Source organism: Paraburkholderia nodosa, from assembly GCF_001718195.1.
Taxonomy (GTDB): domain Bacteria; phylum Pseudomonadota; class Gammaproteobacteria; order Burkholderiales; family Burkholderiaceae; genus Paraburkholderia; species Paraburkholderia nodosa_A.
Genome location: NZ_MCNV01000020.1, coordinates 57,672 through 111,184, shown reverse-complemented (window position 1 = coordinate 111,184; position 53,513 = coordinate 57,672). Strand labels below are relative to the sequence as shown.

The 53,513-nt window shown below is 65.1% G+C and carries 61 protein-coding genes and 2 tRNA genes (2 of these 63 cut by a window edge); 36 read left to right on the top strand and 27 right to left on the bottom strand.

The window, feature by feature from the left end:
* Positions 1–370, top strand: partial view of a FadR/GntR family transcriptional regulator gene (locus BFD71_RS28060; protein WP_069267574.1) — the 3' portion only. The gene continues 347 nt to the left of window position 1, outside the view; 370 of the gene's 717 nt are visible here — the last part of the coding sequence; its start codon lies beyond the left edge, outside the window; it ends in the stop codon at positions 368–370.
* Between the two features lie 178 nt (positions 371–548).
* On the top strand, positions 549–1,526 hold the full coding sequence (locus tag BFD71_RS28055) for a Gfo/Idh/MocA family protein (protein WP_069267573.1): 978 nt from the start codon (positions 549–551) through the stop codon (positions 1,524–1,526).
* A gap of 69 nt (positions 1,527–1,595) precedes the next feature.
* On the opposite strand, the gene BFD71_RS28050 is transcribed toward BFD71_RS28055, so the two are convergent.
* The 7 genes from BFD71_RS28050 to BFD71_RS28020 form a co-directional block, all read right to left on the bottom strand.
* Positions 1,596–2,255: an amino acid ABC transporter permease gene (locus BFD71_RS28050; RefSeq protein ID WP_028204859.1), complete on the bottom strand. Its 660-nt coding sequence runs from the start codon at positions 2,253–2,255 to the stop codon at positions 1,596–1,598.
* Between the two features lie 122 nt (positions 2,256–2,377).
* The gene (locus tag BFD71_RS28045; RefSeq protein ID WP_069267572.1) at positions 2,378–3,175 is read right to left on the bottom strand and encodes a transporter substrate-binding domain-containing protein; all 798 of its coding nucleotides are present in this window, start codon (positions 3,173–3,175) and stop codon (positions 2,378–2,380) included.
* 83 nt (positions 3,176–3,258) lie between these two features.
* Positions 3,259–4,293: a quinone-dependent dihydroorotate dehydrogenase gene (locus BFD71_RS28040; protein WP_069267571.1), complete on the bottom strand. Its 1,035-nt coding sequence runs from the start codon at positions 4,291–4,293 to the stop codon at positions 3,259–3,261.
* A gap of 79 nt (positions 4,294–4,372) precedes the next feature.
* Positions 4,373–5,146: an arginyltransferase gene (locus tag BFD71_RS28035; RefSeq protein WP_069267570.1), complete on the bottom strand. Its 774-nt coding sequence runs from the start codon at positions 5,144–5,146 to the stop codon at positions 4,373–4,375.
* Between the two features lie 254 nt (positions 5,147–5,400).
* Positions 5,401–6,165 carry a leucyl/phenylalanyl-tRNA--protein transferase gene (aat, locus tag BFD71_RS28030; RefSeq protein WP_069267569.1) on the bottom strand — a complete coding sequence of 255 codons (765 nt, stop codon included), beginning with the start codon at positions 6,163–6,165 and terminating at the stop codon, positions 5,401–5,403.
* A gap of 26 nt (positions 6,166–6,191) precedes the next feature.
* Positions 6,192–6,737 (bottom strand): NUDIX hydrolase, encoded by a 546-nt coding sequence (locus tag BFD71_RS28025; protein ID WP_069267568.1) that lies wholly within the window; start codon positions 6,735–6,737, stop codon positions 6,192–6,194.
* A gap of 146 nt (positions 6,738–6,883) precedes the next feature.
* A tRNA-Met gene (locus BFD71_RS28020) sits at positions 6,884–6,960 on the bottom strand.
* Between the two features lie 232 nt (positions 6,961–7,192).
* Between BFD71_RS28020 and BFD71_RS28015 the strand changes: the two genes are divergently transcribed.
* The 5 genes from BFD71_RS28015 to BFD71_RS27995 all read left to right on the top strand — a co-directional run bounded on the left by BFD71_RS28015 (position 7,193) and on the right by BFD71_RS27995 (position 10,491).
* Entirely contained in the window at positions 7,193–7,690 is a 498-nt protein-coding gene (locus BFD71_RS28015; RefSeq protein WP_069267567.1) for a heme-degrading domain-containing protein, read from the top strand.
* A gap of 4 nt (positions 7,691–7,694) precedes the next feature.
* Positions 7,695–8,042, top strand: coding sequence for a DMT family transporter (locus BFD71_RS28010; RefSeq protein WP_069267566.1), 348 nt, complete (start codon positions 7,695–7,697; stop codon positions 8,040–8,042).
* A 144-nt stretch (positions 8,043–8,186) separates the two neighbouring features.
* A complete protein-coding gene (locus BFD71_RS28005; RefSeq protein ID WP_069267565.1) occupies positions 8,187–8,471 on the top strand; it encodes a DUF1488 domain-containing protein in 285 nt (94 codons plus the stop codon).
* A gap of 76 nt (positions 8,472–8,547) precedes the next feature.
* The gene (locus BFD71_RS28000) at positions 8,548–9,261 is read left to right on the top strand and encodes a TetR/AcrR family transcriptional regulator (protein WP_069267564.1); all 714 of its coding nucleotides are present in this window, start codon (positions 8,548–8,550) and stop codon (positions 9,259–9,261) included.
* A gap of 72 nt (positions 9,262–9,333) precedes the next feature.
* Positions 9,334–10,491: an enoyl-CoA hydratase/isomerase family protein gene (locus BFD71_RS27995; protein ID WP_069267563.1), complete on the top strand. Its 1,158-nt coding sequence runs from the start codon at positions 9,334–9,336 to the stop codon at positions 10,489–10,491.
* Positions 10,492–10,585: 94 nt separating this feature from the next.
* On the opposite strand, the gene BFD71_RS27990 is transcribed toward BFD71_RS27995, so the two are convergent.
* Positions 10,586–11,011 carry a hypothetical protein gene (locus tag BFD71_RS27990; RefSeq protein ID WP_069267614.1) on the bottom strand — a complete coding sequence of 142 codons (426 nt, stop codon included), beginning with the start codon at positions 11,009–11,011 and terminating at the stop codon, positions 10,586–10,588.
* 410 nt (positions 11,012–11,421) lie between these two features.
* Here BFD71_RS27990 and ssuD point away from each other — a divergent pair, with 410 nt between their 5' ends.
* The 5 genes from ssuD (at position 11,422) to BFD71_RS27965 (ending at position 14,957) form a co-directional block, all read left to right on the top strand.
* Complete coding sequence (gene ssuD / locus BFD71_RS27985) at positions 11,422–12,579, top strand: FMNH2-dependent alkanesulfonate monooxygenase (RefSeq protein ID WP_069267562.1); 1,158 nt, start codon at positions 11,422–11,424, stop codon at positions 12,577–12,579.
* A 38-nt stretch (positions 12,580–12,617) separates the two neighbouring features.
* Positions 12,618–13,475 carry an aliphatic sulfonate ABC transporter permease SsuC gene (ssuC, locus tag BFD71_RS27980; RefSeq protein ID WP_069267561.1) on the top strand — a complete coding sequence of 286 codons (858 nt, stop codon included), beginning with the start codon at positions 12,618–12,620 and terminating at the stop codon, positions 13,473–13,475.
* Positions 13,472–14,353, top strand: a complete 882-nt coding sequence (locus BFD71_RS27975) for an ATP-binding cassette domain-containing protein (protein ID WP_083245507.1) — start codon at positions 13,472–13,474, stop codon at positions 14,351–14,353. The genes ssuC and BFD71_RS27975 overlap by 4 nt, the downstream gene beginning before the upstream one ends.
* A 52-nt stretch (positions 14,354–14,405) precedes the next feature.
* Positions 14,406–14,621, top strand: a complete 216-nt coding sequence (locus BFD71_RS27970) for a TOBE domain-containing protein (protein WP_028204871.1) — start codon at positions 14,406–14,408, stop codon at positions 14,619–14,621.
* 87 nt (positions 14,622–14,708) lie between these two features.
* On the top strand, positions 14,709–14,957 hold the full coding sequence (locus tag BFD71_RS27965; RefSeq protein WP_069267560.1) for a DUF6566 family protein: 249 nt from the start codon (positions 14,709–14,711) through the stop codon (positions 14,955–14,957).
* On the opposite strand, the gene BFD71_RS27960 is transcribed toward BFD71_RS27965, so the two are convergent.
* The gene (locus BFD71_RS27960; protein ID WP_069267559.1) at positions 14,954–15,880 is read right to left on the bottom strand and encodes a DnaJ C-terminal domain-containing protein; all 927 of its coding nucleotides are present in this window, start codon (positions 15,878–15,880) and stop codon (positions 14,954–14,956) included. The genes BFD71_RS27965 and BFD71_RS27960 overlap by 4 nt on opposite strands.
* Positions 15,881–16,355: 475 nt before the next feature.
* Between BFD71_RS27960 and BFD71_RS27955 the strand changes: the two genes are divergently transcribed.
* From BFD71_RS27955 to BFD71_RS27945, 3 genes are all read left to right on the top strand, one after another.
* Complete coding sequence (locus BFD71_RS27955) at positions 16,356–16,583, top strand: hypothetical protein (protein WP_069267558.1); 228 nt, start codon at positions 16,356–16,358, stop codon at positions 16,581–16,583.
* 278 nt (positions 16,584–16,861) lie between these two features.
* Positions 16,862–17,083 (top strand): hypothetical protein, encoded by a 222-nt coding sequence (locus BFD71_RS27950; RefSeq protein ID WP_069267557.1) that lies wholly within the window; start codon positions 16,862–16,864, stop codon positions 17,081–17,083.
* A 259-nt stretch (positions 17,084–17,342) separates the two neighbouring features.
* Positions 17,343–17,534, top strand: coding sequence for a hypothetical protein (locus BFD71_RS27945; RefSeq protein WP_141710819.1), 192 nt, complete (start codon positions 17,343–17,345; stop codon positions 17,532–17,534).
* A gap of 211 nt (positions 17,535–17,745) precedes the next feature.
* Here the strand turns inward: BFD71_RS27945 and BFD71_RS27940 are convergent.
* Positions 17,746–17,821, bottom strand: a tRNA-His gene (locus BFD71_RS27940).
* An 88-nt stretch (positions 17,822–17,909) separates the two neighbouring features.
* Complete coding sequence (gene dusA, locus BFD71_RS27935; RefSeq protein ID WP_069267555.1) at positions 17,910–18,911, bottom strand: tRNA dihydrouridine(20/20a) synthase DusA; 1,002 nt, start codon at positions 18,909–18,911, stop codon at positions 17,910–17,912.
* Between the two features lie 417 nt (positions 18,912–19,328).
* On the opposite strand from dusA, the gene BFD71_RS27930 reads away from it, so the two are divergent.
* On the top strand, positions 19,329–19,601 hold the full coding sequence (locus tag BFD71_RS27930; protein ID WP_028204875.1) for a hypothetical protein: 273 nt from the start codon (positions 19,329–19,331) through the stop codon (positions 19,599–19,601).
* A 126-nt stretch (positions 19,602–19,727) separates the two neighbouring features.
* On the opposite strand, the gene BFD71_RS27925 is transcribed toward BFD71_RS27930, so the two are convergent.
* Complete coding sequence (locus tag BFD71_RS27925) at positions 19,728–19,970, bottom strand: hypothetical protein (RefSeq protein WP_069267554.1); 243 nt, start codon at positions 19,968–19,970, stop codon at positions 19,728–19,730.
* A 183-nt stretch (positions 19,971–20,153) separates the two neighbouring features.
* Here BFD71_RS27925 and BFD71_RS27920 point away from each other — a divergent pair, with 183 nt between their 5' ends.
* From BFD71_RS27920 to BFD71_RS27910, 3 genes are all read left to right on the top strand, one after another.
* On the top strand, positions 20,154–21,206 hold the full coding sequence (locus BFD71_RS27920) for an NADP(H)-dependent aldo-keto reductase (protein WP_069267612.1): 1,053 nt from the start codon (positions 20,154–20,156) through the stop codon (positions 21,204–21,206).
* Positions 21,207–21,396: 190 nt separating this feature from the next.
* Positions 21,397–22,458 (top strand): permease, encoded by a 1,062-nt coding sequence (locus BFD71_RS27915; RefSeq protein ID WP_069267553.1) that lies wholly within the window; start codon positions 21,397–21,399, stop codon positions 22,456–22,458.
* A gap of 104 nt (positions 22,459–22,562) precedes the next feature.
* Entirely contained in the window at positions 22,563–22,985 is a 423-nt protein-coding gene (locus BFD71_RS27910) for a hypothetical protein (protein ID WP_042268617.1), read from the top strand.
* A gap of 18 nt (positions 22,986–23,003) precedes the next feature.
* Here BFD71_RS27910 and BFD71_RS27905 read toward each other — a convergent pair whose 3' ends face one another.
* Complete coding sequence (locus BFD71_RS27905; protein WP_069267552.1) at positions 23,004–23,840, bottom strand: ABC transporter permease; 837 nt, start codon at positions 23,838–23,840, stop codon at positions 23,004–23,006.
* Between the two features lie 44 nt (positions 23,841–23,884).
* Complete coding sequence (nodI, locus tag BFD71_RS27900; protein WP_069267611.1) at positions 23,885–24,799, bottom strand: nodulation factor ABC transporter ATP-binding protein NodI; 915 nt, start codon at positions 24,797–24,799, stop codon at positions 23,885–23,887.
* 321 nt (positions 24,800–25,120) lie between these two features.
* Between nodI and BFD71_RS27895 the strand changes: the two genes are divergently transcribed.
* On the top strand, positions 25,121–25,591 hold the full coding sequence (locus tag BFD71_RS27895; protein WP_069267551.1) for a universal stress protein: 471 nt from the start codon (positions 25,121–25,123) through the stop codon (positions 25,589–25,591).
* Positions 25,592–25,652: 61 nt separating this feature from the next.
* Here BFD71_RS27895 and BFD71_RS27890 read toward each other — a convergent pair whose 3' ends face one another.
* The 3 genes from BFD71_RS27890 to lexA all read right to left on the bottom strand — a co-directional run bounded on the left by BFD71_RS27890 (position 25,653) and on the right by lexA (position 27,525).
* On the bottom strand, positions 25,653–26,336 hold the full coding sequence (locus BFD71_RS27890) for a DUF2939 domain-containing protein (RefSeq protein WP_069267610.1): 684 nt from the start codon (positions 26,334–26,336) through the stop codon (positions 25,653–25,655).
* A gap of 96 nt (positions 26,337–26,432) precedes the next feature.
* Positions 26,433–26,810, bottom strand: coding sequence for a hypothetical protein (locus BFD71_RS27885; protein ID WP_069267550.1), 378 nt, complete (start codon positions 26,808–26,810; stop codon positions 26,433–26,435).
* 64 nt (positions 26,811–26,874) lie between these two features.
* Entirely contained in the window at positions 26,875–27,525 is a 651-nt protein-coding gene (gene lexA, locus BFD71_RS27880; RefSeq protein WP_042268621.1) for a transcriptional repressor LexA, read from the bottom strand.
* Between the two features lie 293 nt (positions 27,526–27,818).
* On the opposite strand from lexA, the gene BFD71_RS27875 reads away from it, so the two are divergent.
* The 6 genes from BFD71_RS27875 to BFD71_RS27850 all read left to right on the top strand — a co-directional run bounded on the left by BFD71_RS27875 (position 27,819) and on the right by BFD71_RS27850 (position 34,043).
* Positions 27,819–28,877 carry a sulfate ABC transporter substrate-binding protein gene (locus BFD71_RS27875; RefSeq protein ID WP_069267549.1) on the top strand — a complete coding sequence of 353 codons (1,059 nt, stop codon included), beginning with the start codon at positions 27,819–27,821 and terminating at the stop codon, positions 28,875–28,877.
* Between the two features lie 149 nt (positions 28,878–29,026).
* Positions 29,027–29,926 (top strand): sulfate ABC transporter permease subunit CysT, encoded by a 900-nt coding sequence (gene cysT, locus BFD71_RS27870; RefSeq protein WP_069267609.1) that lies wholly within the window; start codon positions 29,027–29,029, stop codon positions 29,924–29,926.
* A complete protein-coding gene (gene cysW / locus BFD71_RS27865; RefSeq protein ID WP_069267548.1) occupies positions 29,923–30,891 on the top strand; it encodes a sulfate ABC transporter permease subunit CysW in 969 nt (322 codons plus the stop codon). The genes cysT and cysW overlap by 4 nt, the downstream gene beginning before the upstream one ends.
* A 2-nt stretch (positions 30,892–30,893) precedes the next feature.
* The gene (locus BFD71_RS27860) at positions 30,894–31,952 is read left to right on the top strand and encodes a sulfate/molybdate ABC transporter ATP-binding protein (RefSeq protein WP_069267547.1); all 1,059 of its coding nucleotides are present in this window, start codon (positions 30,894–30,896) and stop codon (positions 31,950–31,952) included.
* An 85-nt stretch (positions 31,953–32,037) separates the two neighbouring features.
* Positions 32,038–32,964 (top strand): CysB family HTH-type transcriptional regulator, encoded by a 927-nt coding sequence (locus BFD71_RS27855; RefSeq protein ID WP_069267546.1) that lies wholly within the window; start codon positions 32,038–32,040, stop codon positions 32,962–32,964.
* A 50-nt stretch (positions 32,965–33,014) separates the two neighbouring features.
* Positions 33,015–34,043, top strand: coding sequence for an asparaginase (locus BFD71_RS27850; RefSeq protein WP_069267545.1), 1,029 nt, complete (start codon positions 33,015–33,017; stop codon positions 34,041–34,043).
* 87 nt (positions 34,044–34,130) lie between these two features.
* Here BFD71_RS27850 and lysM read toward each other — a convergent pair whose 3' ends face one another.
* The 4 genes from lysM to gcl form a co-directional block, all read right to left on the bottom strand.
* Complete coding sequence (gene lysM / locus BFD71_RS27845) at positions 34,131–34,640, bottom strand: peptidoglycan-binding protein LysM (RefSeq protein ID WP_069267544.1); 510 nt, start codon at positions 34,638–34,640, stop codon at positions 34,131–34,133.
* A 454-nt stretch (positions 34,641–35,094) separates the two neighbouring features.
* Positions 35,095–36,000: a 2-hydroxy-3-oxopropionate reductase gene (locus BFD71_RS27840; RefSeq protein WP_069267543.1), complete on the bottom strand. Its 906-nt coding sequence runs from the start codon at positions 35,998–36,000 to the stop codon at positions 35,095–35,097.
* A gap of 43 nt (positions 36,001–36,043) precedes the next feature.
* Positions 36,044–36,841 carry a hydroxypyruvate isomerase gene (hyi, locus tag BFD71_RS27835; RefSeq protein ID WP_069267542.1) on the bottom strand — a complete coding sequence of 266 codons (798 nt, stop codon included), beginning with the start codon at positions 36,839–36,841 and terminating at the stop codon, positions 36,044–36,046.
* Between the two features lie 125 nt (positions 36,842–36,966).
* Positions 36,967–38,751, bottom strand: a complete 1,785-nt coding sequence (gene gcl, locus BFD71_RS27830) for a glyoxylate carboligase (RefSeq protein ID WP_069267541.1) — start codon at positions 38,749–38,751, stop codon at positions 36,967–36,969.
* A gap of 173 nt (positions 38,752–38,924) precedes the next feature.
* Between gcl and BFD71_RS27825 the strand changes: the two genes are divergently transcribed.
* From BFD71_RS27825 to BFD71_RS27780, 10 genes are all read left to right on the top strand, one after another.
* Positions 38,925–39,833 carry a substrate binding domain-containing protein gene (locus BFD71_RS27825; RefSeq protein ID WP_069267540.1) on the top strand — a complete coding sequence of 303 codons (909 nt, stop codon included), beginning with the start codon at positions 38,925–38,927 and terminating at the stop codon, positions 39,831–39,833.
* A 124-nt stretch (positions 39,834–39,957) separates the two neighbouring features.
* Positions 39,958–40,752 (top strand): RNA polymerase sigma factor, encoded by a 795-nt coding sequence (locus BFD71_RS27820; protein ID WP_083245505.1) that lies wholly within the window; start codon positions 39,958–39,960, stop codon positions 40,750–40,752.
* Positions 40,742–41,668 carry an anti-sigma factor family protein gene (locus BFD71_RS27815; RefSeq protein ID WP_069267539.1) on the top strand — a complete coding sequence of 309 codons (927 nt, stop codon included), beginning with the start codon at positions 40,742–40,744 and terminating at the stop codon, positions 41,666–41,668. Before BFD71_RS27820 ends, BFD71_RS27815 begins: the two co-directional genes overlap by 11 nt.
* Before the next feature lie 197 nt (positions 41,669–41,865).
* The gene (gene rpsF, locus BFD71_RS27810) at positions 41,866–42,237 is read left to right on the top strand and encodes a 30S ribosomal protein S6 (RefSeq protein ID WP_027818337.1); all 372 of its coding nucleotides are present in this window, start codon (positions 41,866–41,868) and stop codon (positions 42,235–42,237) included.
* Positions 42,238–42,282: 45 nt separating this feature from the next.
* Entirely contained in the window at positions 42,283–42,582 is a 300-nt protein-coding gene (gene priB, locus BFD71_RS27805) for a primosomal replication protein N (RefSeq protein WP_028204898.1), read from the top strand.
* A 2-nt stretch (positions 42,583–42,584) separates the two neighbouring features.
* Positions 42,585–42,860, top strand: coding sequence for a 30S ribosomal protein S18 (gene rpsR / locus BFD71_RS27800; protein WP_027797225.1), 276 nt, complete (start codon positions 42,585–42,587; stop codon positions 42,858–42,860).
* Positions 42,861–42,887: 27 nt separating this feature from the next.
* A complete protein-coding gene (gene rplI / locus BFD71_RS27795) occupies positions 42,888–43,340 on the top strand; it encodes a 50S ribosomal protein L9 (protein ID WP_069267538.1) in 453 nt (150 codons plus the stop codon).
* Positions 43,341–43,504: 164 nt separating this feature from the next.
* Positions 43,505–44,887 carry a replicative DNA helicase gene (locus BFD71_RS27790; RefSeq protein ID WP_069267537.1) on the top strand — a complete coding sequence of 461 codons (1,383 nt, stop codon included), beginning with the start codon at positions 43,505–43,507 and terminating at the stop codon, positions 44,885–44,887.
* A gap of 205 nt (positions 44,888–45,092) precedes the next feature.
* Positions 45,093–45,719 carry a DUF47 domain-containing protein gene (locus BFD71_RS27785; protein ID WP_069267536.1) on the top strand — a complete coding sequence of 209 codons (627 nt, stop codon included), beginning with the start codon at positions 45,093–45,095 and terminating at the stop codon, positions 45,717–45,719.
* 10 nt (positions 45,720–45,729) lie between these two features.
* Positions 45,730–46,740, top strand: coding sequence for an inorganic phosphate transporter (locus tag BFD71_RS27780; RefSeq protein ID WP_069267535.1), 1,011 nt, complete (start codon positions 45,730–45,732; stop codon positions 46,738–46,740).
* A gap of 63 nt (positions 46,741–46,803) precedes the next feature.
* On the opposite strand, the gene BFD71_RS27775 is transcribed toward BFD71_RS27780, so the two are convergent.
* The 6 genes from BFD71_RS27775 to BFD71_RS27750 all read right to left on the bottom strand — a co-directional run.
* A complete protein-coding gene (locus BFD71_RS27775) occupies positions 46,804–47,610 on the bottom strand; it encodes an SDR family oxidoreductase (protein ID WP_069267534.1) in 807 nt (268 codons plus the stop codon).
* Positions 47,611–47,746: 136 nt separating this feature from the next.
* Positions 47,747–48,880 carry a C40 family peptidase gene (locus tag BFD71_RS27770; RefSeq protein WP_069267533.1) on the bottom strand — a complete coding sequence of 378 codons (1,134 nt, stop codon included), beginning with the start codon at positions 48,878–48,880 and terminating at the stop codon, positions 47,747–47,749.
* A 235-nt stretch (positions 48,881–49,115) separates the two neighbouring features.
* Positions 49,116–50,957: a PhoH family protein gene (locus BFD71_RS27765; protein WP_069267532.1), complete on the bottom strand. Its 1,842-nt coding sequence runs from the start codon at positions 50,955–50,957 to the stop codon at positions 49,116–49,118.
* A gap of 399 nt (positions 50,958–51,356) precedes the next feature.
* Positions 51,357–51,818, bottom strand: coding sequence for a peroxiredoxin (locus tag BFD71_RS27760; protein ID WP_028204906.1), 462 nt, complete (start codon positions 51,816–51,818; stop codon positions 51,357–51,359).
* 146 nt (positions 51,819–51,964) lie between these two features.
* Positions 51,965–52,861 carry a polysaccharide deacetylase family protein gene (locus tag BFD71_RS27755; protein WP_069267531.1) on the bottom strand — a complete coding sequence of 299 codons (897 nt, stop codon included), beginning with the start codon at positions 52,859–52,861 and terminating at the stop codon, positions 51,965–51,967.
* 24 nt (positions 52,862–52,885) lie between these two features.
* Positions 52,886–53,513: the 3' portion of a bifunctional UDP-4-keto-pentose/UDP-xylose synthase gene (locus tag BFD71_RS27750; protein WP_069267530.1), read on the bottom strand. It continues 422 nt past the right edge of the window; 628 of the gene's 1,050 nt are visible here — the last part of the coding sequence; its start codon lies beyond the right edge, outside the window; its stop codon occupies positions 52,886–52,888.

The window sequence follows — 53,513 nt, the reverse complement described above, 5'->3', positions numbered from 1 at the left end:
GGCCACGCGCGCGAGCGCGGCGGACATTGCCGGCATTCGCGAGGCGTTCGAGGCGCTGCGCCAGACGAGCACCGACGATCCGAATTTCCAGACCGCCGACGCGCTTCTGCACACGCGCATCCTCGCGGCGAGCGGGAATCAGTTTTATCAGCAGATGGCCGCGATCATTCGTGGCGCGCTCTCGCTGGTGAATCCGATTCTCAGCACGCGTGACGGCGGCTGGAACAACGTCGTGGCGGCCCATGGGCGCATCGTCGAAGCGATCGAGCGGCGTGCGCCGAAAGAAGCCGAAGCGGCCGCGCTCGCGATGATCGAATACACCGCCGACGAACTCACTCGCGCGCTCGCGCCGGAGTTGGAGCAGCGCTAAGGCCGTTCGCGGCGTCGCTTCGCTCGCATCGATCCAGGCGCTGTGCGTGGATCGATGCGAGCGCATTGCGGCGCGCCGCGTGTGCCGGTATCGTGCGTGTCTTTGGGTGCGCCGCGCGTGACGTACATGACGTACGTCGTGCGGCCGCCCTCGACTTCACAGCCGGAGCACGCAGCACATGAGCGAAACACAAACGATACGTTGGGGCATCGTCGGCGCGGGCCGCATTGCGCATCGCTTCGCGCAGGGCGTCGCGCACGTGCCGCATGCGCGCGTCGAAGCGGTCTGGTCGCGGCGCGCGGCCACTGCGCAGGCGTTTGCCGCGACCTGCGGCGCGCAGGCGTGCGAGAGCGTGGATGCGCTCTTCGCGAGCGGCATCGACGCCGTGTATATCGCCACGATGCAGGACAGTCACGCCCAGTACGCCATTGCCGCGCTCGAAGCCGGCCTGCCCGTGCTGTGCGAAAAGCCCGCCACCGTCAACGGCGCGCAGCTCGAACGCGTGCTCGATGCGGCGCGCCGCGCGCAGCGCCTCTTCATGGAGGCGATGAAGCCGCCTTTTTATCCCCTCTATCGAAAGTTGCGCGCGCAACTGGACGATGATCCTATCGGGCCGGTCGGGTTCGTGCGCGCGGGCTGTTCGGTGGCCAGCGTGCCTGCCGACCATCCATCGCTTTCGTTCGAGCAAGCGGGCGGTGCGCTGCTCGACATCGGCGTGTACGAAATGTTTCTTGCCGTCGACTGGCTCGGCGCGCCGCGCGAGGTGCAGACCGTCGGGCGCCTCGGCTCGACTGGCGTGGATACCTTCGCAAGTCTCAATTGCCAGCATGAGCGCGGTATTGCGCAATTATTCTGCGGGCTCGATCTGCACGGTTATGGCGACGCACTGCTGGCGGGGCCGCACGGCAACGTGACGATACACGCGAACTGGTGGAATCCGGTTCGCGCAACGGTGCGCTATGTGGATGGCCGCGTCGTCGAACTCGACGAGCCGTTCGAGGGTGGCGGCCTCAACTACGAAACGGCGCACTTCTGCGAGCTGCTGCGCGCGGGTGCGCTCGAAAGCCCGGTGATGACGCACGATACCTCGCGCCGCATGTTCGCCATGGCCGACGCGGCGCGAGCGGCGCTCGGACTGCGTTTTCCGTGCGAATGACACGCTAAACAGCGGCCCGTAAGCGAAACGGCCCGCATGTGCGGGCCGTGTCTGTAAACGCATGTGCTATCAGTGGCGTGCAGGCAGCGCGAGGCGCCTTTCGTACCAGTGCTGCACCCATTCGAGCACCTGGCAAAGCACCCAGTACACGGCGGCCGCCGCGAGATAGAGCGGCAGCGGCTGATACGTCGAAGCGATGATTTCCTGCGCGCTGCGCAGCAGCTCTGTCACGGTGATGACCGAAACGAGCGAGGTGTCCTTGATGAGGCTGATGAGGCTGTTCGAGAGACTCGGCACGGCGATGCGCAACGCCTGCGGCGCGATCACGTAGCGCAGCGTCTGCGTGCGCGAGAGGCCTAGGCTATAGGCCGCGAGCCACTGTCCGCTATGAATGCCGAGAATCGCGCCACGCATGCTCTCCGAGAGATAGGCCGCCACGTTCGCAGAGAGCGCGATCACGCCTGCGGGCGTCGGGTCGAGCGAGATGCCGACGCTCGGCAATCCGTAATAAATGACGAAGATCTGCACGAGCAGCGGCGTGCCGCGCATCAGGCTCACATACACGCGCGCGATGAACACGAGCGTACGGTTCGAGCTGATGCCCATGAGCGCGAGCACGGCACCGCCGATGAGCCCGAAGATCATCGAAAGCACGGCGAACTTGACCGTCAGCACCGCGCCCTGTGCGAGCACCGGCAGCGACTGGATGATGAGCGTATAGATGGGCATGGGCGTAGGTAACGAATGGAAGTGGCGCGGTTTGCAATGGAGGCATATGTGCGAAGGGCGGCATCGTGCGATGCCGCCCTTCGCGTCAGCCGGACTGTGCGGCGCTCGCGATCATTGCCGGATCATTGCGAGATCGGCTTGGTCACGTCGATGCCGAACCACTTGTCCGAGATCTTCGTGAAGGTGCCATCGGCTTCGAGTTGCGTCATCGCGTCGTCGATCGCCTTGGCGAACTTCGGATTGCCCTTCTTGAACGGGATGGCCGACGGGTTGCCGGCGCCGACCATCGCGCCCGTGCGCAGCGGCAACTGCGAGTTCTTCAGCAGGTAGGCGAGCATCAGGCGGTCGTTGAGCGCCGCGTCGAGGCGGCCCGCTGCGAGGTCGCGCAGATACTCGGGGGCGCCCGGGTAGGTCTTCACGTCGATGCCCGGCACCGACTTGGCCATGTCCATGTAGTTGGTGCCGAGGCCGACGCCGAGCTTCTTGCCCTTGAGGTCTTCGAGCGTCTTGAACTCGCGCGTGTCGTCCTTGCGCTGGATGAGCTGCGCGGCCGAGTACGTGTACGCCGGCGAGAATTCGAGCACCGCCTTGCGCTGGTCGGTCACGCCGACCTGGTTCACGATCACGTCGAACTTGCCTGCCTGCAGGCCCGCGATGATGCCGCTCCATTCGGTCGTGACGAATTCGGGCTTGAGGCCCATTTTCGCGGCGACGGCTCGGGCGATGTCGACGTCATAGCCGACCAGCTCGCCGTTGGGCGCCTTCGAGTTGAACGGGGGGAACGTGCCTTCGAGACCGATGCGCAGCGTGCCGCGCGCCTTGACCTGGTCGAGCAGGTCATCGGCGTGGGCGCTGGCTGCGACGAACGATGCGCCAACGATTGCAAGTGCAAGGAGTTTTTTCAGCAAACCGGATTTCATGTTTTCCTCTTGTTCTGCTGCTGCGATTCTGGTGCTAGTGCACAGCGCCTCCGATGCGCCATGACTAGCCTGCCACTATAGCTTTACGCGCGGCCCGGGGCCAGCGCCCGCGCACATTCGGCGACGAGTGCCGGGCCGCGGTAGATGAAGCCCGTGTAGACCTGCACGAGCGAGGCGCCGGCCGCGATCTTCGCGCGCGCGTCGTCGCCCGAAAAAATGCCGCCCACGCCGATGATCGGCACGTCGCCGCCCAATTCGGCGCGCAGCTTGCGGATCACGTTGTTCGAGGCGTCGAATACCGGGCGTCCCGAGAGGCCACCCGTTTCGTTCGCATTTGGCATGCCTTCCACCGCCGCGCGCGAGAGCGTGGTGTTGGTCGCGATCACGCCTTCGATCTTGTGGCGCAGGAGCGTATCAGCGATTTCCTTGACCTGCTCGTCGTCGAGATCGGGCGCGATCTTCAGCGCGAGCGGCACGAGCTTGCCGTGCATGTCTGCGAGACGCTGCTGCTTGTCCTTGAGCGCGGCGAGCAGGGCGTCGAGCTCGCCGCCGCCTTGCAGCTGGCGCAGATTCTTCGTGTTCGGCGACGAGATGTTGATTGTCACGTAGCTCGCGAACGGATAGACGCGCTCGAGGCAGAAGAGATAGTCGTCGGCGGCGCGCTCGATCGGCGTGTCGGCGTTCTTGCCGATATTCAGGCCGAGAATGCCGCGATAGCGCGCGGCCTGCACGTTCTTCACGAACTGCTCGACGCCGTGGTTGTTGAACCCCATGCGGTTGATGATGCCGCCCGCCTGCGGCAGCCGGAAAATGCGCGGGCGCGGGTTGCCCGGCTGCGGGCGCGGCGTCACGGTGCCCACCTCGATGAAGCCGAAGCCGAGCGCGGCGAAACCGTCGATCGCGGCGCCTTCCTTGTCGAGGCCCGCGGCGAGTCCCACCGGGTTGCGGAAGGTGAGGCCCATGACGGTGCGCGGCGAATCGGGCACGCGCGGGGCGAGCAGGCCCGCCATGCCGGTGCGGCCGGCGGCGCCGATCATGCGCAGCGAGAGGTGATGGGCGTCTTCGGCGTCCATGCGAAAGAGCTGGTCGCGGACGAACGGATAAAGGGTGCTGAACACGGGAAGAAGGCGCGGGCGCCAGAAAATGGGAACCCGCTATTTTAGCGGTAACGCGGACCCTGGGCGATGCGCCGCAGGCTCAGGCTTCGGGCGTGAGCGGCGTGAGTGGCGCCCATGCGCCGTCGAAGAGCCCTTCGAGCGGCTGAAAGTGCGCCTTGTAGGCCATTTTCGGGCTCTCGCGGATCCAGTAGCCGAGATACACGTAAGGCAGCTGAAGGCTGCGGGCCTGCTCGATCTGCCAGAGGATGTTGTAGGTGCCGTAGCTCGTGTGGAGCGTGTCCGGGTCGAAGAACGTGTAGACCGACGAGAGCCCGTCGCCGAGGATGTCGATCATGCTCACCATGCGCAACGCGCCGGGCTCGTCCGGATGAGCAGGGTCCGGCTCGCGGAATTCGACCAGCCGTGAGTTGATCCGGCTTTGCAGCAGGAACTGCTCGTACTGGTCGCGGCTGTCGCGATCCATGCCGCCGCCCGCGTGGCGCGCGGACTGATAGCGCATGTAGAGCGCGTAATGCGCCTCGTCGTAGTGCAGCGGCGCGACCGTGGCGACGAGCGCGCCGTGCCGCTTCCACGCGCGACGCTGCGTGCGGCTCGGCGTGAAGCGCTCGACCGGCACACGCACCGGCACGCACGCGCGGCAGCCATCGCAGTAGGGGCGATAGGTGAACACGCCCGAGCGCCGGAAGCCGGCCTTCACGAGATCGGTATAGACGTCGGAGTTGATGAGATGACTGGGCGTTGCCACCTGCGAGCGCGCGATGCGCCCCTCCAGGTAACTACAGGGGTAGGGCGCCGTTGCATAGAATTGCAGCGCGGAAAGCGGTGAAAGCGGCAGCTCGTTTGGATGCGTCACGTTGGCAGCTCTCGTAGCAGTTCGGATCGTCGCGTGGCGCGCGCGTCGCGCACCCAGCCTCACGCGCAAGCCTTGCCAGGCCACACGGCGAGCCGCACATGGCGTGCCAGGGAAGGCCGGGCTGCGATGGGTTCGCTATTCAGTCTAACATTGACGCCGAACATGTATCCATCGAATTGCGTGGGCTGTCGCAAGCTCGCACGCGAGCGATCATACGCCGCTCATGTGCCACTCATTTGCCGCTCGCCTGCCATTCACGCTGCGGGCAAGAACTCGTCTGGCGCGCCCCTGCCGCCGAGCAGATCGGCGAGCACGGCTTTGTCGAACTTCCAGGGAATGGGCGCGGCATTCACGTGCGTGCGCACGTGGGCGATGAACGCCTTGCGCGAGATTTCGCGCCCGCCGAGCGAGGCGAGATGCGCGGTGTTCTGCTGGCAATCGATCAACTCGACGCCGTGACGGCGCAGATGCGCGACGAGGGCCGCGAGCGCGATCTTCGACGCGTCGGTCATGGAAGCGAACATCGACTCGCCGAAGAACATCGTGCCGAGCGCCACGCCGTAGAGGCCCCCCACACGCTCGCCGCCGAACCAGGCCTCGACGCTGTGCGCATCGCCCACGCGGTGCAGGGTGGAGTAGGCGTCGATCACGTCGCCGGTGATCCACGTGCCGCGCTGGCCGCGCCGCGGCGCGTTCGCGCACGCGCGCATCACGGCGGCGAAATTGTTGTCGACGCGAATTTCCCACGCGTCCTCACGCAGCACACGCTTGAGCGTTTTCCTGAAGGAGGGTGAGACCTTGAATTCGTCGGGGCGCAGGATCATGCGCGGGTCGGGGCTCCACCAGAGCACCGGCTGGCCGTCCGAGTACCACGGGAAAATGCCGCGCCGGTAGGCATCGATGAGGCGTGACGGCAACAGGTCCGCGCTCGCGGCGAGCAGGCCTGGCGCGCCGCTCGACGCGCCGAGTGCGCGCTCGACGGCGGGAAACGGTTCGTCGGGCGAAAGCCAGGGGACCATCGTCGCGGGCTTGGTTAGAAGGGCGATCAGCCGTCGCGCAGCGAGCGCAGGACGTCGCCGGTGTGCAGCCCGAAGCTGCCCGACTGGCGATCGGCGAAGAAACAGCGCAGGGTCTGCCCGACCGTTGGGAACGCAATGTCGTCCCAGGGAATTTCGTGCTCGTCGAAAAGCCGCACTTCGAGACTTTCCTCGCCGGCTGCGATATCGATGTCGAGCAGGCGCGCGAGATAGAACAGATGCACCTGATGCACACGCGGCACGTTCAGGAGTGAAAAGAGGTTCTGCACCTCGACGCGCGCGCCGGCTTCCTCGAGCGTTTCGCGTGCCGCGGCTTCGGCGGTCGTCTCTCCCATCTCCATGAAGCCGGCGGGCAGCGTCCAGTAGCCGTAGCGCGGCTCGATCGCGCGGCGGCACAACAGCACCTTGTCTTCCCAGACCGGAACCGTGCCGACCACGTTGCGCGGATTCTGATAGTGGATGGTGCCGCAGTGTGAGCAGACGTAGCGTTCGCGATTGTCGCCGGGCGGAATGAGCAGGCTGACCGCCTGACCGCAAGTCGAGCAGAATTTCATGGGCACGATAGGGGGATGGGTGATGCGAGTTTATCACCGCTCAGCGGCTTCGCTCATGTGCCCAGCGATGGGAAGACCGCGCCTGGAAGAGGCGTAAACGGAAAAAGGGTTACAGGCCAATGACCTGTAACCCTTTCGAATTCTGCTGGTTGCGGGGGTAGGATTTGAACCTACGACCTTCGGGTTATGAGCCCGACGAGCTGCCAGACTGCTCCACCCCGCGTCCGTCGAAGAAAAGATTATATGACAGTTCGCGCCGCGTTGCAACAACAAATGACGAGCGCCTTTCCACGCGTTTGCAAAAAGTTTGCAGGACACGCGTGGATGGCTTCTTGAATCGTCAGGATAGAATCGGGGCTCGTTCGGCGCCGTGCACGCTCTTCGCGATGTTCACGCTGCGCCGTTGCCTTGTACAACGCACTGCGACAACGCACTGCGCCTCATTTGCCTCTTCCATGGACATTCCCATCGATCTGCAATCGATAGCCGCGCAAGAGCATGCGCTGGTGTTTCCGCGTTTCGACGCCGATCGTGCCTGGCAGCTCGGCTCGCATCTGCATGAACTCGCGCGCGCCCGCGCGCTGCCCGTCGCCATCGATGTGCGCACCTTCGGCCAGCAGCTCTTCTTTTGCGCGCTGGACGGCGCCACGCCCGACAATGCCGACTGGGTGCGCCGCAAGTCGCGCGTGGTCGAGCACTTTCGGCGCAGCTCCTATGCGATCGGCCTGCGCATGCAGCAAACCGGTTCGACGCTTGCCGACAAGCACGGCCTGCCGATCGCCGATTTCGCGCCGCATGGCGGTTCGTTTCCGCTCACGGTGGAGGGTACGGGCGTGATCGGCTCGATCACGGTCTCGGGCCTGCCGCAGCGCGCCGATCACGAACTGGTAGTCGAAGCGCTCTGCGCGCAACTCAACGCCGACTACGCGCAGCTCGCGCTCGCGAAGGTCTGAGACGATGCGCATTCCTCCGTTCTCGGCCTGGGCCTGGCTCGTCATCGCGATCGTCGCGGAAGTCATCGCCACTTCTGCGTTGCGCGCGTCGAATGGCTTCACGCGGCTCGTGCCGTCGGCGATCGTCGTGGTGGGGTATGGCATCGCGTTCTACGGGCTCTCGCTCACGTTGCGCAGTTTGCCGGTGGGCATCGTCTATGCAGTGTGGTCGGGCGTGGGCATCGTGCTCATTACGCTCGTGGCGATGGCGCTCTATCGGCAGGTGCCCGATCTGCCGGCCGTGCTCGGGCTCGGGCTCATCGTGGCCGGCGTGGTCGTGCTGAATCTGTTCTCGAAGATGCAGGCGCATTGAAAGACGGCGGCCGAACCGGCCACCGCACTGGCCACATTCGCGCCAGACATTGCGCCCTGCGCGTAACATGGCCGGTTACCGCCGTGCACCGCGTCGTCCTCCGGCGGCAGTGCTTTCTGCTGATTTTCCCCATTGGGGCTGGACATGATCATTCGTTTTCCCGCCGACGCGCCGCTCTATCGCGACGCCAATCTGACCGTGGTCTTTCCCGCGCTCGTCGACGGCACACGCGTTCCCTGCGCGATTTCCGTCGAGGCGCTCGAGGACCATTTCGGTGCGCTGCCCGCGAACCGCGACGCGTGGATGCAGGCGTTCGACGCCGGCCGATCGCGCATCGAAGCTGTGGCGCGCGCCCATCTCGAACTCAGCAACGGCACGCCGGTGCTGCTCAAGAGCGGTCACTTTCCCCCCGGACGCCTGGACTCGTAGGCTTGTACGCGTAGTCAGGCACGCCCCGCACGGGCGTCACGGGAAATTTCGGTTGCCGCAACTGGCTAGCGTCGTCATGAGCATCGTCGAACGCAAGGACCGCGAACTCCACGCAAGGCACGCAGCACGCGCGCACGATCAGCGCGAGCGCATCCTCGACGCTGCACGCCGCATCGTCATGCGCGACGGGCTCGCCGCGCTCTCCATGCGCAAGATCGCCGACGCGATCGGTTATTCGCCTGCGTCCCTCTATCTTTATTTCGCCGGCCGCGACGAGATTGCCGAGGCGCTCGGCCGCGAATGTTACGCGCAACTGCTTGCGCAGCTCGAACCGCTCGGGCTGATCGCCGACGCGCGCGAGCGGCTTCATGCCCTCGCGCATGCATACGTGGCGTACGGCTGCGACCATCCGCAGACTTACGAACTCATCTTCATGGCGCACAAGACGCGCGCAGAGCACGTGGGACCGGCCGCACGCCGTCATCGCGCCGCGCTGGCCGAGGCGGCGGGCGAGCCTGAGGCCGGCGCTGCGCCGGCCTGCGGCGCACAACTCTTTGCCGCGACGCTGTCCGTGCTGACGCCGCCAAGCGGGGCGCATGTCGATGGGCCCCTGCTTGCGCAGTCGCTTTGGGCCACGCTGCACGGCGCGGTGATGCTCACGCTCGCGCGTGCCGGCTCTGAGCACGCGGCGCCCGGTCCGTTGATCGACGCCACGCTCGATGCGTGGTTCGGCGCGCGCGCCGCTGCGGCTGCGTCGCCGGCCGCGCAAGCGCCCGGTGTGGCGTCGTGATAGCCTCAGAGTGCCTGTGATCGCGCCTCGCCCGATTCAGGCGCCGCTCATCGTTCTGCCTTGCCAATCGCCATGTCACACGAAGCCAACGCAAGCCCGACCGCAGCCGACGCCGACTCGCACGTGCTTACGCGCGTAGCGAACCGCATCGGCTATATCGAACTCGAGCGCCCGCAGGCGCTCAATGCGCTCACCACCGCCATGGTCCGCACGATGCACGCCGCGCTCGATCGCTGGCGCGACGACCCGGGCGTGCTCGCGGTGATCGTGCGTACGCGCCACCCGCGCGCGTTCTGCGCGGGCGGCGACATTCGCTTTTTGTACGAGTCGTACCGCGCGGGCGACCAGGCGGCGCTCGACACGTTCTTCGCCGACGAATATCGCCTCAACCACGCCATCTTCACGTTTCCGAAGCCGTACATCGCGATGCTCAACGGCGTGGTCATGGGCGGCGGCATGGGCATCTCGCAGGGCGCGCATCGCACGGGCGGGCTGCGGCTCGTGGATCCGACCACGCGCATGGCGATGCCGGAGACGCGCATCGGCCTCTTTCCCGATGTCGGCATGGGCTGGTTCCTCGCGCGCACGCCTGGCGCGATCGGCCGGTATCTCGCGGTGACAGGCGAGACGCTCGATCAGGCGAGCGCCGTGTATGCGGGCCTGGCCGATGCGTCGCTCGACGAGTCTGCGTGGCCGGCGCTGCTCGATGCGCTGGAGAGCGAGCCGTTTGCGAGCGGCGCGGAAGTGGTCGCGCGCATGCGCCAGGCGGCGCTGCCCGCGCCCGAATTGCGGCGACTCGCCGAAGGATCGTCGCTGGCCGCGGTGCGCGGCTGGATCGACCAGCATTTCTCGCTCGCCGATGTGCCGGCCATGCTGGCATCGCTCGAAGCCGCTCGCCATGCGCGCGCGGGCGACGAGGCAAAATGGGCCGGGCAGATGGTGGACGTTCTGCGCGAGCGTTCGCCGCTTTCCATGGCGGTGTCGCTCGAGGTGGTCTCGCGCGCGGAGGGCACGATGGCCGACTGCCTGCGCCGCGACCTCGACCTCACGCGCTCGAGCTTCGCGATTGGCGACGTGCTGGAGGGCATCCGCGCGCGCATCATCGACAAGGACAATCAACCGCATTGGCGCTTCGCGAATATCGAAGACGTGCGCCGCGAAGACGTCGAGCGGATGTTCGAGAGCCCTTGGCGCTTGATGGAGCACCCGCTGCGCGAACTCATCGGTTGAGCTGGCTGGCGCGAGGGAGCAGTGGAGGAGGTGTGAGGGGGAAAGCGCGGTGGGAAAACGCGGGCCGCGCATTGCGCACGGCCCGCAGGCGCAGTCAGTCTTCGGCCGTTTCGCTCATGAACGCGCGCATGAAAACCAGCGCGCCCCAGCCCCACATCGCATTCGAGGCGAAGCCCGTGGCAAGCCGCGGCAGCATGTTGCCGGTCGGCCAGATGCCGCGCAGAGGATCGACGACGAACACCATAGCCGCAGTGAGGACGATGCCGCCGAACACGAAGGCCTGAACCCACGGCGCGGGCCGCGAAGGCGACACGCGCAGCAGCCACGCCATCAGCACGGCCCAGATGGCGCTCCAGATCGCATTCACGAGGAACTCGGGCAGCCCGAGCGGCTGGAATGGGTTCGTCGAAAATCCGGCCGCGTCGATGACCTGGGCGGCATGCAGGAGCGCGAGCGTCGCTTCGCGAAAGAAGAGCGACGCGAGAAAGCCGGATACGAACGGCAGAATCAGTTTTTGCATGGAATCGTGCGAGAGCTTCTTGGCCTCGCTGCGCAACGCGCCTTATGGAGCGTGATGCGCGCGGCGTGCCGGTGTTTTTGTGGGTGCGTGCGCCATTATATCGGCGCGCGGTGCGCGCGAGGCGCACCGTACGCTAAAGCGTCGGGTAAAGCACGAAAGTGGAAAACCTAAGCTCAAAAAAATCGTTCTAAAGGGTGCGAGCGGTCCCTAGACTGGTTCCCCATGAAGACGGCGCCGCCGTCGCCGGGCGCTCTCGCGAGGCGCACGGGGAACGCGCCGGCGCATTCCGTCTGCTGTCGAATCCTCTCAATCGAGCCACGAGCGGCGCATTCGCTTGCGCGGCGTGCCCGCGCGTGCTCGCTGGCCGGCAGTCACCCGATTCGTTTCGAATTTCCAGGCAGGAGCAATGCATGAATGTGTTCTGGTTCATCCCGACCCACGGCGACAGCCGCTATCTGGGCACGACCCAGGGCGCGCGCGCGGCCGATCTCGCGTATTTCCAGCAGATCGCCGCCGCCGCCGATACGCTCGGCTATGAAGGCGTCCTGCTGCCTACCGGGCGCTCGTGCGAGGACGCGTGGGTCGTGGCGTCGAGCCTCATCGCCGCGACACGGCGCCTGAAGTTCCTCGTGGCGATCCGCCCCGGCCTCTCGTCGCCGGCACTCTCCGCACGGATGGCCGCGACGTTCGACCGGCTCTCCAATGGCCGTCTGCTCATCAACGTCGTGACGGGCGGCGACACGGCCGAGCTGGAAGGCGATGGCCTCTTCGTCGATCACGACACGCGCTACGAAATCACCGACGAGTTCCTACATATCTGGCGCAAGCTGCTCGCCGCATCGCACGCGAACGAGGCGATCGATTTCGAGGGGCGACATCTGCGCTCGGTGGGCGGCAAAGTGCTGTATCCGCCAGCGCAGCATCCGCATCCGCCGTTGTGGTTCGGCGGCTCGTCGCCGGCCGCGCACGCCATGGCGGGCGCGCACATCGACACCTATCTGACGTGGGGCGAGCCTCCCGAAGCCGTCGCGCGCAAGATCGCCGACATCCGCGCGCGCGCCGCCGAGCACGGCCGCACGATCCGCTTCGGCATTCGCCTGCACGTGATCGTGCGCGAGAGCGAAGACGAAGCGTGGGCCGCCGCCGACAAGCTCATCAGCCACCTCGACGACGAGACGGTTGCGCGCGCCCAGGCCGCATTCGCGAAGATGGATTCGGAAGGCCAGCGCCGCATGGCCGCGCTGCACGGCGGCAAGCGCGGCACGCGCAAGGACCTTGAGGTGTATCCGAACCTGTGGGCTGGCGTGGGCCTCGTGCGCGGCGGCGCGGGCACGGCGCTCGTCGGCAATCCTGAACAGGTGGCCGCGCTCATGAAGGAATACGCGCAGCTTGGCATCGAGACGTTCATCTTGTCCGGCTATCCCCATCTCGAGGAATCCTACCGGTTTGCGGAACTCGTGTTCCCGCTGCTGCCTGGGCGCACGGCGAAGGGCGCGGGCGGCCCCCTTTCGGGGCCTTTCGGCGAAGTGGTCGGGAATCACTATCTGCCGAAAGTGAGCCAGAGCTGAGGCGCTGGAGAACGGCAGCAATCGTGGAGGATGCAACGATGACGCAATCCGTAGTAAGGGCCGCACCCGCGCGCGATCGCACCACCGCAGGCGGTGCGCTGCGCGCCGCGCGGAGATTCGTGCGGGCGAGCCGGCGGCGGCTCGCGCCCTGGCTAGTGCCGCTGGCGGTGCTCGTGATCTGGGAGATCGCCGCCAGGAGCGGCGCGCTTTCGACGCGCGTGCTGCCCGAGCCGCTCGCCGTGGTGCGGGCGGCCTGGTCGCTGATCGAGTCGGGCGAAATGTGGGCGGACGTGCGCGTGAGCACGTGGCGGGCGCTTTCGGGGTTCGCGATCGGCGGCGGCATCGGGCTCGTGCTCGGATTGGCTACCGGGCTTTTCAAGCCCGCGGAAACCGCGCTCGATTCGACCGTGCAGATGGTCCGCAATATCCCGGCGCTCGCCATGATTCCGCTCGTGATTCTGTGGTTCGGCATTGGCGAGGAGGCGAAAGTCTTTCTCGTGGCGCTGGGCGTGTTCTTTCCCGTCTACGTGAATACGTTTCACGGCATCCGCTCGGTGGACGCCAATCTCGTCGAGATGGCGCGCAGCTATGGGCTCAAGGGTTTCGCGCTCTATCGCGAGGTGATTTTGCCGGGGGCGTTGCCATCGATTCTCGTCGGCGTGCGCTTTGCGCTTGGGCTGATGTGGGTGACGCTGATCGTCGCCGAAACGATCTCCGCGCAGTCGGGCATTGGCTACATGACGATGAACGCGCGCGAATTCCTGCAAACCGATGTGGTGGTGGTCGGCATCCTGCTCTATGCGGCGCTCGGCAAGCTCGCCGACTGGCTTGCGAAGTCGCTCGAACGCGTGGCGCTGCGCTGGCACCCCGCTTATCAACAGGAGAACGAAGCATGAGCGCGAGTCAACTGGCGTCGAATTACGGTGTGGGGTGGGAAGATGCCGGGCGCGTGCAGGCGCGCGAGCGAAACGACAGGGCGCAAGCGGCGCGCGAGGGCGTGGCACCACGTACGCCTACGCCCGAAGTGGACGCCGCCGTTGCCCTTCGCGGTGTGGGCAAGCGCTACGGCGAGCACGCCGTGCTCGCCGGCTTCGACCTCGCGATCGAGCGCGGCAGTTTTGTGTCGATTGTCGGACGCAGCGGTTGCGGCAAGTCCACGTTGCTGCGCCTGATCGCCGGCCTCGAAACGCCCGACGAGGGCGTGGTCGAGCGGCGCGGCGCAGATGGCGCGCCGCTCGATACGCGCATCATGTTTCAGGACGCGCGCCTCTTGCCGTGGAAGACCGTCTTGCAGAACGTGATGCTCGGACTCGGGCGCGGCGCGCGTGACGACGCCCGCGCGGTGCTCGACGAAGTGGGCCTGCTCGCGCGCGCCGACGAGTGGCCCGCGCGCCTCTCGGGAGGCCAGCGCCAGCGCGTTGCGTTCGCCCGTGCGCTCGTGCATCGTCCGAGCCTGTTGCTGCTCGACGAGCCGCTCGGCGCACTCGACGCGCTGACGCGCCTCGAGATGCATGCGCTGATCGAGCGCCTTTGGCGCGAGCATCGCTTCACCGCGTTGCTGGTGACGCACGACGTGCACGAAGCTGTCGCACTCGGCGACCGTATTCTGCTCGTCGAGGCAGGGCGCATCGCGCTCGATCAGCGCGTGCCGCTCGAGCGCCCGCGGGCGCGCGTCGACGCACGCTTTGCTGCGCTCGAGGAGAGCGTGCTGCAGCGCGTGCTAGGCCACGGCCCACTGCCAGCCGCCGGGCGGCCAACGGGCGCAGTGGCTTAAATTATTCATCAGGAATCCTGTTGTTTTTACTCGAACCCACGGAGCCGAATCTATGAGCATTACCGCTATCAACGTGCGCAACCAGTTTCGCGGCAAGATCAAGGAAATCATTCGCGGGCCCGTCGTTTCGGAAGTCGATGTCGATACGGCATTCGGCATCGTCACCTCGGTCATCACCACGCGCTCGATCGACGAACTCGAGTTGAAGGTGGGCTCGGAAGTGGTCGCGCTGGTGAAGTCGACGGAGGTCTCGATCGCGCGCCTGTGAAGCGTGCCCGCGCGCCGGCGCCGCCTGCGAGTCGCGGCGCGCGCAAGTGCTAGCATGAACCGTCAACGGAAGACGGAAGAGGCGAGCATGGAGCCGAAGGGCATCGACATGGGCGACTACCAGGAGCGCTACAAGGACTACGATATTGAAGTCGCAGTCGAGCAGGTGCTCACGGGCGTGAAGGCGCACTATCGTGTGCTGAAGGACGATACTATCGTGGAGGACTGGCAGCTCGTGCCTATCACGCGCCTCTGGTCCACCGAGCACGCGGCGGCCGAGGCGGGCTTCGAAGCGGCGCGCGCGTGGATCGATGCGCGCGGCACGCAAGCGAGCTAGCGTTTGCCTTGCGAACTCGCGCTGGGCGACTGGCTTGCCCGGCGCGCTGCATCGGCGAACATGTCGCGTAGTTGCTGGCGCTCGGCCCCGGTCAAATGTGCAGCGGCGGCCGGCATCGTGAGGACCAGGTGCAGCGTGAGGTTGCCGCGCCCGCCGTTGCGGTCCGCGAGTCCAAGACCCGGCAGACGGATCGGCGTGCGCGCATTCGCGTTCGCCGGGATTTTCACGTCGAACGTGCGGCCGAGCACCTTGGCCTGAACACCGCCGCCTAGCATGGCCGTCACGAAGTCGACTGGAAGCTCGCAAGCGAGATCGAGCCCGTTGCGCGTAAAGCCCGGGCCGCAAACGATGGAGACGGAGAAAGTCGCGTCTCCCGGTGGGCCGCCGTTCACGCCGGGGTGGCCGCCGTCGGCCACCACCAGACGCTGGCCGTCCCATGCGCCGTGTGGAATTGCGACCACTTCCGACTTGCGCCATGTCTTTACGCCGGTGCCGTGACATTGTTCGCAAAGCGCGCCGCGATCTTCCTGTTCGCACGCGGGACACGGACCTTTGACAGGGTAGTGGGCTTGAACGCCGCCGCCATTGATCGCGACTTCTAGCGGCACGAATAGCTCGACGAGGCAGTTGGCGCCGCGCATGGGCGGCGCCGCGCGACGCTGACGCGGTTGCGCTTCGCCGTTGCGGGTCTTGCCGGCCGGACTCGCGGCGCCAGTTGTCCTCGCCGTTGGCGCGATGCGCCTGCCGCTCAGAATCTCGAAGGCCTCCTGAATGAGCTTGAAGACCGGCTCGACTGCCGCCTCGCGACCCTTGTTGCGGTCGGGGTGGTACTTCGCGCGCAGTTGACGGTAGGCGCGCTTGATTTCTGCCGGGGACGCAGTCTCCGGCAGGTGCAGCCGCCTGTAGTATTGCTCGAAGCTCAAAGACGTTCCCGGGTGTCTCTCGTGCACAGACGCAATTGAGCCCGCAACCCGTGCGGGCTCATTTGTTCACTGCTGAATTCTTTGGGGTGGCTGATGGGACTCGAACCCACGACAACAGGAATCGCAATCGAGTCGGCGAACAGCAAATTCAGGTTAAAAATCAAAGCGCTGTGATTTTGATTTCGGAATATGGCCCACTTTATCGACCCACACCGGTGTGGGTTTGCGGCGGGGCATTCCGAAATGCTGTCGCTATTTTAGCCGCTCCTCCTAATTTCGTTGCTCTGGTATCCGCACTGAGTCCAAGCCAGTCGGCGAGTTCGTTCGTGGTCAGGTAGTCGCTCATCGATGGCTCTATTCGCTACTTGCCTTGAGTGCGTGGGTTCCCAGCTATTGGGGGGCGATTACCTGTTACATGCATAACTGCGACGTCGGCCATGCTACTATTTCCTTTCAATTTGAAAGGAGACTGCCGATGGGCTGGAACGTGCGTTTTACCGACTACCGTGGTTACGACCTCCATTCGGAAACCCTTGAGTGCCCCAATGAAATGTGGGTATGGCGCGCGAAAGTAAGCAGGGGCCCAGAACGCGAGATCGCTTCGAGTGAAGACCTGAAGACGAGCCACAGGACTCGGGACGATGCCGAAAGCGCCGGGTTCGCTTGGGGGCGCGCGATGGTCGATGAAATCTTGATGGGCTAGGCAAACCTGTTTCACTCGGCGCTCTCGTCGCATCGGAAGGCGCGAGAGCGGCTCGTTCGCCGGCTGCTGCTATGACGCTCCCGCGCGCTTCGCTTGTCGATCTCGGTGTAATAGGCAGTCATTTCCCTGCCGCTATGTGATGGGGGATTGCCCCAAGTCGCTAAAGGTTGCTGCCACAGCGGCCGTTAACGATTTCCGTGGCGCGTCCACATTCACTTAACGATCTCTAAAAATTCACCCTCGGCGCCGGTGTTAGATTGCAACCGGGAGGAGAGCCAATGAACAATCACGTCATTCGCTACAAGGGATACATCGTCGATTTCACGCCGTTTGATGTTGGCAACGGAGAATTCGGTCCGCGGTGGGCCATCGCAATGGACGATACTGTCTGGGCTGGCAGTGTCCCGTTGTCTAGTGGTCGTTTGATGCATCGCGGTACCTACGAAGAGGCAACAGCAATCGGGAAGCTGCAAGCTTTGCAAATGATTGACCTCGACTAATGCTGCGTGTCAGGTTACGCAATCACTGCGCTGCGTATTGATTTGATTGATCTCGTCGTCGTACTTGGCCATCTCTCTGCTGTTGTCTGGCAGGGATCCGGCAGCGCACGAATGTACTGAACGCTGCCTCGAAAATCCTTGGTCGTTTCCGACGCAAATGTGTGATTAACTTGCTCCCGCTCGCGCCCATGCGAGCGCGCAGCAAGCGAAATCGGTGCAATGGTTCGGGAGAATCATTGCCAGTCGTCGGGGGCAGACTTTGGACAAAGTTGACGAGCTCACAACTGCCTACGAGGCTTGGGTTGCGGCACGCGAAGGATTGGCGCGTGATCTGCCGCCGCTGATCCTCGAAAACCCAAACGACGATTTGATACGCGCCCTGATCGCGCGCGAGGTCGCTACCCATCGCCAATTCGTTGCTGCGAAAGAGCGGGCAAACGGCATTACTTAGGCGACGGTTCGAAGGTGTTTCATGCCGGGCTCAGGCTGACGACCCAGGCCAGCTACGCGCGCACTCAAAAGATTGCAGCGTCGCATGCGGGATCGCTTTCGCGACCAACCGCTCGCGCCGCTTCGACTTGAATTGCTTACACCGGCGCTTAAACGGATTCCAGAAAGCAAAAAGCCCAGTTCATCGAACTGGGCTAAGTGCTTGAATTCTTTGGGGTGGCTGATGGGACTCGAACCCACGACGACAGGAATCACAATCCTGGACTCTACCAACTGAGCTACAGCCACCGCTGTTTTCTCAACTAGCGCTGCTTCGAAAGCGGCGTCAATCAAGAAGCAAGATTATATACATACTAAAGTTGCCTTGCCTAGCCCTTTATTCAAGAATTTCGTCCGGAACGCGCAGATATTCGCGGGCCTCGTCGAAGATCGCGAGATCTGCCTTCGCGAGCTTGCGGCTGTCCGAGAGGATGCGGCGCCAGCCGCGCGCGCCGGCCACGCCGCGGTAGAGGCCCAGCGCATGGCGCACGATCGCGCCCAGGTAAGTGCCGCGTGCGATTTCGCTCGCGCAGTACTCGATGAGCTTCGCTTCCACTTCCTCGCGCGTAAGCGCAGCATCGGTCGAGCCATAGAAGCGCGCATCGACGTCGGCGAGCACGTAGGGGTTGTGGTACGCCTCGCGGCCGAGCATCACGCCATCGACGTGCCGTAGATGCTGCTCGACTTCGTCGAGCGTCTTGATGCCGCCGTTGATGATGATTTCGAGCTGCGGGAAGTCGCGCTTGAGCTGGTATGCGTAGTCGTACTTGAGCGGCGGGATCTCGCGGTTTTCCTTCGGGCTCAAGCCCTTCAGGATCGCGTTGCGCGCGTGCACGATGAAAACCTCACAGCCCGCTTCGGCAATCGTGCCGACGAAGTCGCGCACGAACGCATAGTCCTCGACCGTATCCACGCCGATGCGGTGCTTGACCGTCACGGGTACGGATACGACATCGCGCATCGCCTTCACGCAGTCCGCCACCAGTTGCGGTTCGTTCATCAGGCATGCGCCGAACGCGCCGCGCTGCACGCGCTCGGACGGGCAGCCGCAGTTCAGGTTGATCTCGTCGTAGCCCCACTGTTCTCCGAGCTTCGCGGCGCGCGCGAGGTCGTCGGGTTCGCTGCCGCCCAGCTGAAGCGCGACCGGCGCCTCGGCCGGCGTGAACGCGAGATGGCGCGGCACGTCGCCGTGGATGAGGGCGCCCGTCGTCACCATCTCCGTATACAGCCACGTGTGCCGGGAGATGAAGCGATGCAGCGAACGGCAGTGGCGATCGGTCCAGTCCATCATCGGCGCGACAGAAACGCGGCGGGGGCTGGCTTGACGGGTGGCGGACATGGCGATGGGAAACCGGGGAGTAACGGCTGACGTGGATCAACCTTGCATTTTAACGCATGCGGGCCTGGCTCTTCGTACCCTTTGCGCACTGCGCCAATTTGCCGGATACCTAAGCAGGAAGTGCGCCCGATGACCATTTTCGGCCGAAAAACCCTATCCGCGTTATGTAATCCGCGTGCAATTTGCTGCGTCGCGCAAATTTTTTTGGGAGCACTTTTAGGGTCTGTTAGGCGCTCAGCCCCGTCAGATCTGCCTGACAGGATTGTTGTGGAACGGAGAATAGTAAATTCGGATTATCGCGATTATTTTCCGATAGTAGGTGTATACACTGAGTTTCGTTGACGCAGCTCGTGGGCACTGACCTCCCAGGCGCGGCGCCTTCCCGATCCGCAACTGAACCTGATATTGGAGTCCACCATGAAGACCAAACTCATCGCAGCGCTGCTGGTCGCAGCTACCGCTTCTGTTGCCGCTCCGGCGTTCGCCAGCGGCTACGGCCCGGCACCGTTCTATCGCCCGGACGTCGGCGCGCCCGCTTCGCAGCGTGGCCAGAGCGTCCAGACCGTGGCCGCCGAACGCGTCCAGGAACAAGGCGCCCAAACGGCTTACGGCGGTGTCGCCGGCTCGGCTTCGCAGTCGGGCAGCCATGCAAAGGCCACGGGCCCGCAATCGGTTTTCTTCGGCCAGTAAGTCGCGCCGAAGTTTCCGATTCGTTGCTGAGCCGCCCGCGAGTCGGGCGGCCTGAAAGCCGGATGTCGTTGCGACGTCCGGCTTTTTGCTTTTCTGCGCCCGTTCTGTTTCTTTCCCGTGCGCCGCTCAGGAAGCGGCGCGCAGGCGCTTGTCGATCGCCTCGCGAATGCGATCGAAGGCCGCGTCGAAGGCGTTGTCCTGGGTCGGAAAGCGGCCAGCGGCGATGCCGTCGACCGGCACGTTGGCGTTTTCGGCGTCCGTGAGGCTCTGGATGATCTGCGTCGAGACGAAAAAACCGGCTTCGTGATCGCCGTCCACGCCGGCTGTCATGTCGAAACCCATATATTCGTAGCTGCGTCGGTTTTCCATGCCGATTTCTCCTGGTAGGCGCACGTGCGGATTCTGGCACGTCTGTCGCCGAGCGGCGCCGCGACCGCCGCGGCGCATTGCGCCACTTGCGGAAGCATGCGGTCGTATTCTGCAACTCCTGAAAAATTTCCCGCGTCGTGGTAGTTTCGGCGCTCCCCAACCGAACTGATGGACAACGTTTCCATGGAATACCGCACACTCGGCGAGACCGACGTCAAGGTGAGCCTGATCGGGCTCGGCACGATGACGTGGGGCGAGCAGAACACGGAGCGCGAGGCGCATGCGCAGATCGACTACGCGCTCGACCAGGGCGTCACGCTGATCGATGCCGCTGAAATGTACCCCGTGCCGCCGCGCCCGGAGACACAGGGACAGACCGAGCGCTTCATCGGAACGTGGCTCGCGCAGCATCGCGCGGCGCGCGAGCGTATCGTGCTCGCCACCAAGATTGCTGGCCCGGCGCGCCAGCCGCACAATCCGCAGCACATTCGCGGGCCGCAGAACCAGTTCGACCGCAAGAACCTGACCGAAGCGCTCGACGGCAGCCTGAAGCGCCTGCAGACCGATTACGTCGACCTGTATCAGCTGCACTGGCCCGATCGCAGCACGATGACGTTCGGCCGCAGCATGTACCCGTATCTCGACGATGCATACACGGTGCCGATCGAGGAAACGCTCAGCGTGCTCGCCGATTTCGTGAAGGCGGGCAAGATCCGCCATATCGGCGTGTCGAACGAAACGCCGTGGGGCGTCGCGCAGTTCCTGCGTGCGGCCGAAAAGCTCGGGCTGCCGCGCATCGTCAGCATCCAGAATCCGTACAGCCTGCTCAACCGGACGTTCGAGAGCGGCCTGTCCGAATTCGCGCACCGCGAAGCCGTGGGCCTGCTCGCGTATTCGCCGCTCGCGTTCGGCTGGCTTTCGGGCAAGTACGAGGGCGGGGCGCGTCCCGAAGGCGCGCGCATCACGCGGTTCGAGCGCTTCAAGCGCTACAGCAAGCCGGAATCGGTGGCCGCAACGACGCGTTACGTGGAACTCGCCCGCGCCCATGGCTACACGCCTGCGCAGTTCGCGCTCGCGTTCGTCAACAGCCGGCCGTTCCTCACCAGCAATCTGATCGGCGCGACCTCGCTCGAGCAGTTGAAGGAAAACATCGCCAGCGCCGACGTCAAGCTCACCCCCGAAGTGCTCGCGCAGATCGACGCGCTGCACGAGCAGCAGCCGAATCCGGCCCCTTAAAGGGAAAGCGGCAAACCGCGCTGTCCCTCACCGGGCCGCGCGGCGTCGCGTGAGGCGCCAACGCAGCAAAGGCGTTGGCGATTCGCAAGGCATACACTACGATCCAGCATGCGCCGCCGGGGCGCCATCACGCCTCGCGTGACGGCGCCCCGTCGGCCGTTCATACGCTCAATCCCGGAGAATTTTTACAATGACGAGCGCACGTCCAGCGCAATCGCCCCCGTCTTACGGCTGGCCCATTTTTATTTTGCTGGCGGTGGCCGGCCTCTTCTACGTGAAGTGGTTCCCGTACTATCACCGCGCATTTACCGCCGAGGAGACGCACTCCATCGGCAAATCGATCCTGATGGGCGGCGCGGCCACCGCCCCCGATCCCTCGTTCTCCGCCGCGCTCGATTACGCCTACGCCTACGGCAAGGCGATCTGGCAGGCCATGGTGCTCGGCCTGCTGCTCGGTTCCGGCGTGCAGGCGCTCCTGCCCGTGCAATGGGTCGCGCGCGTGCTCGGCCGACGCGGATTCGGCAGCGTCGCGGCGGGCGGCCTGCTCGCCGTGCCCGGCATGATGTGCACCTGCTGCGCCGCGCCAGTGGTCGTGGGCCTGCGCGCGCGCAATGCGTCGGCTGGTGGCGCGATTGCGTTCTGGCTCGGCAACTCCGTGCTCAATCCCGCGACGCTCGTGTTCATGGGCTTCGTGCTCGGCTGGCAGTGGAGTGCGCTGCGTCTCACGCTGGGCCTGCTGATGGTGTTCGGCCTCGGCTGGGTCTGCAACCGGCTCGTGACGCCCGAGGAATCGCGTGCCGCCGACGATCGCCTCGCGCAACTCGCCCAGCAGCAGGCCGAAGGCGGCAACGTCTTCGTGCGCTGGGCGCGCATCTTTGCGCGCATGGCCGTGCGGCTGGTGCCGGAATACATCGTGCTGGTGCTGTTGCTTGGCGCCGCTCGCGCATGGCTGTTCCCGCATATCGGCCCGGAAGTCACGAGCGGCCTTGGGTGGATCGTCACGTTCGCCGTGGTCGGCATGCTGTTCGTGATCCCTACGGCCGGCGAGGTGCCGATCATCCAGGCGATGCTGGCGCTCGGCATGGGTGTGGGTCCAGCGGGCGCGCTGCTGATGACGCTGCCACCCGTGAGCGTGCCGTCGTTCGCGATGCTGGCGGGCTCGTTCCGGCCGCGCATGCTCGCGGTCGTGGGCACGACGGTGGTGTTCTTCGGCATCGCCGCCGGGCTCGCGGCGGTGGCGCTAGGCTTCTAGGGACGCCGGGACGAGGCAGGCGCCATGCGTTCAGCGTTGGCATTCTTGTAATACGCGGGCGGTTCGCCGTCCGCCACGGAGCGGGCCGCGGCCCGAAAACCAGCATGGCAAAGCAAAAAACCAATCCGAAACTCGAGCAGGCGCTCACGCGCGGCGATCTCGCCATTCGCCAGGCCAATTCGGCACGCGCCACGGCGGTGCTTCGTGCGCTCGGCAAGATGATCGTCGAGGCTTCGGCCACCATCGGCGTCGAGGCGGATACCTCGATCCCCGACGGCGATCGCATCTACGACCCGGCCGACGGTCTCTGGCCGCAGTCGCTGCTGGTCTCGCTCGATGGCCCGGTGGAGGAGTCGGATCCCGAAGAGATCCGCACGGTGCGCTTGCTCGCCCAGACCCAATCGACGATGTTCCGCGTGGAATGGCATCGCGCCGACGGCAAGGTCGGCCGCCAGGAAGGCGGCCCGTTCGCGACGGTCGCGTTTATTTCGGACGTCGATATTCCCTGGGGCGACGACGAGGACTGAACGCCGCGCTATGGGGTGTCAGCGCATCATGCGCCGGCGGAACAGCACGGATGCGATCGCGAAGGGCACCACTACGTAGATCGCGAGTACGAGCAGGTGCAGGCCGGCCTGCTCGACAGGCCGGTCGAGCATGGCGGGGCGGATCAACGCAACGGCATGCGCGAGCGGTAGCATCAACGTGATGTGCTGCGCGGCGGCGGGCAGTTGCGCGATCGGAAAGAACACGCCGGAGAGCAGCAGCATCGGCGTGAGCACGAGCGTCTGATAGAACATGAAGAAGTCGTAGGACGGTGCGAGCGCGGTGACGATCATCGCGCAGCTCGCGAACGCGAGGCCCGCGAGCGCGATCACGGGCAGCGCGAGCAGCATGGAAGGAAAGCTCGCGTAGCCGAGCAGGCCCGCCACCACCATGATCGCCACGCCCGATAGCATCGACTTGCTCGCGGCCCACATCACCTCGCCGAGCACCACGTCGCCGAGCGTGAGCGGCGTGTGCATGATCGCTTCCCAAGTGCGCTGCACGTGCATGCGCGAGAAGCCCGAGTACATCGACTCGAAGCTCGCCGACATCATCACCGAAGACGACACCGTGCCTGCCGCGAGAAACGCGATGTACGAGACGCCGTCGACGTGCCCGACCATCAGCCCGAGCCCGAAGCCCAGACCGAAGAGATAGATCATCGGATCGGCGAGATTGCCGAACATCGACGCGAGGGCGAGCTTGCGCCAGACCAGATAGTTGCGCCGCCACACGGCCATCCAGTGCGTCGCGTTCGAAGGCAGCGCGGCGCGCGGCTCGCGCACGCTCGCACGTTCGGGGCGCGAGGGCGTCGGGTTGTTGGTGCGTGTCTGCATGGTGTCCTTGGCGATTCGTACGCGGGGCGTTGATCCTGCCGCCGTTAATCCTGCATCTCGCGGCCCGTGAGCCGCAGGAACACGTCTTCGAGATTCGCGGGCCGGTGCAGATAGCGCAAATCAGAGCGATGGCGCAGCTTCGCATGGACAGGCGCAGGGTCGTCGACATAACAGAACAGCGTCTCGCCGCTGATCTCGGTGCGCTTCGCGTCGGCCGCAAGTTCATCGCGCAACGCGACCGGGTCCGGTCCGTACACCTCGATCACATCGCAGCCGATCTCCGATTCGATCAGCGCCTTGGGTGCGCCCTCGGCGATCTTGCGGCCTTCCTCGATCACGCAGACCCGATTGCAAAGCCGTTCGGCCTCCTCCATGAAATGCGTGGTGAGGAGAATCGTTTTGCCGCGCGCGAGCAGCGAGCGCAGCCGCTCCCAGATCAGATGCCGTGCCTGTGGATCGAGGCCCGTAGTGGGCTCGTCCATCACAAGCACGTCCGGGTCGTTCACGAGCGCGCGCGCGAGTGTGAGACGTCGGCGCATGCCGCCTGAGAGTTCGCCCACGCGTGCGTCGGCCTTGCTTTCGAGGCGCGCGAATTCGAGCAACGGCGCGACGAGCTCGCGCGTTTCGCGCGCGGACAAGCCGAAGTAGCGGCCGAACACCAGCAGGTTCTCGCGCACGGTGAAGTCGGGGTCGAGATTGTCGAACTGCGGCACCACCCCCACGCGCTGGCGGGCGTGGCGCGCGCGCGCCGGCACCGGCTCGCCGCACAGGCTGATGCGACCCGCATCGGGCGAAACGATGCCGAGCAACATGCGCAGTGTCGTGGTTTTTCCCGCGCCGTTCGGGCCGAGCAGTCCGAAGCACTCGCCGGGAACGACGTCGAACGACAGGCCGTTGACGACCGTCCTGTCTCCATAATGTTTGATGACCTGCTCGAATTCGATGGCGGGTGCGGGCATGGACCGGTTGAACGTGAGTCGATCGGGCATCGCGCGAGTCGCTCGAAGTACCGAACGAAAAATCGCACGAAACGAGGCGGCCCATTTTAGTGCATTGCTGCGTGGCGGGTCGGGCGTCGCTCACAAGTGTTTTGACGATGCACGATGTAAATGCATGTCGCGGCAAGCATCCAGCACTGTGCAAGATGCATGCGCCGATTGGGACGCGCCTGGCGTTTTTCGATGCACACCTGGCGTTTTCCAGCCCTTGCGTGTGGAATTGCGGCGCACCATCATGAGAATCGCACAGCCTGCAAATCACGCGGGCGGGGAGAAGCGATCATGGCGAGCTATAAAAAAATTCTGCTCTGTTACGACGGCTCGCGCGAAGGCCGCAAGGCACTGCGTTGCGGCGCCGATCTTGCACTCGATCTGCAGGCCGAGACGCACTTGCTCTCGGTCGTCGACATGCGTTCGACGATCGCCCAGAGCGCCGGCCTGTTGACCGACGTGGCCTGCGGCCGCTTCGAGGAAACGGCGCGCGAGATTCTTCAGGAAGGCGTGGACTGGCTAACTGAGCGCGGCGTGCGCGCTCAGGGGCATTTCGCGTTCGGTCATCCGATCGACGAAATCGCGAATCTGGCCAACGAGCTGAATGCCGACCTCGTGGTGGTGGGCCACCGCTGCCGCACAGGGCTCTCGCGTTGGTGGATGGGCGCCGGCAACACGCCGCTGCTCGACCGCGTTTCGTGCAGCATTCTCGTGGCGTGTTCGTCGGCGGCTGAGGAAAAGCAGCAGCAAGCCGCCGCGTAGGGGATCAAGCGGGCCGGCTCGCCTGGAACCGGCCTGTTAGCGCTGCCACTGCCGATCTATCTCAGTTCGAGACGTTTCCTTCGCTTAGCTCGACCGCCGAGAGCTTCCACGAGAAGAGCCCGTGACGCTGCAGAATGGCGGCGTAGTGCTCGCCCGTACTGCCGCGGTCCCACGTGAGCGCGAACTCATTGAGGCCGCGATAGCCCGCCGTGGTCACCGGCCGCGCCTCGGGCGCGGGGGTGCCGGATACGGCCGGGGCCGGTGGCGCGGCGGAGGCGGGTGCCGATTGCGGCGGCTCTGCCGATTGCGCGGATGGCGCGCCGGATTCCGCTGGCGGCGGCGCGTGTGGCCGGTCGCCGGGCTTGCCCGTCGGCGGCATGCCATCGAGCAGGGCGGCCACGCCTTCCGGTGTGGCGTAGGCATCCACGAGCGGACTAATCAGTGCCGCGCCAATTACGGCGCCGAGGATCAGCAACGGATTGCTGCTGTGCTGCCCCTCGACGCGCCGGTGCAGCATCTCGCCCACCTGCTGTTTCAGGCTCAGGCGCAGCGCAGGGTAATCGACGTATTCGTTGAGCGCGTCGGCGTCACGCGCGTCGGCCGCGGCTTTCATGTGTTTCACCGCGATATAGGGCGACGCATAGGCGTAGCCGATCGCGGCAACGACCATTGCGACGGCGACCGTGATCGCAACGGGCTTTTTCCAGCCTTGGGTCTTGCGCGGGGTAGAGAGAGATTCCGTCATCGGCATAGGGCAAATCGTTTAAACACGGTGTTGACCGCAAACCGGGCCAAACGATCCCGCCCGTAACCTCTTCTCACATTTGGGCAGCGTTGCTGCTTACTTCGCGAGTGCCGCGGGCAGGTCGCTGTGCTGCTCGGCGATGCAGCGGTCGATTGCGCGGCAAACCGCGTCGACCGTGCCGACTAGGATGAGCCGCGACGGACCCTGATAGACGCGCACGGGCGCGCGGCGCATGGGCTGTTCGGTGTTGAGCGTGCTGTTGAGCGACACGCGCGCAAACGCCGGCTGTGCCGAGGGCAGCACGGGCAGGTCGGCTGCGCTGGCCGCCACCATCTCAGGCGAGTCTTCGAAGAGCGAACCGCTCAGTGCGGCAGCCGAATCGCGGACATCGCGGACCGCGCACGAGGCGATTCCACGGAGATGGCGAAGGCGGCCGAATTGGCGGAAGGGCAGCAGGCGGGCAAGACGTTCCATGACTCTCTCCAGGTATGCGCAGATGGTGCGCAAACAATGTGCAAACCGCGCTCAGACGGATTCCTTAGAATTCGGTGGGGCGGATCAGCCCGACCGCGATGCCTTCGAGCGCAAATTCCGCGCTGCCGGCCTCGACGAAAATATTGTCGTAATCGGGGTTCTCGGCGATCAGCTCGAGCCCGTTCGGACGGCGCTTCAGGCGCTTGACGGTGACGTCGTCGCCGAGGCGCGCCACGATGATCTGGCCGTCTTTCGCTTCGGCCTTTTTCTGCACGGCGAGCAGGTCGCCGTCGAGGATGCCGGCGTCGCGCATGGAAAGGCCGCGCACCTTCAACAGGTAGTCTGGGCGGCTCGAGAAGAGCGCCGGGTCGCACATATAGTTCTGCGAGATGTGCTCCTGCGCGAGGATCGGGCTACCCGCAGCGACGCGGCCGACGAGCGGCAGCGAGAGTTGCATGATGCTCGGGTGCGGGAGCGTGAACTGGTGTGGCAGGTCGTCGGGCCCCGGCACGAGGCGGATGCCGCGCGAGGCGCCCGCAGCCAGTTCGATCACGCCCTTGCGCGCCAGCGCACGCAGATGCTCCTCCGCGGAGTTGGCGGAACTGAAGCCGAGTTCCGCCGCGATCTCGGCGCGCGTGGGCGGAAAGCCCGTGCGCTCGATGGCCCGGCGAACCAGATCGAAAACCTGCTGCTGTCGTGCGGTGAGTTTGGTCATGGCGCCACTGTATGTTTGAACAGGTAACTGTATTTTTATACAGTACTCGCCACTTTTCAAGTGTTACTTGAAGTTCATCGACTGAACGTTGCCATCAGGCCGTTTTCCCGTGTTTGCGCGGATGAAACCGCGCTCTAACAGCGACTTCCTCTGTCCTTACCACTTTTGCGTATTAAAAAATAAGAAAACATCATTTTTAATAATGTAAGGGGATCGCTAGACTGGCCTCCATCGTTAGCTGCGGTTTCATCAATGAGCGCAAACGAGCACACACGAGAACGGAGAACAGATAGATGGGCACGACACATACGGGGCGCGCGGGCTGGCTGAAAACACTGGCGGCAAAACTGGTCATCGGCGTTGCGCCGCTCGTCGGCGTCACGGCGATGGCGGCTATGGTGCCGCTGGCCGCTCACGCGGATACATCGCTGCTCAACGTCTCCTACGATCCGACGCGCGAGCTGTACCAGGACATCAACGAAGCCTTCATCAAGCAGTGGAAGGCGAAGACGGGCGAAACGCTCACCATCAAACAGTCGCATGGCGGCTCGGGCGCACAGGCGCGCTCGGTGCTCGACGGTCTGCAGGCCGACGTCGCGACGCTCGCGCTGGCATGGGACATCGACGCGCTCGCCAACAAGGGCATCGTCGCGAAGGACTGGCAAAAGCGCCTGCCCGACAACGCCTCGCCATACACGTCGACCATCGTGTTCCTCGTGCGCAAGGGCAACCCCAGGCACATCAAGGACTGGGACGATCTGACCAAGCCGGGTGTCTCGATCGTCACGCCGAATCCGAAGACCTCGGGCGGCGCGCGCTGGAACTATCTCGCGGCGTGGGCGTATGCGCTGCACCAGCCGGGCGGCAACGAGCAGACGGCGAAGGACTTTGTCACGAAGCTCTACAAGAACGCGGGCGTGCTCGACTCGGGCGCGCGGGGAGCCACGACGAGCTTCGTGCAGCGCGGCATCGGCGATGTGCTGATCGCATGGGAAAACGAAGCATTTCTCTCGCTCAAGGAGTTCGGCCCGGACAAGTTCGAGATCGTGGTGCCTTCGGTGAGCATTCTGGCTGAGCCGCCGGTTGCCGTGGTGGACAAGGTCGTCGACAAGAAGGGCACGCGCAAGGAGGCCGAAGCCTACCTGCAGTTCCTCTATAGCGAAGAGGGCCAGGAGATCGCCGCGAAGAACTTCTACCGTCCGCGTTCGGACAAGGTCCCGGCGGCGCTCACGGCGAAGTTTCCGAAGCTCAAGCTCTACACGGTCGACGACACGTTCGGCGGCTGGCCCAACGCGCAGAAGACGCATTTCGCGGATGGCGGCGTGTTCGATTCGATCTATCAGCCGCAGTAAAGCTGTCGAGCAGTCAAGCAGCAGGCGGTCAAGCAGTAAGCGGTCCGCATAACGACGTGATCGCATAACAACGAAGCGCGCCTACGGGCGCGCTTTTCGGCGCGAATCTGCAACGCACGAATCGCGCAACCCATGTCTGGACGATGAGCATGACAACGTTTCGATTGCGCAAGCCCAGTGCGCTGCCTGGCTTCGGTTTGACGCTTGGCATCACGGTGGCCTATCTGAGCCTCGTGGTGCTCATTCCGCTTGCCGCCACCTTTCTCAAGACGGCGACACTCGACTGGAGCCACTTCGTGCGCGCCGTGTGGTCGCCGCGCGTGATCGCGTCGTACCGGCTCACGTTCACCGCCGCGCTCGGCGGGGCGCTGATCAACGCGGTATTCGGCTTCCTGCTCGCGTGGGTGCTCGTGCGCTATAGGTTTCCGTTCAAACGGGTGATCGATGCGCTCGTCGATCTGCCGTTCGCGCTCCCGACTTCCGTGGCGGGCATTTCGCTCGCCGCCGTGTATGCCGGCAATGGCTGGATCGGCCAGTTCCTGCAGCCGCTCGGTCTGAAGATCGCCTTCACGCCGCTCGGCGTGCTCGTGGCGCTGACCTTCATCGGCTTGCCGTTCGTCGTGCGCACGGTGCAGCCGGTGCTCGAGGACTTCGAGCGCGAACAGGAAGAGGCCGCTGCGTGCCTCGGCGCCTCGCGCTGGCTCACGTTCCGCCGTGTCGTGCTGCCCGCGGTGCTGCCGGCGCTTCTCACGGGTTTCGCGCTCGCGTTCGCGCGTGCGCTGGGCGAGTACGGCTCGGTCATCTTCATCGCCGGCAACGTGCCGATGAAGTCGGAGATTACGTCGCTGCTCATCATCACCAAGCTCGAGCAGTACGACTATGCGGGCGCAACGGCGCTTGCCGTGATGATGCTCTGCGTCTCGTTCGTCATGCTGCTGCTCATCAACTCGCTGCAGTGGTATTTGCAGCGCCGCACGAGCCGGGGTGTAACGGCCGGCAGCGCGCCGAGTGCCGTGGTGGGCGCAACCGTCGCGGGAGGCGCGCAATGAGCACGCTGCCGCAACAACGAAGTACGCGCCGGCCGGACCCGGTCACCGAATCACCGTGGGTGCGCTGGCTGCTGACCGGCATCGCGCTCGCGTTTCTCGCGCTGTTTCTCGTGGTGCCGCTCGTCGCGGTGTTCTGGCAGGCGCTGTCGAAGGGTATCGGCTTCTACTTCACGTCGCTCGTCGATCCCGACGCGCTCTCCGCGATCAAGCTCACGCTCATCACCGCGGCGATCGCGGTGCCGTTGAATCTGGGCTTCGGCCTCGCGGCCTCGTGGGCGATCGCGAAGTTCGAGTTTCGCGGCAAGGCGCTGCTCACCACGCTGATCGACCTGCCGTTTTCAGTTTCGCCCGTGATTTCAGGTCTCATCTACGTGCTGCTGTTCGGCGCGCAGGGCTGGCTCGGGCCGTGGCTCGAAGACCGCAACGTGCAGATCATCTTCGCGGTGCCGGGTATCGTGCTCGCCACCATCTTCGTGACGTTCCCGTTCGTCGCGCGCGAGCTGATTCCGCTGATGCAGGCGCAGGGCAACGACGAAGAAGAGGCCGCCCACGTGCTGGGCGCCTCGGGCTGGCAGATGTTCCGCCGCGTGACGCTGCCCAATATCCGCTGGGGTCTGCTGTACGGCGTGATTCTCTGCAACGCGCGCGCCATGGGCGAGTTCGGTGCGGTGTCGGTGGTGTCGGGTCATATTCGCGGCCAGACCGACACGATGCCGCTGCACGTCGAGATTCTTTACAACGAGTACAACTTCGCGGCGGCGTTCGCCGTGGCATCGCTGCTCGCGTTGCTCGCGCTCGTCACGCTCGGCCTGAAGCTGCTCGCGGAGCGCCGCCTTTCGGCGGAACTGCGCGGCGCGGACGAGATTCCCGCCTACGCCGGCCCGCAACCCGTGGCCGTGCAACATGTTTCACAACACGCAGCGCCTCGCGCCGTGCGCCAACCGATTCAAGTAGGGGAGCAGTAAACATGGGCATCACCGTCAGCAATCTGCACAAGCGCTTCGGCGACTTCACCGCCCTCGACAACGTCTCGCTCGTCTTTCCGCCGGGCGAACTGGTTGCGCTGCTCGGACCTTCCGGTTGTGGCAAGACCACGCTCCTGCGCGTCATTGCGGGCCTCGAATACGCCGACGCGGGCCAGGTCGTGCTGCAAGGCCAGGACGTGGGCGAGGTGGGCGCGCGCGAGCGCCAGGTGGGCTTCGTGTTCCAGCATTACGCACTGTTCCGCCACATGACGGTGTTCGAGAACGTGGCGTTCGGCCTGCGCGTGAAGCCGCGCAGCGAGCGGCCCTCGGAGGCCGTGATTCGCGAGAAGGTGCATGAACTGCTCAAGCTCGTGCAGCTCGACTGGCTCGCGCAGCGCTATCCGTCCGAGCTGTCGGGCGGCCAGCGTCAGCGCATCGCGCTTGCGCGCGCGCTCGCCGTCGAGCCGAAGGTGCTGCTGCTCGACGAACCATTCGGCGCGCTCGACGCCAAGGTGCGCAAGGAGTTGCGCTCGTGGCTGCGTCGCCTGCACGACGACCTGCATATCTCGACGATCTTCGTCACGCACGACCAGGAGGAAGCGCTCGAGGTGGCCGATCGCATCGTCGTGATGAATCATGGGCACGTGGAGCAGGTCGGTAGCCCGCAGGACGTCTATGATCATCCGCAGACGGCCTTCGTGTACGAATTTCTGGGCGCCGCAAACCGGCTGCGCGGCAGCGTCGATGCACGCGGTTTCGTCGCCGAGGGCGCGGCGCAGCCGATCTCCGTGCACGCGAGCTTCGAAGGCCCCGCGCTCGCCTACGTGCGGCCGCACGACCTCGTGCTGCACCGCCAGGCGAGCGATCATCGCGACGGCATCGTCGTCGACGTGCGCCGCGTGGTGACGCTGGGCGGCTCGGTGCGCGTGGAGCTGGAAAGCCGCACGGGCGGCGCGCTCGAAGCCGAGCTCGACCGCGAGTCGTGGCGTGCGCTGGGCCTTTCGGTCGGCGAGGGCGTGACGGCCGTGCCGCGCGGGCTTCGCGTATTTCCGGCGCAATGAGCGCTGTAAAAAGCGGCGCAGCAAGCGTTACAGTGCTCACATCGACAAAAACGAATAATCGGTCAGCAGTCCCGGAGAGAAGACCATGAATTTTCAGCAGTTGCGTTTCGTGCGCGAAGCCGTACGGCAGAACATGAACCTGACCGAAGTGGCGAACGTGCTGTATACGTCGCAATCAGGCGTCTCCAAGCAGATCAAGGATCTCGAAGACGAGCTCGGCGTGGACATTTTCATTCGCCGCGGCAAGCGCTTGACCGGCCTCACGGAGCCTGGCAAGGCCGTGCATCAGCTGATCGAGCGCATGCTGCTCGACGCCGAGAACCTGCGCCGCGTGGCGCGCCAGTTCGCGGACCAGGACAGCGGCCACCTCGTGGTCGCGACGACGCACACGCAGGCGCGTTACGCGCTGCCTAAGGTCGTGCACCGGTTCCGCGAAGTGTTTCCGAAAGTCCATCTCGCGTTGCGTCAGGGCAATCCGCAGCAGATCGCGCAGATGATCATCAACGGCGAGGCCGACATCGGCATCTCGACCGAGGCGCTCGACCGCTTCCCCGACATCGTCACGTTCCCGTGCTACTCGTGGCATCACGTGGTGGTCGTGCCGAAGTCGCATCCGCTCGTGGGCCGCGAAAATCTCACGCTCGAAGACGTGGCCGAGTATCCGGTCATCACCTACGACCAGGACTTCACGGGCCGCTCGCACATCGACCAGGCGTTCGCGAAAGCGAGCGTGGTGCCCGACGTGGTGCTGACCGCCATCGACGCGGACGTGATCAAGACCTACGTCGAACTCGGCATGGGCGTGGGCATCGTCGCGGCGATGGCCTACGACCCGAAGCGCGACAGCGAACTCGTCGCGCTCGACACGGAGCATCTCTTCGATGCGAGCACGACGCGAGTGGGCCTGCGCAAGGGCGCATTCCTGCGCCAGTACGCGTACCGGCTCATCGAAATGTTCGCGCCGCAGCTCACCGAGCAGCAGATCGCGAGCCAGCTGCGCGAGGCAACCTGAAAAGCGCGCTGATTTTCTCGGCGGGCGGCGGATCGCTTAAAATCGCCGCCATGAATACTTCCACTTCCTCTTCAGCGGCGGCGCCCAGGGCGCTGCCGCGCATTGCCGTGCTCGCCACGGGCGGCACGATTGCGGGCTCCGCCGCGGACGCCGCGAACACCGCGGGCTACCAGGCCGGCGTGATCGGCGTCGCGCAGCTGCTCGCAGCCGTGCCGGGCCTCGACGCCATCGCCCAGATCCATGCCGAGCAGGTCGCGAGCATCGACAGCAAGGACATGTCGCTTGCGCTGTGGACTACGCTCGCGCAGCGCGTGAACGAACTGCTCGCCAGCGACGAGATCGACGGCGTGGTGATCACGCACGGCACGGATACGCTCGAAGAAACCGCGTACCTGCTGCATCTCACGGTGAAGAGCGCGAAGCCATGTATCTTGACGGCCGCCATGCGGCCCGCCACGGCGCTTTCCGCCGACGGCCCGCTCAATCTGCTCAATGCCGTCACGCTCGCGGCGAGCGAGGCGGCGGCGGGACAGGGCGTGCTGGTGGCGTTCAATAACCGCATTCATTGCGCACGCGACGTCGCGAAGATCAGCACCTATGCGGTGGATGCATTCCAGTCGCCGGAAATCGGCGCGCTGGGCTGGGTGCAGGATGGGCGCGTGGAATTCCAGCGCCGCGCGCTGCGCCCGCATACGGTCGATGCGCCGTTCACGGCACCGGTCCAATGGCCGCAGGTCGAGATCGTGACGAGCTACGCGGGCGTGTCGCGCGCGGCGGTCGAAGCACTCTTTGCCGCCGGTGTGGATGGGTTCGTCGTGGCCGGCACGGGCAACGGCTCGATTCACGGCGCGTTGCAGCAGTCGCTGGCCGAAGCGGCCGCCAAGGGCGTGGCCGTCGTGCGCGCCTCGCGCGTCGGCTCGGGCCACGTGATGCACAACGGCGCGGCCAAGGACGATACGCTCGGCTTCGTGTCTTCGGGCACGCTTAGCCCGTACAAGGCGCGTGTGCTGCTGCTGCTCGCGCTGGCGGCTGGCACGACCGACAAGGCGGGGCTGCAGGGCGTGTTCGACACGTACTGAGCCTGGCCGCGTACAAAGTAAAACGGGCCTGGCGGATCGCTCCGCCAGGCCCGTTTCGTTTCTGGCCCTGTTCGTGTGTCGCCGCACTTACTGCAGCGGCGGAATCACGAGCACCTGACCCGGATAGATCTTGTCCGGGCTCTTGAGCATCGGCGTGTTCGCCTCGAAGATCGCGTCGTTCTTCGCGCCGCTGCCATAGTACTTTTCGGCGATCTTCCAGAGGTTGTCGCCGGCAACGACCGTGTGGTGCTGCGCTTCGGGCGCGGGGTTGGTCACGGTCATCTGGTCGTCGACCTTGTCGACGTTCTGCACGTTGCCGGCCGCGACGAGGATCTTCTCCTTGGTGGGCTGGTCGGCGGCGTTGCCGGTGACCGTCACCGTGTGCGAGACGCCGTCGTAGGTCACGCCGAGGTTGTCGGCGTCGAGGCCCTGCGAGCGGATATAGGCCGCGATCGCGTCGCCGGCCTTCTGGTTCAGCTCGGCGAGATTCGCGGCGGGGTCTGCCGGTGCGGCAGCGGGTTCCGCGGCGGCGGCCGGCGCGGCAGCCGTGCCGAAGAGTTTTTCGCCTGCTTCCTTGATGAAATTGATAATGCCCATCGATCACACTCCTCACGTGCTGGAAATGACTGGGTGGTCACGCGTCGGGTCCACATTGACCCGTCGGCATGACAGCCCGATGAAAGCACGATTCTGGAAACGCGGTCGCGAACGCGTCCATCGGGGCAGCGTCAAAGAGTGTGAAACCGGGGAAAGAAGAGAGAAGGCAAAGAAAAACGGGCATCCGACACGCGGACACCCGATGACGACGTCTGACCGACCAAGGCTTCCCCGCCGTCACCGGGCGCCGCTTTCGGACCCCACTGGCCGCCCTCAGCCCAGAGCGGCACCGATTTGCCTCGCGACGGTTGCCGCCGCCGCGAAGCGCCCCACGGGAGGCTGATGCACACGCTCGAATGCCTGCGCACCAGCCGGTATGCGTAATCCGGTTCTACAGGCGGTCCGCTCGTTGCGTCGCGCGAACCGCCGTGCTGCTACCTGCTACCGCTGAAAATCAAGCCACCTTCACCTGCGCTTGCGGCTCGGCGATCTCGAAGTTCGCCATGATCTCGAGCGCGCGGATCATGGCCGAGTGGTCCCATGCCTTGCCGCCGTTCGCGGCGCACACGCTGAAGAGCTGCTGCGCGCTCGCGGTATGCGGCAGGGCGATGCCCAGCTTGCGCGCGCCGTCGATCGCGAGATTCAGGTCCTTCTGGTGCAGTTCGATGCGGAAGCCCGGATTGAACGTGCGCCTGGTCATGCGCTCGCCGTGCACTTCGAGAATGCGCGACGAAGCGAAGCCGCCCATGAGGGCCTTGCGCACGCGCTCGGGGTCCGCGCCCGAACGTGCTGCGAACAGCAGCGCTTCGGCCACGGCCTCGATGTTCAGCGCGACGATGATCTGGTTCGCCACCTTGCAGGTCTGGCCCGCGCCGTTGTCGCCGATGAGCGAAATATTCTTGCCCATCAATTCGAACAGCGGCTTGGCAAGATCGAACGACTTCTGCGGGCCGCCCACCATGATCGTGAGCGTGGCTTCGCGTGCGCCGACTTCGCCGCCCGAGACCGGCGCGTCGAGATAGTCGCAGCCGAGTGCGTTGATCTGTTTGGCGAACTGTTGCGTTTCGAGCGGCGAGATCGAGCTCATGTCGATCACGAGCTTGCCGGCCGAGAGACCCTTGGCGACGCCGTCGTCGGCGAACAGGACGTTGGCGACATCAGGCGTGTCCGGCACCATCACGATGACGATGTCCGACACCTTCGCGACAGCCGTCGAATCGGCGACGACTTCGGTTTGCGTGCGCAGGTCGTCGGGCACCGGATACTTGCCGTTCACGGCGAGCGTGTGGCCGCCCTTGATGAGGTTGCGCGCCATGTGCGCGCCCATGATGCCGAGTCCGATAAAGCCAATCTTTGCCATCTTGTGTCTCCGTTAAAGCGAATGCGTGAATGTGCGTACGTGATCAGGCGAGTTCGGCGGTGCGCTGCTTCGCGCTGCGCAGCCAGCCGAGGCCTTCGACGGTCGTCGTGCGCGGCTTGTACTCGCAGCCGATGTGGCCTTCGTAGCCGAGCGAGTCGAGCAGATCGAACAGGAACGGGTAGTTGATTTCGCCCGTGCCGGGTTCGTTGCGGCCAGGATTGTCGGCGAGCTGGACGTGGGCGATTTTCGCGAAGTGCTTCTTGATCGTCGCGGCGAGTTCGCCTTCCATACGCTGCATGTGATAGATGTCGTACTGCAGGAAGAGGTTGTCCGAGCCGGTCTTTTCGATCACGTCGAGCGCTTCGCCCGAGCGGTTCAGCGCGAAGCCGGGAATGTCGTACGAATTGCACGGCTCGACCAGCAGGCGGATGCCTTCGCGTTTCAATTCACCCGCGGCGTAGCGCAGGTTCTCGACGATCGTGGCGAGCGCCGTGTCGCGATCGACGCCTGCCGTCGGAATGCCGACGAGGCAGTTCAGTTGCGGCACCTTCAGCGCCTTCGCATAGTCGATCGCGCGGCCCACGCCTTCCTGGAACTCGCCGCGGCGCTCGGGCAGGCAGGCAATGCCGCGCTCGCCCGCTTCCCAGTTGCCGGCGGGCAGGTTGTGGAGGACGAGCTTCAGCCCGTTGACCTCGAGACGCTCGGCCAGGTCGGCGGCCTTGTACGGATACGGGAACAGGAACTCCACGGCGTCGAAGCCCGCTTGTGCGGCCGCTGCGAAGCGGTCGAGGAAGGGCACTTCGTTGAACAGCATGGTGAGGTTCGCGGCGAATTTTGGCATGGTGCTGGGTCTCGCTGGTCGGTCAATGAAAGAAGTCAGGCGGGAGGTCACGCAGTCAATCATTCAGGCAGCGCGCCGATGCCAAGCGCGCCGCTCGTGCTGCGTTGATGCGGGCTCGAGTGCGCTCAGTCGAGGGCATTGATCGCGCTGATGGCAGTCGGCGCGTGCTCGGGTTTTTCGGCCAGTTCCTCGAACTCGTTGATGGCGTCGATTTCAGCGCCCATCGAGATGTTGGTCACGCGCTCGAGAATCACTTCGACGACGACCGGCACGCTGTGCTCGGCGGCGAGCGCCTGGGCCTGCTTGAGCGCCGGGGCGATCTCTTCCGGCTTGAACACGCGCAGCGCCTTGCAGCCGAGGCCTTCGGCGACCGTGACGTGATCGACGCCATAGCCGTTCACTTCGGGCGCGTTGATGTTCTCGAACGCGAGCTGCACGCAGAAGTCCATGTCGAACGCGCGCTGCGCCTGGCGGATCAGGCCGAGATACGAGTTGTTCACGACCACGTGTACGTACGGCAGCTTGAACTGCGCGCCCACGGCCAGCTCTTCGACCATGAACTGGAAGTCGTAGTCGCCCGAGAGCGCCACGATGGGACGCGTCGGATCGGCTGCGCGCACACCGAGCGCCGCGGGAATCGTCCAGCCGAGCGGGCCCGCCTGGCCGCAGTTGATCCAGTTGCGCGCCTTGTACACGTGCAGGAACTGCGCGCCGGCGATCTGCGAAAGGCCGATGGTGCTCACGTAGCAGGTGTCGCGGCCAAACGCCTTGTTCATCTCTTCGTACACGCGTTGCGGCTTGATCGGCGTGTTCTCGAAGTGCGTCTTGCGAAGCATCGTGCGCTTGCGCTCCTGGCAGTCGGCCACCCACGCGCTGCGATCCTTCAGCTTGCCCGCGGCCTTCCATTCCCTGGCGATTTCGACGAACAGTTCGAGTGCGGCCTTCGCGTCCGAGACAATGCCGAGATCCGGGCCGAACACGCGGCCGATCTGCGTCGGTTCGATATCGACGTGCACGAACTTGCGACCCTTCGTGTACACCTCGACGCTGCCCGTATGGCGGTTCGCCCAGCGGTTGCCGATGCCGAGCACGAAGTCGGAGGCGAGCATCGTGGCGTTGCCGTAGCGATGCGAGGTCTGCAGGCCGACCATGCCGGCCATGAGCGGATGGTCGTCGGCAATCGCGCCCCACGACATGAGCGTCGGGATCACGGGCACGCCCACGGTTTCGGCGAACTGCACGAGCAGGTCTTCGGCTGCCGCGTTGAGCACGCCGCCGCCCGAGACGATCAGCGGTTTGTCGCTCGCGTTGAGCAGTTCGAGCGCGGCTTCGATCTGCTTGCGCGTCGCGCGCGGCTTGTAGACCGGCAGCGGCTCGTACGTGTCGATGTCGAATTCGATTTCGGCGAGCTGCACGTCGATCGGCAGATCGACCAGCACCGGACCAGGACGGCCCGAGCGCATCAGATGGAACGCCTGCTGGAAAACGCGCGGCACGAGCGCCGGCTCGCGCACGGTGACGGCCCACTTGGTGACGGGCTTGGCGATCGACTCGATGTCGACGGCCTGGAAGTCTTCCTTGTAGAGGCGCGCGCGCGGCGCCTGGCCCGTGATCGCGAGGATCGGAATCGAATCGGCCTGGGCCGAGTAGAGGCCCGTGATCATGTCGGTGCCCGCGGGGCCCGAGGTGCCGATACACACGCCGATGTTGCCCGGCGTGGCGCGCGTGTAGCCTTCGGCCATGTGCGAGGCGCCTTCGACGTGGCGCGCCAGCACGTGCGTGATGCCGCCGGCCCTTTTCATCGCCGAATAGAACGGATTGATGGCGGCGCCCGGCACGCCGAAAGCGGTGTCGATGCCTTCTTTTTCGAGCACCAGAACGGCGGCGTCGACGGCTCTCATTTTGGCCATGATTGTTCTCCTGAATGTCTCGTATGCGAGGAATGGCGATGCGTTGAGGCCCACTTTAGGGGCGCAGGAAAGGTTTGATAAGATCAGTCCAGGTCGTTTATTCCGAAACAAAAAGTATGGAATGCCGGCGGGAGGGGGCTTTCCGGCTCGCAACCCGACGGGGGAGACACGCAATGGACCGCTTCAAGCAGATCGAGACCTTCGTGCGCGTCGCAGAAGCGGGCAGCCTCGCGGCGGCGGCGCTCGAGGAAGGCGTTTCGCCGGTGATCCTCGGGCGTCGTATCGACGCGCTGGAAAAGCGCCTCGGCGTGAAGCTCATCTACCGTTCCACGCGGCGGCTCGTGGTGAGCGAGGAGGGCGCGGCCTTTCTCGAACGCTGCCGCGGCCTGCTCGCCGACTGGGATCAGGCCGAAAACGAACTATCCGCCGGGCGCCAGGTGGTGAGCGGCCATCTGATCGTCTCGGCGCCGGCGGCGTTCGGGCGCAAGCACGTCGCGCCGCTCGCGCCCGAGTTCCTCGCCGACAAGCCCGAACTGCAGGTGTCGTTCAATCTCACCGACCGCGTGGTCGATCTGGTGCGCGAGGGCTACGACCTGTCGATCCGCATCGGCGGCGCGGTGGACCCGAACTTCGTCGCCGTGAAGCTCGCCACCAACCGGCGCGTCGTGTGCGGCACGCCCGAATATTTCCGCAAGCACGGGCGGCCGAAAACGCTCGAAGACCTGCCAAACCACAATTGCCTCGCGTTCAACCTGCAGGGCGGCCAGAACCGCGGCTGGTACTTCAGCCGCGGCGGCAAGCTCGTCACCGTGCGCGTGGGCGGCACGCTCGACTGCAACGACGGCGAGCTGCTGCATCGCTGGGTGACCGAGAGCCTCGGCCTCGGCTGGCGTTCGACCTGGGAGATCGACGCCCAGCTCGCGCGCGGCGAACTCGAAACGGTGCTCGACGAATACGCGCTGCCCGATTACGACATCCTCGCGGTGTATCCGCAGCAGCGCTACGTGCCGGCGCGCGTGCGCTACTTCATCGACTACCTCAAGGAGGTCTACGCGCGGCCGGGGTACTGGGCCGGCGCGTAGTCGCGCGCTTCGCATTTATTTTTCGTTTTCGTGCGCACGGAGCGGGAATAAACTGGCCCGAGCTTCGGTAGTGCCTGTATGCGGCCACGGTCGCGTAAGCCAAACGAAGACGCGAGGGGACGACGTGGGAGAAACCGCGTACGAGCAGGATGAGGCCGCACGCAGCCGCCGCTTTCAGGCGCTGGCGCTGCCGCATCTCGATGCGGCCTACAACCTCGCGCGCTGGCTCTCGCGTAACCCGGGCGACGCGGAAGATATCGTCCAGGAGGCGTTTCTGCGGGCGTTCCGCTTCTTCGACGCGTTTCGCGGCGACGAGGCCCGCCCCTGGCTGCTCGCGATCGTGCGGCGCGTCTGGTACGACGAATGGCGGCGGCGCGCGGGCGCGGAAGAGGTGGCGCCGTTCGACGAGTTGCGCGACGACGCGCCGCTCGAAGGCTGGGAAACGGGCGGCGTCGATCCCGAGACGCTCGCGATCCGCGCCGAAGACACCCGTTATGTGCAGGATGCGCTCAGGCGCCTGCCGGTGGAGTATCGGGAAGTACTGGTGCTGCGCGAGCTGGAGGAGCTGGGTTATCGCGAGATCGCGGCGATCGCCGATCTGCCGCTCGGCACCGTGATGTCGCGGCTCGCGCGTGGCCGCAGACGGTTGGCGACGCTGCTGGCGGCGTACCACGGCGGCGAGCGAAACAGGTCAGCGGCAGGTAGTGCAGTCGGTGAGACTGCAAACGATTCGGTTGTCCGCGCCCCCGGCTGCGCGGACGACAGGGCAGGAGTCGGGGGAAGCAGTCAAGCCAGGAGACCATCCGGCCGGGGGAACGGCGGTCGGTTCCGCGAGGAGCCGGCCGCCGACGGCGGAGCGCCGTTGCGCACTCGCTCTCAAACCGAAGGCCGAACGACGGAGGCGCCCGATGAACTGTAACGAAGCGCGCCCGCTGGTCGACGCGAGCGTCGACCGCGAACTCTCCGCCGCCGACGAATGGCGTGTGCGCGAGCATCTCGCAGGCTGCGAGCCATGCCGGCGTGTCGCCGACGACGCGCAGGCCATCTCTCGAATGATCCGATCCGCGCCATACCACCGTGCGCCGGCTGGGCTGGCTGCGCGTATCGTCGCGGCATTGCCGGCGACGGACGGACCGCCGGCGAAAGCAATGCCTTCGCCAACCCCCGCGCGCGCTTCGGGCGGCTGGCGCGCCTGGCTGCGCAACTGGTGGCCGGGCAGCGGCGGCGGGGCGCGAGGCGAGGCGGGCGGTCGTGGCTGGGGCGCTGCGTCCGTCAACGCGGGGCCGCGCGCGGCCACGCTCGCGTGGTTCGGCTGCGCGGTGTTGATTCTTTGCGCGCTGGCAGTGATTGCCACGCTGCAACTGCGCCGCCCGGCCGCTGAGATGGCCTTCGTCGACGATATCGTGTCCAGCCACGTGCGGGCCCAGATTTCGGGCCGCGATATCGACGTGATCTCGACCGACCGCCATACCGTGAAGCCGTGGTTCAATGGCCGGATCGACTACGCGCCGCCTGTCTTCGATCTGGCGCAGCAGGGCTTCGCGCTCGCGGGCGGGCGCCTCGATTATGTGGGGCGCGAACGCGTCGCCGTGCTCGTCTATCACCATGGCAAGCACGTGATCGATGTCTATGTGTTCCCGCCAGGCGCGAACGGGCCGGCCGTCTCGGGCGCCGTGCCGCAGAGTTCGAGCGAAGGCTACGCACTCCTGCGCTGGCAGGCGGCGGGCATGACCTTGTGGGCGGTGTCGGACGCCGGTGCGGACGCGCTCGACGGCCTGCGCGCGGCGCTCGACGCCCGTCTCGCGGGCGGCGCGAGCGAGGCGGCCGGCAGCTAGGCTGTCGCCTCACACGGCCGCACAGGGGCGCCTTCATGGCGCTCCTCGCCGCGCAAGTCATTGAAAACACGCCCGAATCATCGCCCGAACGCACGATCTGTCTTGCGTGCGTAGCCCATCCGCGCTACAATCTTCGGCTTCTCACTTGCCGCACCGGTTCCGACGCCCGGGTGGCTTAAATCCACAAGGAGTGATACATGCGTCATTACGAAATCGTCTTCATCGTGCATCCCGATCAGAGCGAGCAGGTGCCCGCCATGATCGAGCGCTACAAGAGCACGATCACCTCGCACGGTGGCCAGATCCACCGCATCGAAGACTGGGGCCGTCGTCAACTGGCCTACATGATCGAGAAACTCGCGAAGGCTCACTACGTCTGCATGAACATCGAATGCGACCAGACCACGCTCGACGAACTGGAACACGCGTTCAAGTTCAACGACGCTGTTCTGCGTCACCTCATCGTCAAGATGAAGAAGGCCGAAACCGGCCCGTCGCCGATGATGAAGGAAGTGCAGCGCGAAGAAGCCAAGAAGGCGGCTGCCCAGCCGACCGAAGCGCAGGCTTAAGTACGTAAGCCATCAGGATTCAAGCAAAGTCATAGCCAACCCCGCGTGAACAGGCTTCAACTTACCGCTAGCGTCGTCGAACGCGAACCGGTGCGGTATACCCCCGCCGGCGTTCCGATCGCAAGCGTCACGTTGCAGCATCGCACGGAGGTCGTCGAAGCCGGCATTCCCCGCTTCGTCGAACTCACGATGCCCGCGGTCGCGGCCGGCAAGGCCTGCGGTCTCGTAGAAAGCTGTGAGATGGGCGTGGAAGCGCTCTTCACCGGTTTTCTGGCGAAAAAGCACCGCAATGCGCGAACCCTGGTGTTTCACATCACCGAAATGCAAGGCACAGGAAAGGACTAATCATGCCCCGCCCGACTGGTAAGAAATTCGACAAGCGTCGTCAGCAACAAAACCCGCTCTTCAAGCGCAAGAAGTTCTGCCGCTTCACGGCTGCAAACGTCGAACAAATCGACTACAAGGACCTCGACACGCTGAAGGACTTCATCGGCGAAAACGGCAAGATCACGCCGGCTCGTCTGACGGGTACGAAGGCCCACTATCAGCGTCAGCTGGATACGGCTATCAAGCGCGCGCGTTTCCTCGCGCTGATGCCGTACACCGACCAGCACAAGGCCTAATAAGACGACGCGATAAGGAGCAATAGAATGCAGATCATTCTTCTGGAAAAAGTCGTCAACCTGGGTAACCTCGGCGACATCGTCAAGGTGAAGGACGGTTACGCACGTAACTTCCTGATCCCGAACAAGAAGGCACGCCGTGCTACGAAGGACGCAATCGCCGAATTCGAAGTCCGCCGCGCAGAACTCGAAAAGGTCGCCGCTGAAAAGCTGGCGGCAGCGCAAGCCGAAGGCGAAAAGCTGAACGGCCTGACCGTCCAGATCGGCCAGAAGGCCGGCGTGGACGGCCGCCTGTTCGGTTCGGTCACGAACGCGGACATCGCCGTTGCGCTCACGAAGCAAGGCTTCGCAGTGGAAAAGGCGCAAGTGCGTCTGCCGGAAGGCCCGCTGAAGATGGTGGGCGACCACCCGGTGCAGGTTGCACTGCACACCGACGTCCTCGTCGACGTCACGGTGTCGGTGCTGGGCGAGCACGCCTAAGTACCCACGTGCGGCCCTCACGGGCCGCGCGGTTTGACGCAAGACTCAGGAAGGGCAGGAGCCGCAGGGCTTCTGCCTTTTTTGTTGTGCGCGGCCTGGACGCTACGCGCGTTGCAAGTTTTCAAGCTTGTTCGAGGCACCCCCTTGTCCGATAATTGCCCTCCATGAACGCTCCGAAAGATCCCCAACTCGACTCGCTGAAAGTCCCGCCGCATTCGATCGAAGCCGAGCAATCGGTGCTCGGCGGCCTGCTGCTGGATAACGGCGCATGGGACCGGATTGCCGACTTCCTCTCGCAAAGCGACTTCTATCGCTACGATCACCGCATCATTTTCGAGCACATTGGCCGGCTGATCGCCGCCACGCGCCCGGCCGACGTGGTGACGGTGTACGAGGCGCTCGGCACCTCGGGCAAAGCGGATGACGTGGGCGGCCTCGCATACCTGAACGCGCTCGCGCAGAACACGCCGAGCGCCGCGAATATTCGCCGCTACGCGGAAATCGTGCGTGACCGTGCGGTGCTGCGCCGACTCGTGTCCGTCGCCGACGAAATTTCCGCCGACGCCTTCAACCCGCAGGGCAAGGAAGTGCGCCAGCTGCTCGACGAGGCCGAGTCGAAGGTGTTCTCGATCGCCGAAGACGGCGCGCGCGGCACCCAGGGCTTCCTCGAGATCGGGCCGCTGCTCACGCAGGTCGTGGAGCGCATCGACACGCTCTATCACACGGCCAACCCGAGCGACGTGACGGGCACGCCTACGGGCTTCATGGACCTCGACCGCATGACGTCGGGCATGCACGGCGGCGAGCTGATCATCGTGGCAGGGCGCCCCTCGATGGGTAAGACCGCGTTCTCGATGAACATCGGCGAGTACGTGGCCGTCGAGTATGGTCTGCCGGTGGCCGTGTTCTCCATGGAAATGCCGGGCACGCAGCTCATCATGCGTATGCTCGGGTCGGTGGGCCGTCTGGATCAGCACCGCATGCGTACGGGCCGTCTGACCGATGAGGATTGGCCGAAGCTCACGCACGCCGTGCAGAAAATGAGCGAGGCGCAGATCTTCATCGACGAAACGGGCGGCCTGAATCCGATGGAATTGCGCTCGCGCGCGCGGCGTCTGTCGCGCCAGTGCGGCAAGCTCGGGCTCATCATCATCGACTACCTGCAGCTGATGAGCGGCTCGGGCACGGGCGAGAACCGTGCGACCGAAATTTCGGAAATTTCGCGCTCGCTCAAGAGCCTGGCGAAGGAACTGGATGTCCCTGTGATCGCGCTCTCGCAGTTGAACCGCGGTCTGGAGCAGCGTCCGAACAAGCGGCCGGTGATGTCGGACCTGCGCGAATCGGGCGCAATCGAACAGGACGCGGACGTCATCCTGTTCATCTATCGCGACGAAGTCTACAACCCCGACAGCCCCGACAAGGGCACGGCCGAAATCATCATCGGCAAGCAGCGTAACGGTCCGATCGGACCCGTTCGCCTCACGTTCCACGGTCAATACACGAAGTTCGATAATTTTGCCGGGGCGCAGACCTTCTACGGCGAATAACGCAAAGCGTTGCGGGGCTTGCGCCAAAGTGGCGCAAATGCCGCGTTGGCGGCTGCCGATCCATGCGGCAGCTCCCGCCTGACGATACAATATTGCCGTTTTATGACAGCCATCTCTGTCACTTATTTTGCTGCCCGATTGCCGCGAAGTGACCGCGAAGTCACCGCTTCGTGACGGCAATCCGAGACCAATTTCCGGGATACCAATGTTCGGTCGATTCATGCCCACCGAGGGCAAGTTCTTCGAGATTTTCAATGCGCATGCGAAATGCATCGTTTCCGCGAGCCGCGAACTCGAACTCCTGATCGATAACCTCGCTGACGCCGAGGTTCACAAGCAGAATGTGCAGGCCTCCGAAAAGGCCGCCGACAAGCTCACGCACGAGGCGATCGACCTTCTGCACAAGACCTTCATCACACCGCTCGACCGCGACGAGATCCACAAGCTGATCACGACGATGGACGACTGCCTCGACCTGATGGAAGACGTCGCCACGGCCATCTCGCTCTACGACGTGCAAGCCGTGACCGCCGAGGCGAGCCAGCTGGCGCACGTGGTGACGGCCACGGCCGAGCGCGTGCAGCTGGCGGTGGGCCTGCTCTCCGACATGAAGCAGGCGCGCGAGATCCTGCAGGCCTGCGAAGACATCGACCGTCTGGAGTCCGACGCCGACCGCTTGCTGCGCGGGGCCATTTCGAAGCTCTTCCGCGAGGAAGACGACGTCAAGAACCTGATCAAGCTGAAGGCGATCTACGAACTGCTCGAAGCGATCACGGACAAGTGCGAGGATGTCGCGAACATCATCGAAGGCATCGTGCTAGAGAACGCCTGAGCACACTGCGATGCAATCGATACAACTCGCTCTCTGGGCGGTCGCGACGCTGGTCGCCATCGCTCTCGTCTTCGACTTCATGAACGGCTTTCACGACGCGGCGAATTCCATCGCCACGGTCGTGTCTACGGGCGTTCTGAAGCCGCAGCAGGCGGTGGCTTTTGCTGCCATGTTCAACGTGATCGCCTATTTCGTGTTCCACCTGAAGGTGGCGCAGACGGTAGGCAAGGGCACCATCGATCCCGATATCGTCGACCACTACGTGGTGTTCGGCGCGCTGATGGGCGCGATCGGCTGGAACGTGCTCACCTGGTACTACGGCATTCCGTCGAGTTCGTCGCACGCGCTGATCGGCGGTCTCGTGGGGGCGGCGCTCGCGAAGTCGGGCTGGGCCTCGCTCAACTTCGACGGACTCATGAAGACCGTGGCGTTCATCTTCATCTCGCCGCTGCTCGGTTTCATCCTCGGTTCATTCTTCATGCTCACGGTGTCGTGGCTGTACTTCCGCACGCCGCCAAGCAAGGTCGACCGGCGCTTCAGGCGCCTGCAGCTGCTTTCCGCTGGCCTCTATAGCCTCGGCCACGGCGGCAACGACGCGCAGAAGACCATCGGCATCATCTGGATGCTGCTGATCGCAACGGGCTACTCGGCGATCGGTTCGGACGCGCCGCCCATCTGGGTGATCGGCGGCTGCTATCTGTCGATGGGTCTCGGCACGCTGTTCGGCGGCTGGCGCATCGTGCGCACGATGGGTCAGAAAATCACCAGGCTCAAGCCGGTGGGCGGTTTCTGCGCGGAGGCGGGCGGGGCGCTCACGCTTTTCACGGCTTCGTCGCTGGGCATTCCCGTTTCGACCACGCACACGATCACCGGCGCGATTGTCGGCGTTGGCGCGACGCAGAAGCTCAGCGCGGTGCGCTGGGGCGTGGCGGGCAACATCGTCTGGGCCTGGGTGCTGACCATACCGGCCTCGGCCACGCTGGCCGCGGCCGCGTGGTGGCTCGGTCACCGCTTCATGTAAAAGCTGCGGCGCCTTCGGGCGCCGCAGTGCTTTTGAGGCCTCGCCCACGCGCTGGCGGGCGCTTCAGATCAGCGGCGTGCTCGCCCCATCCATCGGAATGAGCGCGCCCGTGACGTAGCTCGCGCGGCGGCTCGCGAGGAAGAGCGCGACATCGGCAATTTCCTCCGGCTTCGCGTAGCGCCCGAGCGGCACCTTCGATTCGCCGTTCGCCAAGGCCTCTTGCGCACCGACGCCCGTGCGTTGCGCCTCCAGCTGAACGGCCTCCTGCAGCCGCTCCGTGAGCGTGGCGCCGGGGTTGATCGCGTTGATGCGGATGCCATAGCGCGCGTGGTAATGCGCGAGGCCCACGGTCGCGAGCATCAGCGCCGCGTTGGCCGCGCCGCCCGCGATATGGATGTCGCTCGCGAACTTGCCGCCCATGCCGATGATGTTGACGATCGCCCCGGGTTCCATGCTCTCGCCCGACTTGATCCGCTGCACCATGCGGCGCAGCACCTCCTGCTGCGGGTAGATGTAGGGAAAATATTTCGCCTCCATCGTGGCCCTGAACGCGTCCGCATCGAGGGTTTCCGGGTCGTAGCGGCGTGCCGCGCCCGCGCTGTTGATGAGGATATCGATGGGGCCGACCGCGGTGGAGACTTCTTCGACCACGTCGGCCGCGCTGTGCGCCTCGTGCAGGTCCGCGCGCGTGAGGTGCACGTGCAGGCCTTCGCTCGCTAGTTGCTCACGAGCACGCGCGAGATTGGCGGGGTCGCGCGAGACGATCGCCACGCGGGCGCCTTCCTGCGCAAAGGCGCGCGCGCAGGCAAGGCCAATGCCCTTGCTGCCGCCCGTCACGAGTACCACCTTCTTGCTGAGTCCAAGATCCATCGTCGCCTCGCTGCGCGAAAGTATGAAAAACGGTCCCAAAACGATAGCAGAGGCGCGGGGCGCCGCAAACCGCTGCAAGCATGCTCGGCCGTGCGGCCAGGGGCAACGTGCCGCGCAGCGCCGTGGCCGGGTCGCTTCAGTCGCCGCCGTTGGCAAAGCGCGCGATCGGGTCGTCGCTGGACTGGGTCGGGGCGGGCGAGGCCGGGCCGGCCGTCGAGGCGCGCATGATCTGCGCGCCTCCCGCGGCTGGCGACGTCGCCTGGATCGGCGTCGAGCCCACCTGGCCGGCCTGGCGCGCCGCTGCGCTTGCCGTGGGCGGAGGGGGCTCGAAGGCGTCGGCGGCGGCGTCGATGGCGTCGCGCGGGGCGCTGGCGGCGGGGTTGGTAGCGTATGCAGGCGCGTTGTTGGCGGGCGCGGCCGCCGGTGCGAGCGCGCCCGCGTCGCGTGCCTGCGTCTGCGCCGCGCCGAGCGAGGCGGGCGGGGGCTCGAACGCGTCGGCCGGAGCGGCGGTGGAAGCCGTCGGCGTGGTGGCTGGCGTTGTCGGTGGTGTTGCCGCATAGGCCGCCTGCGGTGCGCCGACGACGCGGTAATGGCTCGCGGCCGCGACTCGCGGCACGGGCTGCGCCGCCGCAGTCGGCGCGACGCTCGCCATTGCGGCAGCCGGTGGCGCGGTGTTCGCGCCAGGCACGCGTTCAGCCGGCGCAGACGCGTCCCAGGTCGGCGTCTCGAAAGGCGTGCGTTTGGGCGGCGCCATGCGGCGGATCCCGTCGAAGCGCTTCGCCCAGTACGGGTTGGTCAGATAGTCGAGTCGCACTGTGCCGCCGGTCGAAGGCGCGTTGACGAAGCGCAGGTTGCCGACATATATCCCGACGTGCGAATGCGGCCGCCCCGTCGTATTGAAGAAGACGAGGTCGCCGGCGGCAATCTCGTCGGGCTCGATCGTTTCGCCGCGCATACTCATGTCGGCCGTGGTGCGGGGCAAGTCCACCGAGGCCGAGCGCGCGAGCACGTATTTGACGAGACCGCTGCAATCGAAGCCGCTGTCGGGCGTATTGCCGCCCCAGCGATACGGAATGCCGACGAGCCCCATCGCCTGGATCGAGATTTCCTCGCGGCCCACGCTGTGATCGACGAAATTGGGGAAGCCCGCAGGCTTGGTGCGCCACGCGTTTTCGCCGGCGGACGAACCGCTGCGCGATACCCTTTGCGGCGCACTGGAGCACGCGGCAAGCAGGACTGCGATCAGAAGCGGAAGCCAGAGTCGACGCATGAAGCGGAGGTGGCGCGCGCGACGCTCGCGCCATCGGGAGAACGGATCATGGGCGGATGGTAGCCCGCCCGTCAGCGCTTTCGCAAGAATTCTTCACAACTTACTTGAAGTTCGTGCGCCAACTGTTGTGCCTCGGGGACGCCTGGGCAATAAAAAAGGACCGTATCCGGTTCCCCGGATACGGTCCTCGCCATCTGCACGGGCGCCCCAGAAAGGCGGCGCCCAAGCGAATGGATTACAGGATATCGGACGCGTAATCGGCAAGCCGCGAGCGTTCGCCGCGTGCGAGCGTCACGTGGCCGCTGTGCGCCCAGCCCTTGAAGCGGTCCACCACGTAGGTGAGGCCGGAGCTGCCTTCGGTCAGATACGGCGTGTCGATCTGCGCGATGTTGCCGAGACACACGATCTTCGTGCCCGGACCCGCGCGCGTGACGAGCGTCTTCATCTGCTTCGGCGTGAGGTTCTGCGCCTCGTCGATGATCAGATACTTGTCCACGAACGTGCGGCCGCGCATGAAGTTCATGCTCTTGACCTTCAGGCGCGAGCGGATCAGTTCCTGGGTCGCGGCGCGCCCCCATTCGCCGGCGGCGTCATCGGTCTTCTGAAGCACTTCGAGGTTGTCGTCGAAGGCGCCCATCCAGGGCTGCATCTTTTCTTCTTCGGTGCCCGGCAGGAAACCGATGTCCTCGCCAACCGGCACGGTCGCGCGCGTGACGATGATCTCGTTGTAGCGCTTCTCGTCGAGCACTTGGGCCAGGCCCGCCGCGAGCGCGACGAGTGTCTTGCCCGTGCCGGCCTGGCCGAGCAGCGTGACGAAGTCGATCTCCGGGTTCATCAGCAGGTTCAGCGCGAAGTTCTGCTCGCGGTTGCGCGCCGTGATGCCCCACACATTGTTCTTGTGGTGGCCGTAGTCGCGCAGCGTTTGCAGGAGCGCCGTCTTGCCGTTGAGCTCGCGCACGATCGCGTGGAACGCCGGTTCGCCGTTCTGCGGCTCGAGATAGACGAACTCGTTCACGAGCATCGAGAGGCACTCGGGACCCGTCACGCGGTAATACGTGGTGCCGGTCTTGGTGTCCTGCCAGGACTCCATGCCCTTGGCGTGCTTCGACCAGAAGTCCTGCTGGAGCGCACGCACGCCCGAGTAGAGCAGGTCCTTGTCTTCGAGAACCTGGTCGTTGAAGTAGTCTTCCGCAGGCAGGCCGAGCGCATGAGCCTTGATGCGCATGTTGATGTCTTTCGACACCAGCACGACGAGGCGGTCCGGCCGGTCGCGCTGCAGCGCGCGCACCACGCCGAGGATCTGGTTATCGGCTTTGCCCTGGGGCAGGCCGTCGACCGGATCGATATGCGTGAGCGTGGTCTGGAAGTACAGGCGACCAAGCGCCTCGCGGCTGCCGAGGCGGCCAAGCGAAATGCCTTCCGAGATCGGGCCCGCATTGGCGACCAGCTGGTCGAGCGTGCGGCTCACCTGGCGCGCGTTGCGCGCGACTTCCGACATGCCCTTCTTGTGGTTGTCGAGTTCTTCCAACGTCATCATCGGCAGATAGACGTCGTGTTCCTCGAAACGGAACAGGCAGGTCGGGTCGTGCATCAGCACGTTGGTGTCGAGCACGAAGAGCTTCTGGACTTCGGTGCTCTCTTCGGGATGCACGCGTTTTTTCGTGCCGGCGCGCGTGGCGGGCGCAGCGGCGCCGCCGGACGCTTTTGCCGAGGCGGGTTTGCCGCCGCGCGCAACGGGTGTCTCGTCGGCATCGGTGCGGGCCTCGAGAGGCTGCAGCAGCGCTGCCGTGACTTGCTTGTTGTGGTTGCGCTTGTTGCGCGCGGGCGCCGGTGCGACCGGTTCGAGCGCGGCCAGTTCGGCGCTGGCGCTGGAAAGTGGCACCGTGCGCAAGGTGGTCGCGGCGTTGGCGGCCTGCGTCATCGGCTCGGCAACACTGCCGGGGCCGTATTCTGCAACGTCGGCCGCGTCGTTCTCGCTCGCGGCCTTGCGTGTGCTGCGCGTCGTGCGGGCACGCGCCTTGTATTCTTCGGGCGGCAGCAGGTTGCCGAGCTTGCTGGGGGGAGTAGGCAAAGGCATGGTGTCCCTCGAAAAAATCGGGTCGAGTGGTCGCGGGGTTACCCAGTAAGGCGCGCTTTCGGGCGGTGCGTGCGGGTGCCGGGTAGGCCTCCGCCGTTACTGCGCAAGGTGCGCGCTCATGTCAGAAAATGCCGGTTCGCCTGGTTTTCGATCAGCTCCTTGATGTTTGCGTGCGCCGGGTCGCAAAGCCGGCACGAACGGGGAGAAAAGCGGGAGAGAACAGCATCGAACAAACAAAAAAGCCGCCGCCCCGGATGACGAGGCAAGCGGCTTCACTTCGGTGTTGTCCCGTTGCCTCGGATACGCCCTTCCGGTCATTCCATGACCGGCTGCGAAACCGCCGCAACGCGACGTAAAAAGGGTTGGACAGGCACTCATTGCAGCCCAATATAACGCTCCTCAAAGCGCTTGTACAGCCTCCAGAACTTCATCGACATGGCCCGGGACCTTGATGCCGCGCCACTCCTGGCGCAACACGCCAGTCGCGTCGATGAGAAAGGTCGAGCGTTCGATCCCTCGTACCTGTTTGCCATACATTTTCTTCAATTTGATGACGTCGAAGAGCGTGCACAGCGCTTCGTCGGCATCCGATACCAAGGTAAACGGCAGTTCGAGCTTGGCCTTGAAGTTATCGTGCGAACGCACGCTGTCGCGCGACACGCCCACGATCTGCGCGCCGGCCTTTTTGAACTTCGGATAGAGGTCGCGGAACTGCAGGCCTTCGGTCGTGCAGCCGGGCGTGTTGTCTTTCGGATAGAAGTACAGCACCACCTTGCTGCCCTTCAGGCTCGACAGCGTGAAGTCGCCGCCGGTAGCAGGGGCGGTGAAGTCCGGGACGGGGTGGTCGACTGCGATGGTCACGTCAGGCACGTGGCTCTCCCTTTGTTATTGGCTGGCGTTGCCGCAGCGCACGGCGCCGTTTCGCCGGGACGGCGTGCCGCCCGCGGCGGGCGGTGTTGCGCGGGCGCGGATCCTGGCAGACACCCCGCGGCGCGCAGGCGGCGGATTCAGTCGGGCTGCACGATCAGCTGGCCGGAGCGGCCGGCGATCTCGCCCCAGGTGACAGGGTACGATGGCAGCGAATCCGGGTCCAGCGTCGCATGGTAGTCGCCCATCGTGGCAAACGTATGGCCTTGTGCGCACCAGCCGGCGAGCAGCTGTTCGAACACCGGTGCGAGCTTCTGGCCTTCGAGTTCGGCGTGCAGCGTGAAGACCTGATCGTGCGGGTTGTTTTCGGTGCGCTTGAGCATCCACGCCGCGACCGTATCGGTATCGACGCCATCGACACCGAGCACCTCGTCGAGCGTGGGCAGCGTGGTGGGCATCTGCACGTGATTCAGCGTACGGCCCGCCACCACCGGACGGTAGGGCGAATGACCGCGCCCGTCGGAGGCGTAGCGCATGCCCCACGTGTCGATCTGCTCGAAGGCGGCTTCGTTCATCTGCCAGCCTGCCGCGCCGTGCGTGACGGGCGGCGTGCCGAAGATCCGCGTGAAGCGGTCGTGGCTCTTCTGCATCTGGCGCGCGGTCCACCGCGCGTCGCGCTTGCGCACGTTGTCCTGCCAGTACACGTGATCCCACGTATGGATGCCGCACTCGAAGCCGGCTTCGTGAATCGCGCGCATTTCCGCCGCGGCTTCCACGCCGATGTCGGGCCCCGGCAGCAGCACGCCGTACATCAGCTGCTTCACGCCGTAGTGCTCGACCACCGACGTGCGCGAGACCTTCTTGAGAAAGCCAGGTCGCAACACGCGACGCAGCGCCCAGCCCGTGTGATCGGGGCCGAGGCTGAACAGGAACGTGGCGCGCGCCTTGTAGCGGTCGAAGATGCGCGCGAGATTCGGCACGCCTTCGCGGGTACCGCGCAGCGTGTCGACGTCGATTTTCAGGACGATGCGGGCCAAGAGGCGATGACCTTTCTCTAACGCTTAATGTTGCTCGACGAGCGCACGCGCTTCGGCGACATGGCCGCGGTATGCTTCGAAGATCTTGCGCAGCGCTTCGTCGAAGGTCGACTTCGGCGCCCAGCCGAGTTCCTGCTTCGTGTTGTCGATCTTCGGCACGCGGTTCTGCACGTCCTGGTAGCCCGCGCCGTAGTACGCGCCCGACGACGTTTCGACCAACTGCACCTTCTTGGCCGTTTCCGCGTATTCCGGGAATTCGGCGGCGAGCGCGAGCATCTTGTGCGCGAGTTCGCGCACCGAGAAGTTGTTGGTCGGGTTGCCGATGTTGTAGATCTTGCCCGTGGCGACGCCGTCCTTGTTCTCGATGATCTTCATCAGCGCCGCGATGCCGTCGTCGATGTCGGTGAACGCGCGCTTTTGCGCGCCGCCATCCACGAGGCTGATGTTCTCGCCGCGCACGATGTGGCCGAGGAACTGCGTCACGACGCGCGACGAACCTTCCTTCGGCGTGTAGATCGAGTCGAGGCCCGGGCCGATCCAGTTGAACGGACGGAACAGCGTGAAATTCAGGCCTTCCATGCCGTAGCCCCAGATCACGCGGTCCATCAGCTGCTTCGAGCACGCGTAGATCCAGCGCGGCTTGTTGATCGGG

What these genes read in the sequence shown, in the direction of transcription:
- cysW (WP_069267548.1), top strand. Translation starts at nt 29,923, where the DNA reads ATGAGCACGCTGCCGCAACAACGAAGTACGCGCCGGCCGGACCCGGTC.
- BFD71_RS27890 (WP_069267610.1), bottom strand. Translation starts at nt 26,336, where the DNA reads ATGACGGAATCTCTCTCTACCCCGCGCAAGACCCAAGGCTGGAAAAAG.
- BFD71_RS27825 (WP_069267540.1), top strand. Translation starts at nt 38,925, where the DNA reads ATGGACCGCTTCAAGCAGATCGAGACCTTCGTGCGCGTCGCAGAAGCG.
- BFD71_RS27885 (WP_069267550.1), bottom strand. Translation starts at nt 26,810, where the DNA reads ATGGAACGTCTTGCCCGCCTGCTGCCCTTCCGCCAATTCGGCCGCCTT.
- hyi (WP_069267542.1), bottom strand. Translation starts at nt 36,841, where the DNA reads ATGCCAAAATTCGCCGCGAACCTCACCATGCTGTTCAACGAAGTGCCC.
- BFD71_RS27950 (WP_069267557.1), top strand. Translation starts at nt 16,862, where the DNA reads ATGAACAATCACGTCATTCGCTACAAGGGATACATCGTCGATTTCACG.
- BFD71_RS27765 (WP_069267532.1), bottom strand. Translation starts at nt 50,957, where the DNA reads ATGCCTTTGCCTACTCCCCCCAGCAAGCTCGGCAACCTGCTGCCGCCC.
- BFD71_RS27905 (WP_069267552.1), bottom strand. Translation starts at nt 23,840, where the DNA reads ATGCAGACACGCACCAACAACCCGACGCCCTCGCGCCCCGAACGTGCG.
- BFD71_RS28005 (WP_069267565.1), top strand. Translation starts at nt 8,187, where the DNA reads ATGATCATTCGTTTTCCCGCCGACGCGCCGCTCTATCGCGACGCCAAT.
- rpsF (WP_027818337.1), top strand. Translation starts at nt 41,866, where the DNA reads ATGCGTCATTACGAAATCGTCTTCATCGTGCATCCCGATCAGAGCGAG.
- BFD71_RS27770 (WP_069267533.1), bottom strand. Translation starts at nt 48,880, where the DNA reads ATGCGTCGACTCTGGCTTCCGCTTCTGATCGCAGTCCTGCTTGCCGCG.
- nodI (WP_069267611.1), bottom strand. Translation starts at nt 24,799, where the DNA reads ATGCCCGCACCCGCCATCGAATTCGAGCAGGTCATCAAACATTATGGA.
- BFD71_RS27785 (WP_069267536.1), top strand. Translation starts at nt 45,093, where the DNA reads ATGTTCGGTCGATTCATGCCCACCGAGGGCAAGTTCTTCGAGATTTTC.
- aat (WP_069267569.1), bottom strand. Translation starts at nt 6,165, where the DNA reads ATGGTCCCCTGGCTTTCGCCCGACGAACCGTTTCCCGCCGTCGAGCGC.
- BFD71_RS27915 (WP_069267553.1), top strand. Translation starts at nt 21,397, where the DNA reads ATGACGAGCGCACGTCCAGCGCAATCGCCCCCGTCTTACGGCTGGCCC.
- BFD71_RS28025 (WP_069267568.1), bottom strand. Translation starts at nt 6,737, where the DNA reads ATGAAATTCTGCTCGACTTGCGGTCAGGCGGTCAGCCTGCTCATTCCG.
- cysT (WP_069267609.1), top strand. Translation starts at nt 29,027, where the DNA reads ATGACAACGTTTCGATTGCGCAAGCCCAGTGCGCTGCCTGGCTTCGGT.
- BFD71_RS28055 (WP_069267573.1), top strand. Translation starts at nt 549, where the DNA reads ATGAGCGAAACACAAACGATACGTTGGGGCATCGTCGGCGCGGGCCGC.
- dusA (WP_069267555.1), bottom strand. Translation starts at nt 18,911, where the DNA reads ATGTCCGCCACCCGTCAAGCCAGCCCCCGCCGCGTTTCTGTCGCGCCG.
- BFD71_RS28010 (WP_069267566.1), top strand. Translation starts at nt 7,695, where the DNA reads ATGCGCATTCCTCCGTTCTCGGCCTGGGCCTGGCTCGTCATCGCGATC.
- BFD71_RS27970 (WP_028204871.1), top strand. Translation starts at nt 14,406, where the DNA reads ATGAGCATTACCGCTATCAACGTGCGCAACCAGTTTCGCGGCAAGATC.
- BFD71_RS28050 (WP_028204859.1), bottom strand. Translation starts at nt 2,255, where the DNA reads ATGCCCATCTATACGCTCATCATCCAGTCGCTGCCGGTGCTCGCACAG.
- BFD71_RS28015 (WP_069267567.1), top strand. Translation starts at nt 7,193, where the DNA reads ATGGACATTCCCATCGATCTGCAATCGATAGCCGCGCAAGAGCATGCG.
- BFD71_RS27995 (WP_069267563.1), top strand. Translation starts at nt 9,334, where the DNA reads ATGTCACACGAAGCCAACGCAAGCCCGACCGCAGCCGACGCCGACTCG.
- BFD71_RS27910 (WP_042268617.1), top strand. Translation starts at nt 22,563, where the DNA reads ATGGCAAAGCAAAAAACCAATCCGAAACTCGAGCAGGCGCTCACGCGC.
- BFD71_RS27990 (WP_069267614.1), bottom strand. Translation starts at nt 11,011, where the DNA reads ATGCAAAAACTGATTCTGCCGTTCGTATCCGGCTTTCTCGCGTCGCTC.
- BFD71_RS28045 (WP_069267572.1), bottom strand. Translation starts at nt 3,175, where the DNA reads ATGAAATCCGGTTTGCTGAAAAAACTCCTTGCACTTGCAATCGTTGGC.
- ssuD (WP_069267562.1), top strand. Translation starts at nt 11,422, where the DNA reads ATGAATGTGTTCTGGTTCATCCCGACCCACGGCGACAGCCGCTATCTG.
- ssuC (WP_069267561.1), top strand. Translation starts at nt 12,618, where the DNA reads ATGACGCAATCCGTAGTAAGGGCCGCACCCGCGCGCGATCGCACCACC.
- BFD71_RS27850 (WP_069267545.1), top strand. Translation starts at nt 33,015, where the DNA reads ATGAATACTTCCACTTCCTCTTCAGCGGCGGCGCCCAGGGCGCTGCCG.
- BFD71_RS27930 (WP_028204875.1), top strand. Translation starts at nt 19,329, where the DNA reads ATGAAGACCAAACTCATCGCAGCGCTGCTGGTCGCAGCTACCGCTTCT.
- BFD71_RS27925 (WP_069267554.1), bottom strand. Translation starts at nt 19,970, where the DNA reads ATGGAAAACCGACGCAGCTACGAATATATGGGTTTCGACATGACAGCC.
- BFD71_RS27920 (WP_069267612.1), top strand. Translation starts at nt 20,154, where the DNA reads ATGGAATACCGCACACTCGGCGAGACCGACGTCAAGGTGAGCCTGATC.
- BFD71_RS28000 (WP_069267564.1), top strand. Translation starts at nt 8,548, where the DNA reads ATGAGCATCGTCGAACGCAAGGACCGCGAACTCCACGCAAGGCACGCA.
- rpsR (WP_027797225.1), top strand. Translation starts at nt 42,585, where the DNA reads ATGCCCCGCCCGACTGGTAAGAAATTCGACAAGCGTCGTCAGCAACAA.
- BFD71_RS27860 (WP_069267547.1), top strand. Translation starts at nt 30,894, where the DNA reads ATGGGCATCACCGTCAGCAATCTGCACAAGCGCTTCGGCGACTTCACC.
- BFD71_RS27855 (WP_069267546.1), top strand. Translation starts at nt 32,038, where the DNA reads ATGAATTTTCAGCAGTTGCGTTTCGTGCGCGAAGCCGTACGGCAGAAC.
- BFD71_RS27775 (WP_069267534.1), bottom strand. Translation starts at nt 47,610, where the DNA reads ATGGATCTTGGACTCAGCAAGAAGGTGGTACTCGTGACGGGCGGCAGC.
- lysM (WP_069267544.1), bottom strand. Translation starts at nt 34,640, where the DNA reads ATGGGCATTATCAATTTCATCAAGGAAGCAGGCGAAAAACTCTTCGGC.
- BFD71_RS27815 (WP_069267539.1), top strand. Translation starts at nt 40,742, where the DNA reads ATGAACTGTAACGAAGCGCGCCCGCTGGTCGACGCGAGCGTCGACCGC.
- BFD71_RS27780 (WP_069267535.1), top strand. Translation starts at nt 45,730, where the DNA reads ATGCAATCGATACAACTCGCTCTCTGGGCGGTCGCGACGCTGGTCGCC.
- BFD71_RS27965 (WP_069267560.1), top strand. Translation starts at nt 14,709, where the DNA reads ATGGAGCCGAAGGGCATCGACATGGGCGACTACCAGGAGCGCTACAAG.
- BFD71_RS27790 (WP_069267537.1), top strand. Translation starts at nt 43,505, where the DNA reads ATGAACGCTCCGAAAGATCCCCAACTCGACTCGCTGAAAGTCCCGCCG.
- BFD71_RS27895 (WP_069267551.1), top strand. Translation starts at nt 25,121, where the DNA reads ATGGCGAGCTATAAAAAAATTCTGCTCTGTTACGACGGCTCGCGCGAA.
- BFD71_RS27955 (WP_069267558.1), top strand. Translation starts at nt 16,356, where the DNA reads ATGGGCTGGAACGTGCGTTTTACCGACTACCGTGGTTACGACCTCCAT.
- BFD71_RS27875 (WP_069267549.1), top strand. Translation starts at nt 27,819, where the DNA reads ATGGGCACGACACATACGGGGCGCGCGGGCTGGCTGAAAACACTGGCG.
- BFD71_RS27975 (WP_083245507.1), top strand. Translation starts at nt 13,472, where the DNA reads ATGAGCGCGAGTCAACTGGCGTCGAATTACGGTGTGGGGTGGGAAGAT.
- BFD71_RS27840 (WP_069267543.1), bottom strand. Translation starts at nt 36,000, where the DNA reads ATGGCAAAGATTGGCTTTATCGGACTCGGCATCATGGGCGCGCACATG.
- rplI (WP_069267538.1), top strand. Translation starts at nt 42,888, where the DNA reads ATGCAGATCATTCTTCTGGAAAAAGTCGTCAACCTGGGTAACCTCGGC.
- gcl (WP_069267541.1), bottom strand. Translation starts at nt 38,751, where the DNA reads ATGGCCAAAATGAGAGCCGTCGACGCCGCCGTTCTGGTGCTCGAAAAA.
- lexA (WP_042268621.1), bottom strand. Translation starts at nt 27,525, where the DNA reads ATGACCAAACTCACCGCACGACAGCAGCAGGTTTTCGATCTGGTTCGC.